This is a genomic window from Streptomyces sp. NPDC126499 (genome assembly GCF_040302485.1).
Classification (GTDB): Bacteria; Actinomycetota; Actinomycetes; order Streptomycetales; family Streptomycetaceae; genus Streptomyces.
This window is the reverse complement of record NZ_JBEOUO010000019.1, coordinates 1-57,671: the sequence shown is the minus strand read 5'-3', so window position 1 is coordinate 57,671 and position 57,671 is coordinate 1. Positions and strand designations below refer to the sequence as shown.

At 71.7% G+C, this 57,671-nt stretch carries 45 protein-coding genes and 1 pseudogene (1 of these 46 running past the window's edge); 18 read left to right on the top strand and 28 right to left on the bottom strand.

Features of this window, described 5'->3' with window-relative positions; genetic code table 11:
• Positions 1-273 carry the beginning of a SulP family inorganic anion transporter gene (locus ABTZ91_RS25425; protein WP_352079550.1) on the bottom strand. It extends 1,233 nt beyond the left edge of the window, so only the first 273 of its 1,506 coding nucleotides appear in the window; the start codon lies at positions 271-273; its stop codon lies off the left edge, out of view.
• Positions 274-667: 394 nt separating this feature from the next.
• On the opposite strand from ABTZ91_RS25425, the gene ABTZ91_RS25420 reads away from it, so the two are divergent.
• The 4 genes from ABTZ91_RS25420 to ABTZ91_RS25405 all read left to right on the top strand — a co-directional run bounded on the left by ABTZ91_RS25420 (position 668) and on the right by ABTZ91_RS25405 (position 5,665).
• The gene (locus ABTZ91_RS25420; protein ID WP_352079549.1) at positions 668-1,081 is read left to right on the top strand and encodes a MerR family transcriptional regulator; all 414 of its coding nucleotides are present in this window, start codon (positions 668-670) and stop codon (positions 1,079-1,081) included.
• A 207-nt stretch (positions 1,082-1,288) separates the two neighbouring features.
• A complete protein-coding gene (locus ABTZ91_RS25415; RefSeq protein WP_352079548.1) occupies positions 1,289-1,726 on the top strand; it encodes an NfeD family protein in 438 nt (145 codons plus the stop codon).
• 29 nt (positions 1,727-1,755) lie between these two features.
• Positions 1,756-2,862 carry an SPFH domain-containing protein gene (locus ABTZ91_RS25410; protein ID WP_352079547.1) on the top strand — a complete coding sequence of 369 codons (1,107 nt, stop codon included), beginning with the start codon at positions 1,756-1,758 and terminating at the stop codon, positions 2,860-2,862.
• A 778-nt stretch (positions 2,863-3,640) separates the two neighbouring features.
• Positions 3,641-5,665, top strand: a complete 2,025-nt coding sequence (locus ABTZ91_RS25405) for an N-6 DNA methylase (protein ID WP_352079546.1) — start codon at positions 3,641-3,643, stop codon at positions 5,663-5,665.
• 4 nt (positions 5,666-5,669) lie between these two features.
• On the opposite strand, the gene ABTZ91_RS25400 is transcribed toward ABTZ91_RS25405, so the two are convergent.
• Positions 5,670-7,151 carry a serine/threonine-protein kinase gene (locus ABTZ91_RS25400; protein ID WP_352079545.1) on the bottom strand — a complete coding sequence of 494 codons (1,482 nt, stop codon included), beginning with the start codon at positions 7,149-7,151 and terminating at the stop codon, positions 5,670-5,672.
• A gap of 332 nt (positions 7,152-7,483) precedes the next feature.
• Between ABTZ91_RS25400 and ABTZ91_RS25395 the strand changes: the two genes are divergently transcribed.
• The 4 genes from ABTZ91_RS25395 to ABTZ91_RS25380 are packed head-to-tail and all read left to right on the top strand — an operon-like array spanning position 7,484 to position 16,709.
• Positions 7,484-8,920, top strand: a complete 1,437-nt coding sequence (locus tag ABTZ91_RS25395; RefSeq protein ID WP_352079544.1) for a PD-(D/E)XK nuclease family protein — start codon at positions 7,484-7,486, stop codon at positions 8,918-8,920.
• Positions 8,917-10,095, top strand: coding sequence for a hypothetical protein (locus tag ABTZ91_RS25390; RefSeq protein ID WP_352079543.1), 1,179 nt, complete (start codon positions 8,917-8,919; stop codon positions 10,093-10,095). Before ABTZ91_RS25395 ends, ABTZ91_RS25390 begins: the two co-directional genes overlap by 4 nt.
• Positions 10,088-13,696 carry a hypothetical protein gene (locus ABTZ91_RS25385; RefSeq protein WP_352079542.1) on the top strand — a complete coding sequence of 1,203 codons (3,609 nt, stop codon included), beginning with the start codon at positions 10,088-10,090 and terminating at the stop codon, positions 13,694-13,696. The genes ABTZ91_RS25390 and ABTZ91_RS25385 overlap by 8 nt, the downstream gene beginning before the upstream one ends.
• Before the next feature lie 40 nt (positions 13,697-13,736).
• Positions 13,737-16,709, top strand: a complete 2,973-nt coding sequence (locus ABTZ91_RS25380; RefSeq protein ID WP_352079541.1) for a pPIWI_RE module domain-containing protein — start codon at positions 13,737-13,739, stop codon at positions 16,707-16,709.
• Between the two features lie 239 nt (positions 16,710-16,948).
• On the opposite strand, the pseudogene ABTZ91_RS25375 reads toward ABTZ91_RS25380, so the two are convergent.
• The 3 genes and pseudogenes from ABTZ91_RS25375 to ABTZ91_RS25365 all read right to left on the bottom strand — a co-directional run.
• Positions 16,949-17,533: pseudogene (locus ABTZ91_RS25375) on the bottom strand (serine/threonine-protein kinase); the annotation flags it as partial.
• 481 nt (positions 17,534-18,014) lie between these two features.
• On the bottom strand, positions 18,015-19,334 hold the full coding sequence (locus ABTZ91_RS25370; RefSeq protein WP_352079540.1) for a class I SAM-dependent RNA methyltransferase: 1,320 nt from the start codon (positions 19,332-19,334) through the stop codon (positions 18,015-18,017).
• 90 nt (positions 19,335-19,424) lie between these two features.
• Positions 19,425-21,476 (bottom strand): APC family permease, encoded by a 2,052-nt coding sequence (locus tag ABTZ91_RS25365; protein WP_352079539.1) that lies wholly within the window; start codon positions 21,474-21,476, stop codon positions 19,425-19,427.
• Between the two features lie 237 nt (positions 21,477-21,713).
• Here ABTZ91_RS25365 and ABTZ91_RS25360 point away from each other — a divergent pair, with 237 nt between their 5' ends.
• Together ABTZ91_RS25360 and ABTZ91_RS25355 are read left to right on the top strand one after the other, a co-directional pair.
• A complete protein-coding gene (locus ABTZ91_RS25360) occupies positions 21,714-22,382 on the top strand; it encodes a TrkA family potassium uptake protein (protein ID WP_177151612.1) in 669 nt (222 codons plus the stop codon).
• Positions 22,382-23,059, top strand: coding sequence for a TrkA family potassium uptake protein (locus ABTZ91_RS25355; protein ID WP_352079538.1), 678 nt, complete (start codon positions 22,382-22,384; stop codon positions 23,057-23,059). The genes ABTZ91_RS25360 and ABTZ91_RS25355 overlap by 1 nt, the downstream gene beginning before the upstream one ends.
• 144 nt (positions 23,060-23,203) lie before the next feature.
• Here the strand turns inward: ABTZ91_RS25355 and ABTZ91_RS25350 are convergent, their stop codons facing one another.
• From ABTZ91_RS25350 to ABTZ91_RS25315, 8 genes are all read right to left on the bottom strand, one after another.
• Positions 23,204-23,974: a DUF3159 domain-containing protein gene (locus tag ABTZ91_RS25350; protein WP_352079537.1), complete on the bottom strand. Its 771-nt coding sequence runs from the start codon at positions 23,972-23,974 to the stop codon at positions 23,204-23,206.
• Positions 23,975-23,977: 3 nt separating this feature from the next.
• Positions 23,978-24,376, bottom strand: a complete 399-nt coding sequence (locus ABTZ91_RS25345; RefSeq protein WP_345485069.1) for an OB-fold nucleic acid binding domain-containing protein — start codon at positions 24,374-24,376, stop codon at positions 23,978-23,980.
• Positions 24,377-24,422: 46 nt separating this feature from the next.
• Complete coding sequence (locus tag ABTZ91_RS25340) at positions 24,423-25,109, bottom strand: response regulator (RefSeq protein WP_352079536.1); 687 nt, start codon at positions 25,107-25,109, stop codon at positions 24,423-24,425.
• Between the two features lie 126 nt (positions 25,110-25,235).
• Entirely contained in the window at positions 25,236-27,851 is a 2,616-nt protein-coding gene (locus tag ABTZ91_RS25335) for a sensor histidine kinase KdpD (protein WP_352079535.1), read from the bottom strand.
• Positions 27,852-27,971: 120 nt separating this feature from the next.
• Complete coding sequence (locus ABTZ91_RS25330; protein ID WP_352079599.1) at positions 27,972-28,640, bottom strand: ABC transporter ATP-binding protein; 669 nt, start codon at positions 28,638-28,640, stop codon at positions 27,972-27,974.
• A gap of 349 nt (positions 28,641-28,989) precedes the next feature.
• Entirely contained in the window at positions 28,990-29,760 is a 771-nt protein-coding gene (locus tag ABTZ91_RS25325) for a DUF3710 domain-containing protein (protein WP_352079534.1), read from the bottom strand.
• 1 nt (position 29,761) lies between these two features.
• Positions 29,762-30,274: a dUTP diphosphatase gene (dut, locus tag ABTZ91_RS25320; protein ID WP_352079533.1), complete on the bottom strand. Its 513-nt coding sequence runs from the start codon at positions 30,272-30,274 to the stop codon at positions 29,762-29,764.
• Positions 30,274-30,858: a PaaI family thioesterase gene (locus ABTZ91_RS25315; protein ID WP_352079532.1), complete on the bottom strand. Its 585-nt coding sequence runs from the start codon at positions 30,856-30,858 to the stop codon at positions 30,274-30,276. The genes dut and ABTZ91_RS25315 overlap by 1 nt, the downstream gene beginning before the upstream one ends.
• Positions 30,859-30,916: 58 nt before the next feature.
• On the opposite strand from ABTZ91_RS25315, the gene ABTZ91_RS25310 reads away from it, so the two are divergent.
• Entirely contained in the window at positions 30,917-31,402 is a 486-nt protein-coding gene (locus tag ABTZ91_RS25310; protein WP_352079531.1) for a DUF3093 domain-containing protein, read from the top strand.
• Positions 31,403-31,433: 31 nt separating this feature from the next.
• Here ABTZ91_RS25310 and ABTZ91_RS25305 read toward each other — a convergent pair whose 3' ends face one another.
• The 4 genes from ABTZ91_RS25305 to ABTZ91_RS25290 form a co-directional block, all read right to left on the bottom strand.
• Positions 31,434-32,438, bottom strand: coding sequence for a hypothetical protein (locus ABTZ91_RS25305; RefSeq protein ID WP_352079530.1), 1,005 nt, complete (start codon positions 32,436-32,438; stop codon positions 31,434-31,436).
• Positions 32,439-32,450: 12 nt separating this feature from the next.
• Entirely contained in the window at positions 32,451-32,747 is a 297-nt protein-coding gene (locus ABTZ91_RS25300; RefSeq protein WP_003955561.1) for a DUF4193 domain-containing protein, read from the bottom strand.
• 396 nt (positions 32,748-33,143) lie between these two features.
• A complete protein-coding gene (locus tag ABTZ91_RS25295) occupies positions 33,144-34,379 on the bottom strand; it encodes a HAMP domain-containing sensor histidine kinase (RefSeq protein ID WP_352079529.1) in 1,236 nt (411 codons plus the stop codon).
• A 3-nt stretch (positions 34,380-34,382) separates the two neighbouring features.
• Positions 34,383-35,036, bottom strand: a complete 654-nt coding sequence (locus ABTZ91_RS25290; protein WP_352079528.1) for a response regulator transcription factor — start codon at positions 35,034-35,036, stop codon at positions 34,383-34,385.
• 349 nt (positions 35,037-35,385) lie between these two features.
• Here ABTZ91_RS25290 and ABTZ91_RS25285 point away from each other — a divergent pair, with 349 nt between their 5' ends.
• Complete coding sequence (locus ABTZ91_RS25285; RefSeq protein WP_352079527.1) at positions 35,386-35,559, top strand: hypothetical protein; 174 nt, start codon at positions 35,386-35,388, stop codon at positions 35,557-35,559.
• A gap of 76 nt (positions 35,560-35,635) precedes the next feature.
• Here the strand turns inward: ABTZ91_RS25285 and ABTZ91_RS25280 are convergent, their stop codons facing one another.
• Entirely contained in the window at positions 35,636-36,436 is an 801-nt protein-coding gene (locus ABTZ91_RS25280) for an inositol monophosphatase family protein (protein ID WP_352079526.1), read from the bottom strand.
• Between the two features lie 73 nt (positions 36,437-36,509).
• Positions 36,510-37,637, bottom strand: coding sequence for a ferrochelatase (locus ABTZ91_RS25275; RefSeq protein WP_352079525.1), 1,128 nt, complete (start codon positions 37,635-37,637; stop codon positions 36,510-36,512).
• A gap of 167 nt (positions 37,638-37,804) precedes the next feature.
• Between ABTZ91_RS25275 and ABTZ91_RS25270 the strand changes: the two genes are divergently transcribed.
• A complete protein-coding gene (locus ABTZ91_RS25270; protein ID WP_352079524.1) occupies positions 37,805-39,061 on the top strand; it encodes an MFS transporter in 1,257 nt (418 codons plus the stop codon).
• Positions 39,006-40,340, top strand: coding sequence for a D-arabinono-1,4-lactone oxidase (locus ABTZ91_RS25265; protein WP_352079523.1), 1,335 nt, complete (start codon positions 39,006-39,008; stop codon positions 40,338-40,340). Before ABTZ91_RS25270 ends, ABTZ91_RS25265 begins: the two co-directional genes overlap by 56 nt.
• 3 nt (positions 40,341-40,343) lie before the next feature.
• Here the strand turns inward: ABTZ91_RS25265 and ABTZ91_RS25260 are convergent, their stop codons facing one another.
• Positions 40,344-41,270: a hypothetical protein gene (locus ABTZ91_RS25260; RefSeq protein WP_352079522.1), complete on the bottom strand. Its 927-nt coding sequence runs from the start codon at positions 41,268-41,270 to the stop codon at positions 40,344-40,346.
• A gap of 432 nt (positions 41,271-41,702) precedes the next feature.
• Here ABTZ91_RS25260 and sepH point away from each other — a divergent pair, with 432 nt between their 5' ends.
• Positions 41,703-42,758 carry a septation protein SepH gene (sepH, locus tag ABTZ91_RS25255; RefSeq protein ID WP_352079521.1) on the top strand — a complete coding sequence of 352 codons (1,056 nt, stop codon included), beginning with the start codon at positions 41,703-41,705 and terminating at the stop codon, positions 42,756-42,758.
• 281 nt (positions 42,759-43,039) lie between these two features.
• On the opposite strand, the gene ABTZ91_RS25250 is transcribed toward sepH, so the two are convergent.
• The gene (locus ABTZ91_RS25250; RefSeq protein ID WP_352079520.1) at positions 43,040-43,867 is read right to left on the bottom strand and encodes a sulfurtransferase; all 828 of its coding nucleotides are present in this window, start codon (positions 43,865-43,867) and stop codon (positions 43,040-43,042) included.
• 224 nt (positions 43,868-44,091) lie between these two features.
• Between ABTZ91_RS25250 and ABTZ91_RS25245 the strand changes: the two genes are divergently transcribed.
• Complete coding sequence (locus ABTZ91_RS25245) at positions 44,092-44,868, top strand: VOC family protein (protein ID WP_352079518.1); 777 nt, start codon at positions 44,092-44,094, stop codon at positions 44,866-44,868.
• On the opposite strand, the gene ABTZ91_RS25240 is transcribed toward ABTZ91_RS25245, so the two are convergent.
• From ABTZ91_RS25240 to ABTZ91_RS25230, 3 genes are read right to left on the bottom strand one after another with little or no spacing between them, the layout of a single operon-like run.
• Positions 44,837-46,294, bottom strand: coding sequence for a polysialyltransferase family glycosyltransferase (locus tag ABTZ91_RS25240; RefSeq protein ID WP_352079517.1), 1,458 nt, complete (start codon positions 46,292-46,294; stop codon positions 44,837-44,839). The two genes, ABTZ91_RS25245 and ABTZ91_RS25240, sit on opposite strands and share 32 nt — an antisense overlap.
• A gap of 2 nt (positions 46,295-46,296) precedes the next feature.
• Entirely contained in the window at positions 46,297-47,271 is a 975-nt protein-coding gene (locus ABTZ91_RS25235) for a glycosyltransferase family 2 protein (protein WP_352079516.1), read from the bottom strand.
• Positions 47,272-47,310: 39 nt separating this feature from the next.
• On the bottom strand, positions 47,311-50,232 hold the full coding sequence (locus tag ABTZ91_RS25230; protein ID WP_352079515.1) for a YfhO family protein: 2,922 nt from the start codon (positions 50,230-50,232) through the stop codon (positions 47,311-47,313).
• Positions 50,233-50,369: 137 nt separating this feature from the next.
• On the opposite strand from ABTZ91_RS25230, the gene ABTZ91_RS25225 reads away from it, so the two are divergent.
• Positions 50,370-51,362, top strand: coding sequence for a DJ-1/PfpI family protein (locus ABTZ91_RS25225; RefSeq protein ID WP_352079514.1), 993 nt, complete (start codon positions 50,370-50,372; stop codon positions 51,360-51,362).
• A 106-nt stretch (positions 51,363-51,468) separates the two neighbouring features.
• Here the strand turns inward: ABTZ91_RS25225 and ABTZ91_RS25220 are convergent, their stop codons facing one another.
• The 4 genes from ABTZ91_RS25220 to ABTZ91_RS25205 all read right to left on the bottom strand — a co-directional run bounded on the left by ABTZ91_RS25220 (position 51,469) and on the right by ABTZ91_RS25205 (position 57,075).
• Positions 51,469-52,116 carry a thymidine kinase gene (locus ABTZ91_RS25220; RefSeq protein WP_352079513.1) on the bottom strand — a complete coding sequence of 216 codons (648 nt, stop codon included), beginning with the start codon at positions 52,114-52,116 and terminating at the stop codon, positions 51,469-51,471.
• An 80-nt stretch (positions 52,117-52,196) separates the two neighbouring features.
• The gene (locus ABTZ91_RS25215; protein WP_352079512.1) at positions 52,197-53,402 is read right to left on the bottom strand and encodes a nucleotide pyrophosphatase/phosphodiesterase family protein; all 1,206 of its coding nucleotides are present in this window, start codon (positions 53,400-53,402) and stop codon (positions 52,197-52,199) included.
• Positions 53,402-53,995: a DUF5998 family protein gene (locus ABTZ91_RS25210; RefSeq protein ID WP_352079511.1), complete on the bottom strand. Its 594-nt coding sequence runs from the start codon at positions 53,993-53,995 to the stop codon at positions 53,402-53,404. Before ABTZ91_RS25210 ends, ABTZ91_RS25215 begins: the two co-directional genes overlap by 1 nt.
• 89 nt (positions 53,996-54,084) lie before the next feature.
• Positions 54,085-57,075, bottom strand: coding sequence for a GNAT family N-acetyltransferase (locus ABTZ91_RS25205; protein WP_352079510.1), 2,991 nt, complete (start codon positions 57,073-57,075; stop codon positions 54,085-54,087).
• A 177-nt stretch (positions 57,076-57,252) separates the two neighbouring features.
• Here ABTZ91_RS25205 and ABTZ91_RS25200 point away from each other — a divergent pair, with 177 nt between their 5' ends.
• Positions 57,253-57,534 (top strand): HPr family phosphocarrier protein, encoded by a 282-nt coding sequence (locus ABTZ91_RS25200; protein ID WP_046910823.1) that lies wholly within the window; start codon positions 57,253-57,255, stop codon positions 57,532-57,534.
• The last annotated feature ends 137 nt before the right edge of the window (positions 57,535-57,671 follow it).

The following is a 57,671-nucleotide window of genomic DNA, read 5'->3' as shown; positions in this document are numbered from 1 at the left end:
GGCGATCACGAGGGCGACGGCGCCGGTCGCCGCCGAGATCATCGCCCGCCGGCCGCCGACGATCGCGATCGTGACGGCCATGGTGAAGGAGGCGAAGAGGCCGAGGGCGGGGTCGACACCGGCGATGATCGAGAACGAGATCGCCTCGGGGATCAGGGCGAGGGCGACGACGAGGCCGGCCAGGACCTCGGTCCGCCAGACCTTCGGATCCGAGAGCCAGTCGGGCTTGAGGCCGCGCAGCCGCGCGGCGGGAGTCACAGCAGCAGAAGACAAGGAGACGCGTACCTGTCGTACTCGGGCACACCCCTTGCGGCAGGGCGGGGCGTACGGGAAGGACACACGGGGCCCGGTCAGGCATCCCGCACACGGCCCGGACAGCGGGCCGGAAGTCGTGGAAGACGGACGCGGCGCGCACGGGCGGCCCGGCGGCTCACGTCCTGGGGCGAAGGGTCACGGCGGGCAGGCGGCGGCGATCGGCGTCATGGGCTCGCGCACGCTCTCTCCTGCAAGAATCGGATCTTCGCCGGGGGCACCATCGGCCCCGGAAACGGCAGCAACGGGGACGGCCGGGCCACCCTCCCGCGCAACTCTACCCTAACGTTAGGGTAGAGGTTGGTGGGGTCGCGTCGGCGCAGCCCACTCCAGGGGAAGGACCAGAGGCACGGGCGTGGACGACAAGCACATGCAGATCGGCGAGGTCGCCGCGCGGACAGAGCTGTCCCTGCGCACCATCCGGCACTACGAGGAGACCGGCCTGGTCATCCCTTCGGCTCGCTCCCAGGGCGGCTTCCGTCTCTACACCGAGACCGACGTCGCCCGCCTCATGGTCATCCGCCGCATGAAGCCGCTCGGCTTCACCCTGGACCAGATGCGCGACCTCCTCGACGCCACCGATCGCCTCGACAGCGGCGCCGATCTCGACGCCGACGAGCGCGACGCCCTGCTGGAGCGCGTCCGGGCCTACCGGCAGGCCGCAGCCGAGCAGGTGGAGAAGCTGCGCATCCAGCTGGCCCGCGCCGAGGACTTCGCCGATACGCTGGGCGCCCGCCTCGAACAGGATGCTCCGACCGCCCGCGTCTAGGCGCGTTACGGGACGATATGAGCCGCCCGGGGACGACCCGCTTCCGGACGCGGCCGAGGACCGGTCGGGGCCCCGAGCACCCGGTACCGCCGGCAGAGCGGCACCGGTGACCGTTCCTCCTCGTCCGCCTCGGCGCCGCTGAACGTATGTTCCGTGTCGTTTTAGTGGGGTATGTGGTGGATACGTCCTCCTGAGGAGGCTGCGCCCATGCCCTGGTTCGTATGGCTGCTCGCCGCCCTGACGCTGGGTGTCGCGGAGTTCTTCACCCTGACACTCGTCCTCGGGCTGCTGGCGGGCGCCGCCCTGGTCGCCGCTGTCGTCGCTGGTGTCGGTGTCGGCCTATTCGGCCAGCTCGTGGCGTTCGGGGTGGCGGCCGCTGCGGGCCTGCTCGTCGTCCGCCCTCTCGCGACGCGGCAACGCACCCTCACCCCGCTCACCCGTGAGGGCAGCGACGCTCTGATCGGCAAGCGGGCTGAGGTCATGCAGGAGGTCACCGCGAGCCACGGCCTGATCAAGGTGTCCGGCGAGGAATGGTCCGCTCGCGCGCTGGACGAAAGCCAGGTGATCCCGGTGGGAGCGCTGGTGGACGTCATGGAGATCGAAGGCGCTACGGCCCTCGTCTACCCCCGCGATCTCCTTCCCTGAACGGTGGGTCCCGTCCCGAGGGAGGAATGGTGGATCCGGTTCTCATCCCGATTGTCGTGGCGGCGATCGTCGTCGTCTTCCTCCTGGCCGCCACGGTGCGCATCGTCCCGCAGGCGCGCCGGTACAACATCGAGCGGTTCGGCCGGTACCGGCGGACGCTGCAACCCGGCCTCAACTTCGTCGTACCGGTCGCGGACCGCATCAACACGAAACTCGACGTGCGGGAGCAGGTGTACTCGTCGGCCCCGAAGCCGGTGATCACCGAGGACAACCTCGTGGTGAACATCGACACGGTGCTCTACTACCAGATCACCGACCCGCGGGCGGCGGCCTACGAGGTCGCCGATTACCTGCAGGCGATCGATCAGCTCACCGTGACCACGCTGCGCAACGTCATCGGCTCCATGGACCTGGAGCAGACGCTCACCTCGCGCGAGGAGATCAACGCCCGGCTCCGCGCCGTCCTCGACGACGCCACCGGCAAGTGGGGCATCCGGGTCAACCGCGTCGAGATCAAGGCCATCGATCCTCCGGTCACCATCAAAGAGGCGATGGAGAAGCAGATGCGTGCCGAGCGTGACAAGCGCGCGGCCATCCTGCACGCGGAAGGAGAGCGGCAGGCCAAGATCCTCACCGCTGAGGGGACGAAGCAGAAGGACATCCTCGAAGCCCAGGGCACGCAGCAGGCCATGATCCTTCGTGCGGACGGCGAGGCGAAGGCAGTCGAGCGCGTCTTCCAGGCTGTCCATCGCAACAACGCCGACCCCAAGGTCCTGGCCTACAAGTACCTGGAGACGCTTCCCCATCTGGCGAAGAGCGACAACAACACGTTCTGGGTGATCCCAGGCGAGCTGACCGAGGCCGTTCGCGCCGTCACCCACGCCTTCGCAGATCACTCGACGACGGGCCTCCCCGGCAACACGCGGCCACCGGAAGCAGCGCCTCCCCCTGGATCGGACGAAGCGCCGAACGAAGAGCAGACACCGGAGATCGAAGCGGGTACGCCTCTCTCCCTCGACGCCGCCGCAGCCGCGGATGCGGTCGCCGAGCAGGCCGCCGCCGTGGTGAGCGACGCGAAGGCCGAGGCCGCGAGGGCCTCCCAGGCGCCGGACCGGAGCCGGACCTCCGGCGACTGACCATCGACGCTGATTGCCGGCCGCCGACGAAGTCTCGGGCTCGACACTTCCGGGTCCCCCCGTGCGGTCCTGTCCGTGTCTCGGAGCGAGTGGCTCAGCGCCTGCTGAAGGCGGCGGCGAGATCCGTGGCTTGTTCGGCGGGGTCCGGGCATCGTCGCCGCTCGACCGGGAGGAACGGGGCCCGGGAGACGGGAGAGAACCTCGTCATCAACGTGGACCATCAGGGCGAGGCGAGTCCAGAAGTACGGCGACCGGGGTCGCCGTGTTCCCGGAGGTCGGAGACACTCAGCCGCACGCACCCGATCGCCAACTGGCACACCGGCCGCACTCAGATGGTGCGTCATCGAGAAGGCGTCAAGAGAAGGATCCAGTCCCTGTGCGACAACGCGGATGCCGCGCAACCCGGTCCCCGGCGCCCCTCTCGTCTTCGACAGCGAGGGATCGACCAGGACCGCCCTGCGCGACTGCATGAGCAGGAGCTGACTCGCCCTCGGAAGCGGCGGATCCGAAGGGAACAGGCGAAGGCCGTCGCCTTCAATAGCGTACGACCTCAGCGGCGCATTCTTCGCATGCGTTTTCCCACCAGTAAGTGGGGGCGGCCCAAGCGGCGCGAACCGATGGGCGCGTTCGAGCAACACAGCATCAGCTTTGGAGTACACAGGTGGTAGACGACCCGAGGCATACGTAAACTTAGTTAAGCGATGGACGGCGAGGCCGACGAGGCGCACCCGATCGATTTGCGCCCGAGTGAAGACCACCGCAGGCTCCGGAGGAAACCATGTCCACGAACACAGGGCCGGCCCGTGTGGGAGTCACTCTGGCCGAGATCGCTCGCATAGCTGGGGTCGGGCGCGCCGCCGTCAGTAACTGGCGGCGTCGATACAGCAACTTTCCGTCACCTATCGGAGGTACGGATACCAGCCCACAGTTCTCACTGTCCGAGGTCGAGGCCTGGCTCGAGCGAGAGAACAAGCTCAACGACAAGGTGAACCCACTCGATCGGCTGTGGCCCGAGTACGAAGCCCTGGGCGACAGGGAAGCTACGGGGCTCCTCATCGCCCAAGTGGGATTGCGGCTCAGCGGCGGACAAGCAGTCGAGACAGAACGCGGTCCTGCCGTCGATCAACGTCAGTCCCAGCTCATGGAGAGCACTCTCGAGCTGGCCTCCCGCGGGGATCACCAGGCCGTGTTCCAATTCCTTCTGGAGCGTTGGCTTCGGACCCACGTGCGGCAAGTTGCGACTACGCCGTCGCAACTGGCCGACCTTATGGCGGACATCGCGGCCGTTCTGCATCGGGGCGAGGTGCGGTCCGTACTCGATCCCGCGTGCGGTGCGGGAACGTTGCTCCTCGCCGCCGGACGTCAGTGGGGCACCAGACAACGACCGCTCAGCCGATTCCTGGGCCAGGACATCGACCGCGCCTTGACAGAACTGACCCGGGCGCGCCTGGCGATCAGCGGGTTCTCGAAGGCCGGGCTGTCGAACATCTCATCGGTGGCCGGTGACACGCTGCGCGCTGACGCCCACCCTGATGCCCAAGCGGATGTCGTCCTGTGCGACCCCCCTTCCAATGAGCGCGACTGGGGCCACGCCGAGCTGGCCACGGACGTGCGCTGGTTGTACGGACAACCGCCGCGCACGGAACCGGAGCTGGCCTGGGTTCAGCACTCCGTGGCAGCACTGGCCCCCGGAGGGGTCGCGGTGCTGGTGCTCCCGCCCGCGGTCGCGGCACGCCGCGCCGGCCGCCGGATCCGGGCAGGGCTGCTGCGTGCCGGCGTACTCCGCGCCGTGATCGCCCTGCCTCCAGGCGCCGCTCCTCCCTACGGAGTCGGCCTGCATCTTTGGGTGCTGCGGGCCGCGGGATCTACGCACGATGGACCCGAACAAGTCCAGCTGACGCTGGTGGACGCTGCGCATGACAGTCCCGTTGCGGCTGTCGAGAGAACTGGGATCGACTGGTCGGCGGTCACCACGCACGTACTGGACGCCCTCAGCGGCAGAAGCACTCTTGCGAGCGTCTCACTCCCTGTGGTCGATCTTCTGGACGACCAGGTGGACCTCACACCGGCACGTCACATTCCCCGGACACACGCCGCAACCAGCACTGACCTCCAACGCCTCTGGGCGCGATTCGATGCCCACGCACGTGACATGCGCCACACCGCTGCCGCCTTGTCGGACCTGGATCCCAGCCACCATGACAGATCCGTGCCGCTCATCGGCGTCGGCGAACTGGAGCGGGCCGGAGCGCTGCAGATCAGGTCCGGGCAAGGAGTCCCCGCAGATCTAGTGCGCCGCGGTGAACGTCGCGCGGGAGAAGTTCGCGTCTTGGCCGGTACGACGTCCTCCGGACGAGAGCCGTTCTGGCTTCCCACCTCCGCCGTCACAGCGGGTGAACGGGACGGTTCCCTCACCGTCTCAGCCACTCACGACGTGATCGTCTCCGTGCTCGCCCGCGCCTTCGACGTTCGAGTCGAGAGTGAGGCACCTTCCGTCCTAGGGCCCCAGCTTTCGGCACTCCGCGTAGACCCCGCCATCCTCGACCCCTGGTTCCTGGCCGGCTGCCTTCGCTCCCCAGCCAATGTGCAGCAGGCGGGCACGCACGCATCGACGACGTCGCGCATTGATGTGCGTCGCCTGCAGATTCCACGGCTTTCCCTCATGGAACAAAAGCGCTACGGGGAGATCTACCGAAGGATTCTTGCCTTTGAAAGCGCGCTGGCGGATATGAGGGGAGTGGGCGCCGAGCTGAGCCGGTCTCTGGGAGACTTGCTGGCCGCCGGACGGCTCCCGCGGAGTTGACCGATCAGAACTCAGCCAGCTGATTCAGGAGTTCGACCGTCTCCGTCTCGTAACCTGATTCGCTCAGTTCAAGGGCGACTTCACGGCACCGGTGCATCAACTCGGCCGGAATGGTCGTGAGGCCGAGGAGTCCATGTGCCACGGCACTCCAGCGATGGAACGCATACTCGAAATCCCCGTCCGGCATCAGACACTCAGCGAGGCCAAGGCCAGCTTCCATGACGAGAGGATCCAGCGGATCTCCTCCTTGGGCCACTTCCCTGTACTGCTCCACCGCATCGCGCGTACGGCCGTCCAGCCGTGCGGCATCGGCGCACCGCAACCGAGCCTTCAGGACGATCGGCTCGCGGGCTCCCCAGTCCGACAACGCCTTGGGCAACAGGTCGAGAAGTTCCGCGCACCGTTCCCCCGGCCCCTCGGCGAGCAGCTCCGACCCGGCCATGTCGACGCGAGCGGCGAACTGCTCCCGCCGCAACCAGCCACCCCCGCGCCGATTCGGCCGACGCCGTGGAGCCGGCCGGAAGGGGAAGGCCTCCTCGTTCTCGGCGACCGAGTCACACAGGCGGAAGGACGCCGTCGGATCGGGGGTCAGCTCAGGGTCGGGGGCCGGGTCTCCGGGCTCTGGCAGGAAGGGCCGCAGCACCGAGAGGACGTCGGTGATGGATCGAGGTCGATCGGCAGGCACCTTGGCCAGCAGATCCCAGACGAGCTCGTCGAGCTCCTCCGGAATGCCGATGTTGATGCTCCGCAGACGCGGAGGGAGATCTTCGAGGTGCTGAGCGTCCTTGTTCCTGTCCGGCAGATCCTCGAACGGCTTTTCGCCTGCGAGCAGTTCGAAGAGAAGGCAGCCGAAGGCGTAAAGGTCCGCCGACGCGGAGATGTCCTGCCGGCCACGAAGCTGCTCGGGGGCCATGTAGCCGGAACTACCCGGCGTGGCTCCAAGGGCCGTGTAGCGGGTCGCGTCCGGGTCGGTGAGGTGGGCGATACCGAAGTCGAGCAGCTTCACCGCACCATCGGCCCAGGCCACCACCACATTGCCGGGTTTCAGGTCCCGGTGCACAACCCCGCGCGTATGCGCGTGTTCGAGGGCTTCGGCGATTCGCACGGCGATGGCCATCGCCGCGTCGGGCGGGAACGGGCGGCGCAGGTCGAGGAATTCGCGCAGGTTGATCCCGTCGACGTATTCCATGACGAGGTAGGGCTCCTCGTTCACATAGCCACGGTGCAGCAGGCGTGGAATGCCGGGGTGATCGAGATCCTCGAGGATGCCCCCTTCGCGTTCGAACCGCTTCAGAAGTTCGACGCGCCGCCGCGCCCGCTCGGCCGGGCTGAACCCGCCCTGTGTGTAGGCGTCCAGGCGGAGCACCTTCACCGCGACCGTACGACCGGTACCTCGTTCGGTCGCCGACCAGATACTCCCCATCCCGCCCTGGTCAAGCGCCTCCTCGACGCGGAAGCGACCGTCGAGGTCTTCCCCTGCGTGCACACCTCACCCCTTCGATGACACCGTGCGCGCCCCACTGTAGTCGTTCACACGCCACATGGAGAGAATAGCTTGACTCAGTTCACAGACATGCGCTTCTCTGAGAAGGACAGCGATCCCATCATCACGCCCATAAGGGGTGCACCGTGTCGCTCCCTCTGCCTCCGCCCGGAACGGACGGCGACATCAGGCTCATTCGCACATCCCTGCCGCTCCTGCGAGAGAGCCCCGAGGACTGCCCCCGTGGCAACGCCCTGCGCGCCCGGCCATTCGTCCGGCAGGCTCCACCGCGTTCTCGACGGACACCCGTCGAGGAGTTCGCTCTCGGTCCTGTCATGGAGACCCTGGACGCGATCGAGCACGACAAGGTGGACCTGGAGAGTGCGCTGTCACGGCTCAAGGCGAGCCACAAATGCCATGTGGGCCACTTGAGTTGGGCCGAGGTGGCGGTTCGCGCCTACCTGTCGGCACGGGCCGCGCACGAGGCGCGGCAACATGCGCGCGGACGGCCCACGACCCTGCCCGTACGTGCTCAGTGGACCGCCATCACCTGGAGGGAGTCCCCGGACTCACGGGGAGCGACTCGCTACGAGCGCACCGCATGGGGGCGGCGCTACGCGTCCGCCGACGGCGCGGAGCGAGAGCTCTGGCTGCTGTCCGTCAACTCTGTCAAGTCGGACCGGCCGCCGGCCGAGATCGCGGAGGCGGCCGCCGTGATGGTGAGCGGTGTCCCCTCCCAATCGGCGCCCCGAGACGTCTTCCGCCCCGTCGCGGAGCAGGTCCGGCCACGGCACGTGCGGGTCATCGGCGTCGGTTGTGGATCCGGCGAGCACGAGGTGCTGGCCGACTGGGCCGCTGATGAGGCCGACCGGCAGTACAGCGCGCACGCCAAGCCCGTGCTGGCGCGAGTGGTCGAGGCCGACCAGCTCATGCCCGGTTCCAGCTGTGTCCGCTGCGAGGGACTGACGGGCTGCGAACTTCCTCACCGCGCTCCCGGCATCCTGGGGGTGCCCGGTCCACGCCGCCCCCGGGCGCGTCGATCCGTATCGGCGACCGATCTCCGTGTGCACAACCTCTGCCCGGCGCAGTTCCACCTGACCCGTGTGCTCCATCTGAAATCCGGAGCCCCCGAGAGCCTGCCGATTCGCAGGGGGCGTGCCGTGGACGAGTGGCTCAACCTCCGCCACACCGAGGGGTGCTGTCGCGACGCTCCACTGCCGGAGTCCCTCCCCGGACTGGCCACATCCGAGTTGCCCACAGCTCTGGCCATGCTGTCCGAGCACCAGCGTGCATGCCCGCTCGACGGACTCCCGCCCACGGAGCGTGTACGGGTTCAGCAGCGACTCTCGGCGTACGATCCAGAGCTCGACGTGGTCCTGATCGCCGACCCGGACCTCCTCTACACCCGCGCCGGTGGCTGGATCTGGCACGAGACGAAGACGGCCGCGAATCGTCCCTGGGAGGGACGGGCTCTGATGGAGTCGTACCCGCAGCTCGCGTTCGCGGTACTGATGATGGCCGCAGGAGTCCTCGGCGGAGATCCGCGCCGCTCCCTGATCGAACTCGAAGTGCTGTACGACGACGGATCACGCTGTGAGGAGATCGACCCCGGTGATCCGGACACCCAGGCCGAGGCCCGCCGCATCATCGCTGCGCTGGCCGGGCCCTGGGCCGTCGACGAGACGTACGCGCCCCGCCCTGATCGTCACTGCGACGGCTGCGACGTGCTGGCGCACTGCGCAGCGGGCCGCACCCACCTGGAGACCCGATGAACACCCTGCCGGCCCTCAGCGGGCCGCCCTTCCCGAGCGACGACTGGTCCGCCCACCGCGGCGTGCCTCTGATGCGCACCGTGGCCACCGCGCTCACGGTGCTGGACGCGACGCCGGGGCCCGAGACCTTCGTCCTGCCCTATCCCCCGGAGGTCCAGCGTGCCCTGGACCGGACGGTGCTCGCCTGTCTGGAGCGCGGCGCCGCGCCCCCCATGAGTCTGCCCGATCTGCTGTTCTGGTGCCGTGAGCGGCCGGTGGCCGACTGGCCGATCGATCTGCCGCCCGACACGGTGGGCCCCCACGATCTGCTGCTCGATCCCGACTCGGCCCGGCCCACCGAACTCTGCTACGAGTGGGCCGAGCAGTCGTCGGACAGCGCGCTGGCCCTGTACGACCGCGAGGTCATCCGTACCGCTCTCCGGCTGTGCCGTGAGTACGGCGAAGAGGACGCCTATACCGAGTTTCGCCGGCTCCTCGTCACGCGGCCCGTTCTCACCTCGGCCGAGGACTTCGCCCTCTCGATGGATCACGTGCTCGATCCGGTGAAGGAACTGCTCAGCCGGATCTACCGCCCCGTCCCGGACAGTTATCTCCGGAGTGGCGAGTACGCCACGTGTGGCCGCTGCTTCACGTTGCTCACCCCGCTGCACGACGGAGGCTGGTGGTGCGAGCGGGATCGGTGCCGCCGTCGGGGCAAGCCTCCGGTGGGCCGCCGCTATCCGCGGGAAGAGGTCGGCGAGCTCCTGCAGCTGGCACGGCCGCTGCGTCAATTCGTCACCGGCCCCGGACGGGCCGAGGCCGACTTGGAGACGCGGCTGACCGCCCTGGGACTGAAGGTACGGATGTGGCCCGCGTACGACGCCTACGACGTGCACATCACGTTCCCCGACGATCACGTATGGGCCGTCGACGTCAAGGACTGGGCTCACCCGGCGTTCCTCGGACGGGCGGCGCGCCCGGTGCCGCAGCAGCCCCCGTACGACGAAGCCTTCTGGGTGGTACCGCAGGACCGGGTCGACGACCGGCCCGGGTACATCGCCGTCTTCGAGCGCAACCGTCCGTCCTCGGCACGGCACCTGTCCCTGCTCACCGACAAGGAACTGCTCGCCCGGGCACGAGAACGGCTCACGCGTACGAGGAAGACCGCACCCCGGAAGGAGGCCGGCGATGCGTGACCGCGAGAGCTGGCACAAGCCGGTCAGCCGCGAACTCGGACGGCTCTGGGGCGAGGTGCCGCCTGAGCTGGGCACGGTGAAACCGAGCCTGCTGTGCCAGGTGGAGCTGGCGCTGCGGATCCTGGAGCACATCGCCCCCGAAGAGCCCGCATCCGGCGCGTACACCCTGTTCGGAGGTTACGAGTTCGCCCGCTCCCGCGGCCACGTCACCTCCCCTGCCCACGAGGTGATGCTCGCCGCCGGCCGCCATCTGCTGTGGCACCTGCGTCGTCGGCGCACCTGGCAGCAGGCGCTGGAGACCTATCTGTCCCTCCCCGACCGGCTCCGCGCCTACGACGTGCCCGAGCTCCACCGGCCCGCACGGCGCCATGAAGCGGTCGTCGCGTCCGATCGCTTCACGGTCTACGACGCCGCACTCGCCGCATTGCCCCCGTTCGCCCGCAAGCCCCTCCCCCTCGCCCCCTCGGGCCGCGCCACCTTCATCGAGCGGCGACGACCGACGTCCGTCACCTTGCCGACCTGGCTTCGGCCGGAGCCGGCCGCGGGGCACGCACCCGAGGACGGGCGGCCCGGAAACGGCGCTCCTCTCGTGATCAGTCGTGCCGAGCTGGCCGAAACCGCACGCTGGATGGACGAGACCGAGCAGCGGAACGAGGTGGCGAGTCCAGGCCACTGGGAGGATCGCCTCGCCGAGCTCCATGTCTTCCCGCGCGACACCGACGGGCTCGGATTCTCCGAGAAAGGTGATCTCCGTCTCGATGGGCTTCTGCATCTCGTCGGCATGGTCGGAGCGGGCAAGTCGACGCTCATGACCCTGCTCGCGGTCTGGGGTGCCCGCCGTCTTCCCCAGCTGCGCACCACACTGGTGGTGGGCGACGTCGCCGAGCAGCTCCGGATCACCGCCCTTCTACGCGATCTCGGCCTGGCAGCGGCCCCCGTGCTGGGTCTGACCACACGAGAGACCCATGTACAGCGTCTGCACCGCCGCCTCGGCTCCCGCGGCCTGCACAACCTCCTGGACCACGACGACCCCGGCTTCGATCACCTCAGCACGGTGTGCGTCGTGGATGCCCTGCGGGGCACGGAGGCCGCCCAACCGCTGCGGTTCGCGGACGCACCCTGCACCTCGCTCTACCCGGAAAAGCCGAGGAAAGAAGGCGAGGTACCGGCCGCCTTCGACAGGCTGCCCGAGCCGTATCAGCCGGGACAGCGGAGTTCCGCATCGGATCAGACCGGTACGCCGGAGGCGAAGGGCACCCCGCACGGCTGTCCGGCCTGGGCCGTCTGCCCCCGTCACAGCACCGCCCGTGAACTCGTCGGCTCACTGATCTGGGTGGCAAATCCGGCGAGCCTCGTCCAGTCGGCCGTGCCCCGCCATCTCGGGGACGAGCGACTGCGCCACCTGGAACTGGCCTGCCTGCGCAGCGACATCATCATCGTGGACGAGGCCGACTCGGTTCAGATGAAGCTGGACGAGATCTTCGCTCCCTCGGCGACACTGGTCTCCCCTGGCCCCGAATCGTGGCTCGACCAGCTGCAGACGCATCGTGTGGAAGAGCTCTCCCGGCAGGGTCGGCTGCCGCTGACTGACCAGGAGGTCGAGCGGTGGTCCGCCTCCCTGACCGTGGTCCACGCCGCGACGGACCGCCTCTACAAGCTGCTGATCTCCGACGAGGACCTGCGCGAGTGGGCCGACATCGAGTACTTCAGCCCGTGGACGCTGCAGGAGAAGCTGCTGCGCTCATGGTTCGCGCAGGACTCGGTCCCCGGCGTGCCCGATGGTGTGGCCGACGAATCGGAACTGTACGAGGCGTACGAGGACGACGCGCCCGAGCCTGCGTCCCCGGGTCCTGAAGCCGACGCGCGCCGCGCCGAACTGACGGAGCGCTTCGACGACTTCCGCGACGACCCGCTCGGCGGCCAGGGTCCGTACGGCAACACGACCGACGACCTCGTGCGTCTGTCACAGGACCTGCTCACCACGCTGTCCTCGTCCGACACCCGGGCGCGCGTGCTCGCGGTGCTGCGCCCCCTGCTGGCTGACACTCCGGCGGCGGATCGAGCCAAGGACGAGGAGTGGCTGGATCTGGCCGCCCGCCGCCTGGAGTTCACCCTGCTCCTGAGCGCCCTCAACCAACGACTGGATCGGCTGGTCTATCTGTGGCCGCAGGTCGAGGCTGCCCTGCACCTCGATTCGACGGGCAACGAGCTCTCCCGCCGCCCGCCTCTCGACTATGCCCCGCTGGTACCGGAGGCCCCCATGGGTAACGTCCTGGGCTTCCAGTACCTGCCTGACGAGCGGGAGCGCAACGTCGAAGGGCAGCACAGCGGGACGTTGCGCTTCTTCCGGTGCGTCGGAGTAGGCCGCGAGCTCTTGCTCACTCTCCCAACTCTGGGAGCCGACCCGGGCCGCGGTAGGAGGGGTGCGCATGTCGTGCTGATGTCCGGAACGAGCTGGGCCGGCACCTCCACGCGCGCACATGTCGTCGCGCCCGTGGGCGCGGTACTGACCCCTTCCGCCCGCTCGCTCGAGGCCGTGAAGCAATCGGTCTTCACGACGCACTTCCTGTACGACGACGAAGGCCGGCCCCTGAGCCTGTCCGGTACGGAGCCCAAGGCCCGGCCGGCGGCCTGCAGGGCAATGGTCCGGCGGCTCGGCATGCCCGGCCGGGGCGGTGCCCCCAGCCCCTTGGAGCAGGAGCTGGCCAAGGTCGCCGACAGCCGTCGACGTAGGGCGATCCTCCTGGTCGGCAGCTACAAGGAGGCGAACACCGCGGCAGACACCCTGCACGACATCGATCGCTGGCACGGTCGAGTCCGTGTCCTGGCCGCCGACGACGCCGACCTGGAGCTGGCCGTACGAGGCTCGGGTGAGTCCCGCTCGGAACAGGAACGCGCCACCGTGCTGCGCCGTGGTGACCTCGCCACCTTCGCCCAGGACCCCACCGCGGAAATCCTCGTCGCACCGCTGATGGCCGTGGAGCGTGGACACAACATTCTCAACGCCCAGCGCAACGCCGCCTTCGGTACGGCGCTGTTTCTCGCCCGGCCCCACCCGCGACCCGACGACCTTTCCCTCGCGGTGTTCGCGATCAACGACTGGGCGACACGCTTCACCCGCGACGAACCCGGGGTGCCTCAGGGCACCTTCACCGAGCTGGCCAAGGCGGCCCAGAAGCTGGATGAGGCCGGACTCGCCTTCCGGCACGTGGCCCGCGGTGAGTGGCGACGGCTCCTGTCGCGCCGGTACATCTACTCCCGACTGTCCGGCAAGGAGAAGACGTCCTTCACCTGGGACCAGCTCGTGACCCTCTGGCAGGTCATCGGCCGTCTGGTGCGCGGTGGTGTACCGGCGCGGGTGGTCTTCGTCGACGCCCGGTTCGCCCCACGCACGGCCAGGCTGCTCTCGCCGGGTGCCGCATCGACGCCCGTTACCCATGAGGATGGCCTGCTCACTGGCCTTCGGGACGTCCTCGCCCCGTACTTCGAAGACACCATCTCACTCTCCGACTGCCCCGATCCGGCAGACCCGGTGGTCGCCCGGCTCCTGTACACGCCGCTGTACAAGTCGCTGCGCGAGATCACCCACCACACCTCCTGAACCTCTCGCCCCGCAGTCCACCCCGCGAAAGGACACGGCCTTGGCACGCCCCTACAATTCCATCCGCACCGCCGCCGCTCGCCCGGTCTCCGCCGAGGCCACCGCCGTCGAGAGGTACCGTGCGCTGCCGTTCCCCGAGGAGTGGACCAGCGCGCTGCTTACGCTCTGCAACGCAGGGCGTGACAAGCCCCTGGAAACGGTACCCACGTTCCGCATGGACCAGGTGGTGCAGGCGCTCGCCCCCGACATCCTGGTGAGGCCTCGTCCGAACCGGTCCCGCGGCGACAGCCGGGACTTCTGGCTGTACGTCCCCGAGGGCGTCCCCGACCCGCTGCCCGATGCCGCTCTGAAGGGGCTCTTCGGCGCCTGGCTGAAGGATCTGCGCCCGGAACCCGAGTTCCGCGCCCTGCTCTCCGAGACGCGGTCCGCGTTGCTGGAACGGCCTCCTCAGTGGCAGGAAGACGTGTCCCTGGAACTGCTGCGATACGAGCGGCCCACCGATGGCGGAACGGCGGCGCCCGATCCCCGCCAGTTCCAGCTGGCCACCGACTGGCTGGCCCGGAGGATCCTGACGCTGGAGCCCTTTGACTACGGGGGTGGGCGACTCCGTTTCCGTGCCATGCCTCGGGGCCCCATGGACCGAGGCGCGGAACTCGTGTCGCAGGCATTGGAGTTCGAGGGGCTCAAGGGCTCCGAGTGGTATTCCGTCGTCCTCAACATCACGCTCCACACCGTGCCCTTCGCCCCCCTGCCCCGCTTCCATGTTCACGCCCACATCCGCCGCTACGCGACCAGGGTGAGCGCTAAGACGGGCCGCCTGTTCCTCCCGTTCGGGCGCAAGACCACAGTACTGCTGCGGCCGCGGGTGCCGTGGCTGCCGGGAGCCCCGGCAAGCGACCGGTTCGCGGTGGCACGACTGGCATGGAGCACGGGAGGGCACGACTGGGTCGGGGGCGGGCCCGCCGGCATGCTGCGCGACATGTCCCTTCGGGAGTCGTTCCCGGACGCCGAGGCCATCCTGACCGACCCGGCGGCATGGTTGAAGGACGACATGCGTGCGGCCGTCCTCTACAGCACGGCCATGGGCTCGCACGAGGTCGGCGCCGGTCTGATGACGGACCAGCGGTCGAAGATCGTCGAGTGGGCTCTGCAGGCCCTTCCGGAGCAGCTGCTACCGGTGCCCGCCCTGGTGCGGACCCGCCTGTCCGGCAGCACGCCGGCGAACCCGCGCAGGGAGCCCTCAAAGGAGCCGGCCAAGGCCGAGGAGGAGCGTCTGCGTGCGGAGGCCCGCCGCGTCGGCATCGCCTACGCGCTGCGGCACATGCCCCAGCCGCTGCGCGCGGGCGAGGTCCCCACGTTGGAAACGCAACTGCTGTGGCAGACGCCGGAGATGAGGGACACCGCGATCGCCGCGCTTGTAGCGCACCTGGGTCTCAAGGACGACGGAAATGCGTCGGCCGCGGCGGACATCTACGACGGCACCGTGGTCCTGGAGTGGCAGTCCCCCGAACTCACCGTGCGCCTGCGCTGTCGCAGGCTGACGCACGGCCTCGGTCACGACCTCGCCCTGCCGGAAGGCCACCGCCACTCGCGGGAAGCGGTCACCACCGCTATCCGGGACCGCCGCCGTGAGGTCGCCGCCTTCCTCGCGGACCACGGCGCCCATGCGCCCACGGGTACGCCGTCTGTCCCCACGGTCGCGCTGGTGGAGATCGACCGGGCCAAAGACTTTTCGTCCACCGACCACGACGCCAAGTTCGCGCTGAGGCTGGGCTGCGCCGACGCGGGAGTCCTGACGCAGTTCGTGGCCGTGCCTAAGAAGGCCAAGGGCTACAACAGCGAGAAGAACAAGGAGTTCCGCGCGGCGAAGGCATGGGACGACGGGCTGCGGCAGCTGGGCGTGCGCGTCCACCCAGAACACAGCCTAGGCGGCCGGCTGCCGAAAGATCTGCGGTACGCGGCGGTGTGGATGGTGCGCAGAAACCGGCGCAGTCGCACCCGATGGGCCGGGTACGTGCCCGTCGCCGTGCTGGTCACCCCGGACCCGTCCGGTACGGGTCTGGCGAGGGTGGAGGGCTGGGACGACGTGGCACGCGCCTGGGTGCCGTACCCGGTGATGCTTCTCCGGCTGACCAAGCGGGCCGAGGTGCCGACCGGCACCGTGCCCTTGCCGCGTGACAGGGAGGCCCCAGTCAGGCGGCTGTCCTGGTGGGCGGACATGACCGAGCAGCGCCGGGCGACCGAGGAGTGGCTCCAGCGGGTCCGCCGCACGCTGCGGGGGACGCCAACCCTCCTGCTGGCTCACGGGCAGAACATGCGCTCGCACTGGACGTGGCTGCAGGACGGCACCGTAGTCATGGACAAGTTCCGCGACGGTCACGCTCCGGCGCGGCGTCTGGACCCGGACCTGCGGCTCGTGCGGGTGCGTACGGCGCGCAACCGGGAGACCGCACAGTGGTGGGCGGTGAACCCGGACGGCGCGAATGGTCTCGCGGCCCATCTGTGGACGGACCCGACGGCGGACCCGGATTCCGCCCGGGTGTTCTGGTCGACGACGCCCAAGGCCCGTACGTTCAAGCTGTCGGTAGCGGCCGACAAGCTCGCTCCGCGCGTCAACTCCAAGGGCAACGTGACCGTGGACACCGACAAGGCCGCGTGGAACCCCGGGCTGGTGGAGCTGGCCGTACTGGGGTGTCACCCCGGCGACGGCGACGTACCGGAGGCGCTGGCCCTCGCCGTCCATCAGCTCCGGCAGGCCCCCGATCTGCCGGACGCTCTGAGCCTGCCGCTGCCCCTCCACCTCGCCGGTCTGGCCCAGGAGTACGTGCTGCCGACCCGCAGCGAGGACGACGAGGGCACGGCCGGTTCCGGGGCCGACGCGACGTCCGACGCCGACCCGGACACGGCGGCGGCGCCGGGAGTCGAGACCGCCCCCGAGCCGGAGCAGCTCGCTCTGGACATCCCGCTGCAGCCGGCTCCGGTCGGGGAGAACGCGGGAGCCGAGCAGCACTGAGGAGGTCTATTGCGGCCCGCCGGGCTCTCTCGCCCACTGCCGGACGGGCCGCGCGTCGGGTGCCATGGGATAGAGGAAGGGCCGACGGGGATCGGCCTCCGCCCAGGCACCAGGGCGTCTTCCGGCCTACCCGGCGAAGGCAGAAGTGCGGCCAGGCGCCGGAACACCTCGCTCGCGTGGGCAGGCCGGTCGGTCGGCTTCTTCGCCAGCATGTCCAGGACCAGTGCCTCGATCCCCTCGGGGACGTCCGGCCGCAGCGATCTCAGCGGCTCGGGCTCGGTCCCCGTGTGGAGACCCTGCACGACCAGCGCGGACTCCTGCTCGAACACCGGCCTGCCGGTGAGCATCTCGTGCAGGAGGCAGTCGAGGGCATAGAGGTCGGTGCGCCGGTCGACGGGTTCGACGGGTTCGCCCATCACCTGTTCCGGCGCCATGTACAGAAAGCTGCCGAGCCGCTCCCCGGTCGTGGTGAGCTTCTCGGTGTCGGTGTCGAGGATCGCAGCCACCCTGAAGTCGAGCACCTTGACGACGCCGTCCGTGCGGATCCGGACGTTGCCCGGCTTAAGGTCCCTGTGGACGACGCCCCGGGCGTGGGCAGCCGCCAGCGTGGAGCAGAATTGCACGCTCTCCGCGGCGGTTTCCGCCACGGAGAGCGGCTCGCGCTCCGCGATGTAGTCCCCGAGGACCAAGCCTTGCACGTACTGCATGACCAGGTAGTGCGTGCCAGTCTCGACCCCCAGGTCGTAGACGGCCGCGAGTCCGATGTGGTCGAGTCTGGCGACAGCCTTGGCCTCACGTTCAAAGCGCGCGGCGTCCCGGGCCATCTGGGCGGCCGTGAGACCGCCGAGCGGAGTCATCGCCGGCCGTCGGAGTCGTCGACACGCTCGACCGCCCCAGCCAGCAGGCCGATCGCCTCCCGAGCCAGAGCCGTCGCGTCGGCCGCCCACCGGAGGCCGTCAGTGACCGGATCGCTGAGACCGCCTGCCCGGCCTGGTCCGCAAAGGGCCATCGCCCTCATCAAGCGCCAGAAGGGCGAACTCGTCATCGGACGCGAGGTGCGATGGTTCACCCCTGCGGACGGCCCCGGAGTCCAAGACGTGATCTCACGCGCCTACCGGCTCGGCATGAAATGGACCCTGGCCGGAAGTGACACCCCACAGCCACGTACACCATCGGTCACGCTCGGCACTCGACCGACATACGACCCTACGGTGACCGGGGCTGCCGTGTTCCCGGAGGTCGGACACTCAGCCGCACGCGCCGGATTGCCCACGGGCGCCCCCGCGAAACCGCAGGTCAGAGCCTTTACTTCACCGGCTCCAGAATCGCCACGCACTCCACATGGTGCGTCATCGGAAACAGGTCGAACGCCCTCAGCGTCCGCACCCTGTACCCCCCCTCCCGGAAGTACGCCAGGTCCCGCGCCAAAGCCGCCGGGTCGCAGGCGACGTAGGCGATGCGGCGGGCGGAGAGGGCGGCGAGGTGGCGGACGGTGTCCTTGCCGGCGCCGGCGCGTGGGGGGTCGAGGACGATGAGGTCGACGTCGGTGATGCCCGTGCGCGGGAGGACAGATTCGACCTTGCCCTGCTCGATGCGGACGCGCGGGAAGTCGGCCAGGTTGTGGCGGGCGTCCTCCACCGCGCGCTTGCCGGATTCGATGCCCAGGACGGCGCCCTGGTCGCCGAGGCGGTCGGCGAGGGCGCCCGCGAAGAGGCCGACGCCGCAGTAGAGGTCGAGGGCGGTCTCGCCCTTGCGGGGCAGCAGGCCCTGCATGACGGCCGTCACCAGGGTGTCGGCGGCCTTCGGGTGGACCTGCCAGAAGCCGCCGTTGCCCACGCGGTGGGTGCGGCCGTCGGCGCGCTCGCGGACGAAGGGGCGGCCGTGGACGCGGTGGACCCCGCCGTCCTTCTCGTCGACGCGCAGCACGGAGACCGGCTTGTCCAGCTCGACCAGCGGCAGCCGCGCGCCCGGGCGCGGGGTGAGGATGACCTGGCGGTCCTGGGAGCCGGTGGCCGCGACGGCCTCGATCGACGCCATGCCCTCCCAGGTGCGCTTCTCGATGCCGAGCTCCGAGACGCCCTCGGCCGCGATCATGCAGTGGTCGATGACCTCGACCTCGTGCGAGCGGTGCTTGCGCAGCCCGGCGTGGCCCTCGGCGTCGACCGCGTACTGCACGCGGGTGCGCCACTGCGGGACCTCGCCCGCGGGAAGCTTGTCGCCCTCGGCCGGCACGACGGTGCCGTCCCAGCCGGCCTCCTCGGGCGTGAGGCCCGCGAGCCGCTTCAGCTGCTCGGCGACGACTTCGCCCTTGAGGCGGCGCTGGGCGCCCGGCTTGGCGTGCTGCCAGTCGCAGCCGCCGCACTTGCCGGGGCCCGCGAAGGGGCACGGCGCCTCGATGCGGTCCTTGGACGCCTGCAGGATCTCGACGGCGTCGGCGCGCAGGAAGCGGGAGGTCTCCTCGCCCTCGGTGACGCGGACGCGGACGCGCTCGCCCGGCAGCGCGTGGCGGACGAAGAGGACCCGGCCGCCCTCCGTGCGGGCGATGCAGTGGCCGCCGTGGGCCACGGGGCCGACCTCGACCTCGTACTCCTCCCCGACCAGCGACGAAACAGGGGTGTTCTGCATGATCGGGGGCTCCAGACAGAGAAAGAACGAGGGGGAGAGCACAGGAAGGGGGAGGGAGGCAGTGGGCTGCTTCCACAGCAGCCCACCAGTCTAGTTGTTCTTTCCCGCCGGTTCCCGCTGCCCCTTCTCCACCGGCCCGCGGCGCACCGAGCCCGGTGCGTTCCACTCCTGGCGCTTCTTCTCGCGCTTCTTCGCCACCTCGGAGGAGCGGAGCTGGTACGGCACGGAGGTCACCATCACGCCCGGCGTGAACAGCAGCCGGCCCTTGAGGCGCAGGGCGCTCTGGTTGTGCAGGAAGTGCTCGTACCAGTGACCGACCACGTACTCGGGGATGTAGACGGAGACGGCGTCCCTGGGGCTCTCCTTGCGGAGGTTCTTCACGTACTCGATGACCGGCCGGGTGATCTCCCGGTACGGCGAGTCGAGGATCTTCAGCGGCACGTTGATGCCGCGCCGCTCCCACTCCGCCTTGAGGGCCTTGGTCTCGGCGGGGTCGACGTTGACGGTGAGCGCCTCCAGCTCGTGGGCGTGCATCAGCTTGGCGTAGGCGAGGGCGCGCAGGGTGGGCTTGTGCAGCTTGGAGACCAGGACGACCGAGCGGACCCGGGACGGGCGGACGTACTCGTCGGGGCGCTCCTCGGCTGCGGCGATCTCCGCGGCCACCGAGTCGTAGTGCTTCCGGATCGCGGTCATCGTCACGTAGAAGATCACCATGCCGAGCAGCGCGACCCAGGCGCCGTGGGTGAACTTGGTGGCGAGCACGACGACCAGGACGAGGCCGGTGAAGAAGGCGCCGAAGGTGTTGATCGCGCGGGAGCGGATCATGCGGCGGCGCTTGGCCGGGTCGCGTTCGGTCCCGAGGTGCCGGTTCCAGTGCCGGACCATGCCGATCTGGCTGAGGGTGAAGGAGACGAAGACGCCGACGATGTAGAGCTGGATGAGCTTGGTCGAGTCGGCTCCGTAGACCCAGACCAGGAGGGCGGCGGCGCCGGCGAGCAGCACGATGCCGTTGGAGAAGGCGAGGCGGTCGCCCCGGGTGTGCAGCTGGCGCGGCAGATAGCGGTCCTGGGCGAGGATCGAGCCGAGCAGCGGGAAGCCGTTGTACGCGGTGTTGGCGGCCAGGAAGAGGACGAGCGCGGTGGCCGCGGCCAGCAGCACGAAGAAGAAGGTGTGCTCGCCGAAGACGGCGGCGGCGACCTGCGAGATGACCGGGTCCTGGACGTAGTCCTCGCCGACCGGCTTGCCGTTCAGGAGCAGGTCGTGGGCGGGCTTCTCGGCCATCCGGACGTTGGTGGCGGTGGCCAGGAAGATGATGCCGCAGAACATGGTGACGGCGAGGCCGCCCATGAGCGCGAGGGTGGTGGCGGCGTTCTTCGACTTCGGCTTGCGGAAGGCGGGGACGCCGTTGGAGATGGCCTCGACGCCGGTGAGGGCGGCACAGCCGGAGGAGAAGGCGCGCAGCAGCAGGAAGAGCAGGGCGAAGCCGGCCAGGCCCTGGTGCTCGGGCTTGATCTCGAAGTCGGCGGTAGGCGCCCGCATGGTCTCGTCGAGGACGATGCCGCGCCAGGCACCCCAGATGATCATCGCGAAGACGCCGAAGACGAAGACGTACGTCGGGATGGCGAAGAGGCCGCCGGACTCCTTCACTCCGCGCAGGTTCATGACGGTGAGCAGCACGATCACCGCGATGGCCGAGAACACCTTGTGCTCGACGACGAACGGCACGGCGGAGCCGAGGTTCTCGATGCCGGAGGAGATGGAGACGGCGACGGTGAGGACGTAGTCGACGAGCAGGGCGCTGGCGACGGTGAGTCCGGCCTTGGGGCCGAGGTTGGTGTTGGCGACCTCGTAGTCGCCGCCGCCGCTCGGGTAGGCGTGGACGTTCTGCCGGTACGACGCGACGACCGTGAACATCAGGACGACGACGGCCAGCGCGATCCAGGGGCTGAAGTGGTACGCCGACAGGCCCGCGACGGACAGGACGAGGAGGACCTCGCCCGGCGCGTACGCCACCGAGGAGAGCGGGTCGGAGGCGAAGACGGGGAGGGCGATGCGCTTCGGCAGGAGGGTCTCGCCGAGCTTGTCGCTGCGCAGGGCCCGTCCGATCAGGATCCGTTTGGGCACGTCGGTCAGTTTGGACACAACAGAGGATCGTAAGCGTTCGAAAAGCGCCATGCCGACCGGCACCCCCGATCCGCACGGAATCTCCCTGGGTCACCACCTCGGATGAGGTCCCGGCCCCTGTTGCCGCATAAGCTCGGACCGGGCAGCGCGTTGATGGCGCTGCCCGCCACGGCCCGGGCGAATCGGGCGAGGAAAGTTGTGAGCAGGGTGTTTTCGCAGGTCAGCAAGACGATCAGGAGTGCGGGGTAAGGGGACGTGCACATCGTCATCATGGGCTGCGGGCGAGTGGGAGCCGCTCTCGCGCAGACCCTGGAACAGCAGGGGCACACGGTCGCGGTCGTGGACCAGGACCCGACGGCTTTCCGCCGCCTGGGCTCGGGTTTCGGCGGGCGCCGGGTCACGGGCGTGGGCTTCGACCAGGACACGCTGCGTGAGGCGGGGATCGAGGAGGCCGGTGCGTTCGCCGCGGTGAGCAGCGGCGACAACTCCAACATCATCGCGGCGCGGGTGGCGCGCGAGATGTTCGGCATCGAGAACGTGGCCGCCCGCATCTACGACCCCCGGCGTGCCGAGGTCTACCAGCGTCTGGGCATTCCGACGGTGGCGACGGTCCGCTGGACCGCCGACCAGATGCTGCGGCGGCTGCTGCCGTCGGGCGCGGAGCCGCTGTGGCGTGACCCGAGCGGCGGGGTGCAGCTCGCGGAGGTGCACACCTCCCCGGCGTGGATCGGCCACAAGGTGAGCCGGCTCCAGGAGGAGACCGGGGTGCGGGTGGCGTTTCTCACCCGGCTGGGCGAAGCGGTCCTGCCGACCTCCCAGACGGTGCTTCAGGAGGGTGACCTCGTCCACGTGATGATGCGGACGGACGAGATCGCCAAGGTCGAGGCGGCCTTCGCCGAGGGCCCCGAGGAGGGCGGTCACTGATGCGTGTCGCTATTGCCGGCGCCGGCGCGGTGGGCCGTTCCATCGCGGGCGAGCTCCTGGAGAACGGGCACGACGTCCTGCTCATCGACAAGGCCCCGACCGCCATCTCGGTGGAGCGGGTGCCGCAGGCGGAGTGGCTGCTCGCCGACGCCTGCGAGATCACGTCGCTGGACGAGGCGGCGCTGCAGCGCTGCAACGTCGTCATCGCGGCGACCGGCGACGACAAGGTCAATCTGGTGGTGTCGCTGCTCGCCAAGACCGAGTACGGCGTGCCGCGCGTGGTCGCCCGGGTGAACAACCCGAAGAACGAGTGGCTGTTCAACGAGGCGTGGGGCGTGGACGTGGCCGTCTCGACGCCGCGTCTGATGTCGGCCCTGGTGGAGGAGGCGGTGAGCGTCGGCGACCTGGTCCGGCTGCTGCGCTTCAGCCACGGCGACGCCAACCTGGTGGAGCTGACGCTTCCGCCGGAGTCGGGGATCGCGGGCACGCAGGTGGGTGACGTGGCCTGGCCGCAGGACACCTCCCTGGTGACGATCATCCGCGGCTCGCGGGTCCTGACGCCGAGCCCGGAGGAGACGCTGGAGGCGGGCGACGAGCTGCTGTTCGTGGCCACCCAGGCGCGCGAGGAGCAGCTGGAGGAGCTGCTGTCGGTCCGCCGGGAGAGCACCGACTCCTGAGCCGTACGGACGCCGTCTCACGGGCGGTACGCCGTACGGACGCCGTCTCACGGGGCGGTACGCGGGTGGGGCCCGGGACCTGTCGAAGGTCCCGGGCCCCTCTCGTACGCGCGGGGGCGCCTGGTCCGGGGCGCGTGCGCGGGGCTACGCCTCGGAGCGGCCCTGTGCCTCGGCCGTGCGGGCCTGCTCGGCCCGTTCCTCGGCCTTGCGGGCCTTCTCGGCCTGCTCCTCGGCCTCCATCTCGGCGAACACGTCGATGGGCGGCGGCGCCTTGGCGAGGAACACCCAGGTCAGATAGACCGCGAGCAGGAAGGGCGGGATCTTCAGGGCGACCAGCACCCAGCCGAGCTGCGTGGTGTCGGCCCACCAGTACAGCGGGAAGAGGATCGCGCACTTCGTCAGAAGGATCAGGCCCCAGGCCCAGCTGGCCTTCGCGTACGCCTTCTTGCGGCCGGGGTTGCGGGTGCGCCAGGAGAGGTTCTCCTTGAAGACCGGGCCGAGGATGAGGCCGATCAGGGGCACGCCGGCGAGCGTGGTGACGATGTAGGCGAGGCCGAGGCCGAGCGTGTAGAGCATGCCCGGCAGGTAGAAGTCCTTGGCGTTGCCGGTCATCATCGCGAAGACGACGCCGAAGGCGACGCCGAAGACGCCGCTGAAGGCGTGCTTGACGGTGTCGCGGCGGACCAGCCGGACGGCCACGAGGACGAGCGAGACCCCGAGGGCGGCGATGGCCGAGAAGTGCAGGTTCTTGTTGATCGTGTAGATGGTGACGAAGAGCAGGCCCGGCAGGACCGTCTCCACCATGCCGCGCACTCCGCCGAAGGCCTCGAAGAGCGCGGCCTCGGTCACCGCCTTGTCGGCGACGGGGCCGGTCTCGGCTCCCTGGTCGGTGGTCGGCTTGTCGACTGACGTCACCGGCTACTCCTGTCCGAGCGGTCGCAGCTCGTATTTGGGGTTGAAGAGGACCCGCCGGCCGTGGCTCATCGAGATGCGGCCGGAGGCGATCAGCTTGCGGCCCGGCTCGATGCCCACGATGGACCGGCGGCCCAGCCAGACGACGTCCAGCGGTGCCGTGCCGTCGAACAGCTCGGCCTCCAGCGCGGGCACCCCCGCCCGGGGACGCAGGGTGACCGTGCGCAACGTACCAGTCACCTTGACTATCTGTCGGTCGGCGCAGTCGGAGATGCGCGTGCACCCCGAGGCCGCGGAGTCCTCCCGGAGCTCCACCGACTCCAGCTCCTCCTGCGAGGTGGAAAGGCGGTCGAGCATACGGCGGAAGCGCCCGGCCGGCTTCTCTGTACGCGGTGCAGCACTCATACAGAAAGCGTACCGGCCCCCGCCGACGCCGGACCCGGCACCGAACTCAGTGTTCGAAGCGGTAGCCCATGCCCGGTTCGGTGACGAAGTGGCGGGGGTGGGAGGGGTCCTGCTCCAGCTTCCGTCGCAGCTGCGCCATGTACACGCGCAGGTAGTTGGTCTCGGTCCCGTACGAGGGTCCCCAGACCTCCTGGAGGAGTTGCTTCTGGCTCACCAGGCGGCCGCTGTTGCGGACCAGGACCTCCAGGAGGTGCCACTCGGTCGGGGTGAGCCGGACGTCCTTGCCGGCCCGGTGGACCTTCTTCGCGGCGAGGTCGACCGTGAAGCCCTCGGTCTCGACGACCACGACGCCGTTCTCGCCGCCGCCGACCGGCTCGGCCCGGCGGACGGCGGCGCGCAGCCGGGCCAGCAGCTCGTCCATGCCGAAGGGCTTGGTGACGTAGTCGTCGGCGCCCGCGTCGAGCGCCTCGACCTTCTCGTCGGAGGTCTGGCGGGCGGACAGCACGAGGATCGGCACCCGGGTCCAGCCGCGCAGGCCCTTGATCACCTCGACGCCGTCCATGTCGGGCAGTCCGAGGTCGAGGACGACGACGTCGGGGTGACGCTCGGCGGCGAGCCGGAGGGCGGTGGCACCGTCCGGCGCCGCGTCGACCTCGTACTTCCGTGCCTTGAGGTTGATCACCAGGGCGCGGACGATCTGTGGTTCGTCGTCGACCACGAGGACCCGGGTCATGGAGGGGGACCTTCCTTTGCGTCGGTCGGGTTTGTCGCCGGTCGGCTTGTCGCCGGTACGGGGGTGGGGCGGGGTTACGGGGGTGGGCGGGGTTACGGGGGCGGGCGGGGGCCCGGCGGTACCGGGTCAGGTGACGGGGTGCGCCGTCCTGGCGTCGGTGCCGTCCGGCGGCCGGGCGGTGTCCTGAGGGCCCGGGGCCTGGGCGCCCGGGGCCTCGGCACGCGTGGCCCGGGCGGCGGTGTCCTGGCCGGCGGTGGGCAGGGTCAGCACCATCGTGAGCCCGCCGCCGGGGGTGTCCTCGGCGGTGATGGTGCCGCCCATGGCCTCGACGAAGCCGCGGGCGACCGCGAGGCCGAGGCCGACGCCCGAGCCGCGCGGGGCGTCGCCGAAGCGCTGGAACGGCTCGAAGATGCCGTCCTTGCCCGCGTCGGGGACCCCGGGGCCGCGGTCGGTCACCCGCAGTTCGAGGCGCCGGCCGAGGACGCTGGCGCCGACGACGACCGGGACGCCGTCGGGGCTGTACTTGACGGCGTTCTCGACGATGTTGGCGACGGCCCGCTCCAGGAGGCCGCGGTCGACGGCGACCATGGGCAGGGTCTCGGGGATGTCGAGCTCGACGCTGCCGTCGGGGACGCCGCCGAGGGCCATCGGCACGACCTCGTCGAGGTCGGTGGGGCGGATGAGCGGGGTGACGGTGCCGGTCTGGAGCCGGGACATGTCCAGGAGGTTCCCGACGAGGTGGTCGAGCCGGTCGGCGCCCTCCTCGATGCCTTCGAGGAGCAGGGCCCGGTCCTCGTCGGACCATTCGACGTCGTCGGAGCGCAGCGAGGAGACGGAGGCCTTGATACCGGCCAGCGGGGTGCGCAGGTCGTGGCTGACGGCGGCGAGCAGCGAGGTGCGGATCTTGTTGCCCTCGGCGAGTTTGCGGGCCTCCCCGGCCTCGTCGACGAGTCGCTGGCGGTCGAGGACGACGGCGGCCTGGGCGGCGAAGGCGCCGAGCACCCGGCGGTCCTCCGCGGGCAGCACCCGGCCGCTCAGGGCGAGCGCGAGATGGTCGCCGACGGGCATGTCGACGTCGGCGTCCTCGGGCCGGGCCACGGGCCTGGTGCCGACGCTCGCGGCACAGGTCCACGGCGCGACGTCGCCGGCCCGTTCCAGGAGGGCGACGGACTCCATCGAGAAGGTCTCCCGGACCCGTTCGAGGAGCGCCTCCAGGCTGGACTCGCCGCGCAGGACGCTGCCGGCGAGATGGGACAGGACCTCGGACTCGGCGCGCAGCCGGGCGGCCTGGTGGGTGCGGCGGGCGGCGAGGTCGACGACGGAGGCGACGGCGACGCCGACGCCGAAGAAGACGGCGATGGCGACGATGTTCTTGGGGTCGGCGATGGTCAGCCGGTGCAGGGGCGGGGTGAAGAACCAGTTCAGGAGCAGCGAGCCGAAGGCCGCCGACGCCAGGGCGGGGAGCAGTCCGCCGAGGAGGGCGGCGGCGACGGTCAGGGCGAGGAAGAGCAGCATGTCGTTGGCGAGGCCGAGGTCCGCGTCGACATGGGTGAACAGCAGGCTGAGCAGGACCGGTCCGCCGACGCCGACGGCCCAGCCCCAGGCGATCCGGGCGCGGCCGAGCCGGGCGCCGCGGGCGACGGGCAGACCGCGGCCCTTGGCCGCCTCCTCGTGGGTGACGATGTGGACGTCGAGGTCGGGACCGGAGTCGCGGGCGACGGTCTGGCCCACTCCGGGGCCGAGGACGTACTGCCAGGAGCGGCGGCGGCTGGAGCCGAGGACGATCTGGGTGGCGTTGACGCCGCGGGCGAATTCGAGGAGTGCGGAGGGCACGTCGTCGCCTATGACGTGGTGAAAGGTTCCGCCGAGGTCCTCCACGAGGGTGCGCTGGTCGGCGAGCTCCTTCGGGGAGGCGGCGGTGAGGCCGTCGCTGCGGGAGACGTAGACGGCGAGGACCTCGCCGCCCGCGCCCTTCTCGGCGAGCCGGGCGGCGCGCCGGATCAGGGTGCGGCCCTCGGGGCCGCCGGTGAGGCCGACGACGATCCGTTCCCGGGCCTGCCAGGTGGAGCGGATGTTGTGTTCGCCGCGGTACTGCCGCAGGTAGGCGTCGACCCGGTCGGCGGTCCACAGCAGCGCGAGCTCCCGCAGCGCCGTCAGGTTCCCGGGCCGGAAGTAGTTGGAGAGGGCGGCGTCGACCTTGTCGGGCTGGTAGATGTTGCCGTGGGCCATGCGGCGCCGCAGGGCCTGAGGCGACATGTCGACGAGTTCGATCTGGTCGGCGCGGCGGACGATCTCGTCGGGGACGGTCTCCCGCTGCCGTACGCCCGTGATCGACTCGACCACGTCGCCGAGGGACTCCAGGTGCTGGATGTTGACGGTGGATATGACGTCTATCCCGGCGGCCAGGAGCTCCTCGACGTCCTGCCAGCGCTTGGCGTTGCGCGAGCCGGGGACGTTGGTGTGGGCGAGCTCGTCGACGAGGGCGACGGCGGGCCGGCGGGCGAGGACGGCGTCGACGTCCATCTCGGGGAAGGTGGTGCCCCGGTACGCGATGTCCTTGCGCGGCACCGTCTCCAGGCCGTGCAGCATCACCTCCGTACGCGGCCGGCCGTGGTGCTCCACGAACGCCACCACGCAGTCCGTACCGCGCTCGACCCGCCGGTGCCCCTCGGAGAGCATGGCGTACGTCTTGCCGACGCCCGGCGCCGCGCCGAGGTAGATCCGAAGTGTGCCGCGTGCCATGGCTCGACCTTACGTCCAGCGAAACGGACATTCGGCGCGGGTGTGGGCGTCCGGGGTCGTCTTGACGTGATCCTGATGGCCCGAACCCGCCCGGCTCGGACGGCACGCCCCAGGAGGTGTCTAGTGCTCGATGATCTCGCCGTCGCGCAGCTCCAGCACCCGGTCGGCGAGGCCGAGGAGCTGGTGGTCGTGGGTGGCGACCAGGGCCGTGCAGCCCTCGCTGCGGACCACGGCCCGCAGCAGCTCCATGACCGCGAGGCCGGTCTCGGCGTCGAGCTGGCCGGTGGGCTCGTCGGCTATCAGCAGCGCGGGCCGGTTGGCGAGGGCGCGGGCGATGGCGACCCGCTGCTGCTGGCCGCCGGAGAGCTCGCCGGGGCGCTGGGCCGCGTGGTCGGCGAGCCCGACGAGGGCGAGCAGCAGGGCGACCCGTTCGTCGCGCTCCTTCGGGTCGGTCCTGCGCAGTCGCATGGGCACGCCCACGTTCTCGGCGGCGGTGAGGATGGGGATGAGCCCGAAGGACTGGAAGATGAAGCCGATGCGGTCGCGGCGCAGCTCCAGGAGGCCGTCCTCGCCCAGCTCGGCGAGGTCGGTGCCGTCGATGACGACCCGGCCCCGGTCGGCGGTGTCGAGGCCGCCGACGAGGTTGAGCAGGGTGGTCTTGCCGGAGCCCGAGCGGCCCTTGAGGGCGACCAGTTCGCCGCGGGCGATGTCGAAGGAGACCCCGCGCAGGGCGTGGACGGCGGCGGCCCCCGTCCCGTACGAACGGTGCAGGTCCTCGACCCGGACCATCGGCGCGCCGGCCGGGTCGTCGATCACGGCCGTGCCGGTCCGCGCGTTGCTCTCACTCACCGTGTACCCCCCTGGTGCGAACGTGTGCGCCGTCAGTATGGGCCGACCGCGGCGGCCGGTGCCAGGCCTGTGGATAACCCGGACGGCCCGTCCAGGGGTCTCGTCGGCGCTCCGGGCGCCTGCTGTGGAAAAGCCCGGTGGGCCGCTCCCCCGCCCGCTCCGTACCGGGGTACGGGTGGAGGGAAGCGGCCCACCGGGCGTCGCTCGTGCGGTCGGCCCGCGCCGACGAGTCCGGACGGTGTCCGGGCCGGACGGTGTCCAGGGCGGACGGTGTCCGGGCCGGCCGGTGTCAGCGGATCTCGGAGATCTCCGGTCCGCGCTGCAGCTGGCCCATGCCGCCGGAGAAGCGGGAGCCCGCCTGCTCCTCCTGCTGCACGCCGTCCGGCACCATCTGGGCGTCGTTGGGCAGCTTGAGGACGATCGGGTCGCGCGGGGCCATCGGGCCCTCGCCGCGGACGACCACAGTGTCCCGGAAGATCTGCTCCAGGAGGCCGGCGGCCTCGGGCTGCACCGCGCCCTGGCCGGAGATCACGCCGCGCAGGAACCAGCGCGGGCCGTCGACGCCGACGAAGCGCACCAGCTGCACGCCACGGTTGCCGTCCGGCAGCTGCACGGGCACCTGGGCCCGCAGCTCCCAGCCCAGCGGACCCTCGACCTCTTCGATGGCGCCGCCCTGCTGGGTGATGCCGCTCGCGATCTCGTCGCGGACCTCGCCCCAGATGCCTTCCTTCTTCGGCGCGGCGAAGGCCTGGAGCTGCACGGCGCTGTCGCGCAGCACGACGGTGGCCGCGACGATCGCGTCGCCGGCCACCTCCACCCGCAGCTCCATGCCCTCGACCCCGGGCACGAAGAGGCCGCCGAGGTCGACCCGGCCCTCTTCGGGCTTGCTGACCTCGGAGATGTCCCAGGGACCGTCGGGCCGGGGCGCCGGCGGAAGGTTCACCCGGCGCGACCCCTCGGCCGTCCCGGCCGCGTCTTCGGAGTCCACCGCCTCGACGACCTGCTCGGCATCGACCGCTGCGTCCGCAGCGGCACCGCTCTTCTTGCGACGTCCGAACACGTCACTGTCCTTCCCGGTCGGATACGACCGAAGCGTATCGATTCCCACCCGTAGTGCCGTCCACGGCGGCATGACCGCCGGTGGACCCGAAGCCCCCCTCGGCCCGCGCGGAGCCGGGAAGCTCCGCCACCTCGTGGAAGCGCACCTTCTCGACCTGCTGGACGACCAGCTGGGCGATCCGGTCGAACCGTTCGAACCGCACGCTCTCGCGCGGGTCCAGGTTGACCACGATCACCTTGATCTCTCCACGGTACCCGGCATCGACCGTCCCCGGGGCATTCACGAGCGCGACGCCGCAGCGGGCCGCCAGACCGGAGCGCGGGTGCACGAAGGCGGCGTAGCCGTCGGGCAGGGCGATGGAGACGCCGGTGGGCAGGACGGCCCGCTCCCCCGGGGCGAGCACGGCGGCCTCGGTGGTCACCAGATCGGCGCCGGCGTCACCGGGGTGGCCATAGGCCGGGATCGGCACCTCCGGGTCCAGGCGGCGGATGAGTACGTCGACGGGATTGCGCATCAGGGGTTCACCTCGAAGGCGCGGGCGCGCCTGACCTGGTCGGGGTCGGACATGGCGGCCCGGATCTCCTCCGGGCGGCCGTTGTCGATGAAGTGGTCGACCTTGACCTCGATGAAGAGGGCGTCGGCGCGGACGGCGACGGGGCCTTGGGGCCCGCCGATCCGGCCGACGGCGGTCGAGAAGATCTTGCGGCCGTGTACGGCGGTGACCTCGGCCTGGAGGTGGAGCAGGGTGCCGACCGGGACGGGCCGCACGAAGTCGGTCTCCAGGCGTCCGGTCACGGCGATCACCCGCAGCAGCCAGTTCAGGGAGCCGAGGGTCTCGTCGAGCGCGGTGGCGAGCACGCCGCCGTGCGCGAGACCGGGGGCGCCCTGGTGGTCGGGGGTCACGGTGAACTCGGCGGTGACGGTCACGCCCTCGCCCGCCCGCGCCTCCAGGTGCAGCCCGTGGGGCTGCCCGCCGCCGCACCCGAAGCAGTACTCGTAGTGCGCGCCGAGCAGCTCGCCGGGGGCGGGCGCGTCGGCGTGGCGTACCGGCGGTATGGCGTCGGCCGGCGGTGTGAGAGCGGCAGATGTTCCAGTCACAGGCGCAGACCTTACCCGCGCGGCCGGGCGCGGGTCGCGCCGTGCCAAGCTTGGACGCATGCAGCAGCCTTCCGTGCCCCCGACCGCGCCGAGCTTCGACGAACGCCTGACCGCGCCTCGCTCCTGGTGGGTGATCGTGGTGCTCCTCGGCCTGTCCGGCGGGTTGATCATGTTCCCGCTGGGGACGGTGCCGACGTTCGTGGGTCTGATCGCGGCCGGGGCGCTCGCGGCGGTGGCGGTCTCCTCGTACGGCTCCGCCCGGATCCGGGTGGTGGCGGGTTCGCTCGTCGCGGCGGACGCGCGGATTCCGGTCGCGGCGCTCGGTGCGCCCGAGGCCCTGGACGCCGAGGAGGCGCGGGCCTGGCGCACGTACAAGGCCGATCCGCGTGCCTTCATGGTGATGCGCAGCTATGTGCCGACGGCCGTACGGGTCGAGGTGACGGACCCGGCGGACCCGACCCCGTACGTCTACCTCTCCACCCGGGACCCCGAGGCACTCGTGGCGGCCCTCCAGGCGGCCCGCAGCGACGCTCCGGCGGCCTAGGGCCTCGGCGCCCGGTGGGGCGGCCCGGAGCCTAGAAGTCGATCTCCTTGGGGTTCTCCGGCCGCTCCAGCGGGGGCTGGGCCGGGAGGGCGTCCCAGGGGATCTGACGGGCGCGCAGGTCCGTGCGGACGTGCGCGGCGAGTTTCTTGGTGTCGCGCCGGTTCATGACGGCGCCGACGGCCGCGCCCACCATGAACGGGGTGAGGTTCGGCAGGTTGCGCACCATGCGCTTCATGATCTGCTGGCGCAGTTCGCGCTTGAGCTGTCCGCCGAGGGCCGCGTTGACGGTGGTGGGCTTGGTGGGGTCGATGCCGCGCTCCTCGGCCCAGGAGGTCAGGTAGGCGGCCGAGCGCTGGGTGAGGGTGCCGGGCGGCCGCAGGCCGTAGACCTCGTGCAGTTCGGCGATGAGTTTCAGCTCGATGGCGGCGACGCCGGTGATCTCCGCGGCCAGTTCGGCCGGCATCGCGGGCGGTACGGGCAGCATGGCGGCGGCTCCGATGCCGGCGCCGACGGTGGCGCTGGCGTTGGCCGCGCCGTTGATCAGCTTGTCGGCGAGCTGCTCGGGGCCGAGGCCGGGGAACTGCCGGCGCAGGGTGTCGAGGTCCCGTACGGGGACGCGCGGGGCGATCTCGATGACGCGGTCGGCGAGATAGCCGAGGCCCGCCTTGGCGCCCTGACCGCCGCGTTTGACTCCGCGGCGTACGGCTTCGACGCGGGCGCGGTCGAGCTTCACGCGGTCGAGCCGGGCGCGCGCGGGGTCGGCCACGCGCCGCAGGACGCCTCCCTTGGGGCGGTCGCCCCCGGGGCCTGCGTCCCGGTCCGGGTCGGGCCGGTGGTCGGCCTGGTGCGGCGCTGCTTCGAGCGAGGCCGCGTGGCCTCGCTCGTCGTCACGTGCGCCAGGGGTGGGCAGGGGGGCGGAGTGCTCGGCGGAGGAGGTGTCATGACCGCCCTCTGCCGGGCCCGAGCCGCCCTTGTTCGCCTCCGGCCTCCCGGGGAGCCGGAGCCGCCGCTTCCAAGACGGTGTGTCGCCTGCCACGGCCGCTCGATCTCAGTCGCAGTCGCGGCAGATCGGCTGGCCGTTCTTCTCCCGGGCCAGCTGACTGCGGTGGTGCACGAGGAAGCAGCTCATGCAGGTGAACTCGTCGGCCTGCTTGGGCAGGACCCGGACGGCGAGCTCCTCGTTCGAGAGATCGGCGCCCGGAAGCTCCAGGCCCTCGGCGGCCTCGAACTCGTCGACGTCGACGGTCGAGGTCGACTTGTCGTTCCGGCGGGCCTTCAGTTCTTCAAGGCTGTCCGAGTCGACGTCGTCGTCGGTCTTGCGTGGGGTGTCGTAATCCGTTGCCATGTCGCTCTCCCCCTCTGGGTGGTTTGCGGTGTCTCCAGCGCACGTAACGCGTGAGAGGCCGGACTTGTGCCCGACCCGAGGCGGAGATTTTGCCTCACATCAAGGTCTGTTACTCAATCGACACCCAATCCGCCCTCTCATGAGTGAGCGGCTTTGGGTGGCGAACCGGACCGTACACGGTCCGTCGGTCGTCCCTCTCAGGCGCCACCCCGTGTACTTCCCGCCATTCGGACCCCCGGAAACCCGGACTTTTCAGGGTTTTCCGAGGGAATTCGCGATCACGGAGAGTGGAGGGACGGACACCCATTCCTGTGATCGATCACACAGGAGCGTCTCGGGAATGGGGACCGGAAATTCCGCGCAAAGCGAACAAATCCGGTCGGCTCGTGTAGTGTGTCAGATCGGCAGAGTGACACGCATCACGAGGCCGCCGCCCTCGCGGGGCTCCGCGATGATACGGCCCCCGTGAGCACGCGCGACGGAGCGCGCGATCGACAGGCCGAGGCCGACCCCCTTGTCGCTGCCCGTGCGCTCCTGCCGGAGGCGCCGGAATGGCTCGAAAAGGTTGTCGATCTCGTAGGCGGGGACCACAGGTCCCGTGTTGGAGACCTCCAGGACCGCCTGACCGTTGCCGGTCGTGGTGGTGACCTCCACCCAGCCGCCCTCCGGGACGTTGTACCGGACGGCGTTCTGCACCAGGTTCAGCGCGATCCTCTCCAGCAGCACGCCGTTGCCCTGGACCACGGCCGGCGCCCGCTCGCCGCGGAACTCCACGCCCTTGGCCTCGGCCTCGGCGTGCACCTGGTCCATGGCGCGGGAGGCGACCTCCGCGAGGTCGACCGACTTGCGCTCGACGATCTCGTTGTCGCTGCGGGCCAGCAGCAGCAGGCCCTCGACCAGCTGCTCGCTGCGCTCGTTGGTGGCCAGCAGCGTCTTTCCGAGCTGCTGGAGCTCCACCGGCGCCTCCGGGTCGGAGAGCTGGACCTCCAGGAGGGTGCGGTTGATGGCGAGCGGGGTGCGCAGCTCGTGCGAGGCGTTGGCGACGAAGCGCTGCTGGGCGCTGAAGGCCCGCTCCAGGCGCTCCAGCATCTCGTCGAAGGTGTCGGCGAGCTCCTTGAGCTCGTCGTCGGGGCCGTCCAGCTCGATCCGCCGGGACAGATCGGATCCGGCCACCTGACGGGCGGTCCGGGTGATCCGGCCGAGCGGGGAGAGCACCCGGCCCGCCATCGCGTATCCGAAGGCGAAGGCGATGATGCTGAGGCCGAGCAGGGCGAACAGGGAGCGGCGCAGCAGGTCGTCCAGGGCCAGGTCGCTCTGGTGGCGCATGCACATGGTGACCGCGTTGTTGAGCATCTCGCCGGTGGACTTCTCCGGCAGCTGACACCAGTCGCTGGTCGGCTGGACGGTGCCGGTGACCACCCTGAAGGGCAGCTCCGAGGTGCTGTCGCGCAGGGCCTGCGCGGTGAACAGGTAGATGATCGCGAGCAGCAGGATGCCGGCGATCAGGAACATCCCGCCGTACAGCAGGGTGAGCCTTATCCGGATGGTCGGCCGCAGCAGCGGGCGGACCGGGTCCCTGGGGTCCCAGGTCGGTTTCGGGGGCGCGTTGACGGGCGCCGGGGAGTGCGGCATCGGTCAGATCCGGTATCCCGAACCGGGGACCGTGACGATGACCGGGGGCTCGCCCAGCTTGCGGCGCAGCGTCATGACGGTGACGCGCACGACGTTGGTGAACGGGTCGGTGTTCTCGTCCCAGGCCTTCTCCAGGAGCTGCTCCGCCGAGACGACGGCACCCTCGCTGCGCATCAGGACCTCCAGGACCGCGAACTCCTTGGGCGCCAGCTGGACCTCCTTGCCGTCGCGGAAGACCTCGCGGCGGTTGGGGTCGAGCTTGATGCCGGCGCGCTCCAGGACGGGCGGGAGCGGGACGGTGGTGCGGCGGCCGAGGGCGCGGACGCGGGCGGTGAGCTCGCTGAAGGCGAAGGGCTTGGGGAGGTAGTCGTCCGCGCCGAGCTCCAAGCCCTCCACGCGGTCGCTGACGTCTCCGGAGGCGGTGAGCATCAGGACGCGGGTGGGCATGCCGAGCTCGACGATCCTGCGGCAGACGTCGTCGCCGTGGACCAGGGGGAGGTCGCGGTCGAGGACCACGACGTCGTAGTCGTTGACCCCGACGCGCTCCAGGGCCGCGGCGCCGTCGTACACGACGTCGACCGCCATGGCCTCCCGGCGCAGGCCGGTGGCCACCGCATCCGCGAGCAGCTGCTCGTCCTCGACGACGAGTACGCGCACGTGTCTCAGTCCTTTCCTGGGCCCTGGTCCTGGACGCGGACGGGCGGTTTCACGCACTGACTGTGCGTGTCCATCCTGCCCCGAACGCGCGTAAACCGGCTGTAAGGCGGCGGTGCGGGGGCCGGCGGGGCCCAGGGCCCGCAGCGGCCGTGCGGAAGAGTCGGCCTGATTCGCGCCCCGGTCGAGGTTTCTCCGAGGAAGGGCTTGGGGAGGACGACTGCACACCCCGCGATCACGCCCTGTAGGTGGCGCACCACCTACCGCTCTCTGTCCCCCAGAGGTAGCAGTGTGTGATCCACCCACCCTCGGCACACCCCCGTGCCACCGACCCACGACGAGGGGGCGCACGATGGACGCTTTCACCGCAGGGCTGCTGCACCGGATCAAGACCACGCAGTCCGACCTCACGCGCGCTCGTGAGACGGGCGACGACTTCCTCGCGGAGGTCGAGCAGGCCGAGCTCGACGACCTGCACCGCCTGGCCGCCGAACACGGCGTGGAGGTCGGCGCGTCCTGCGCCTGACCCCATCGACACGGGCGGGCCCCCGGAGTCCTCGGCTCCGGGGGCCCGCCCATGTCCGTCCGGGACGCCTACGGCGTCAGTCGTGCCAGGCCCCGGACTCCTCCAGGAACTCCTGCAACACCCCGAACAGCCCCTCCGACGCCGCGAGCGCCAGCTCGCCCGAGGGCGGCTCGCCGGGGCGCCCGCCCGTCAGGGCTCCCGCCTCGCGGGCGATCAGGTCGCCGGCGGCGAGGTCCCACGGGTTGAGGCCGCGTTCGTAGTAGGCGTCGAGGCGGCCGGCGGCGACGTCGCAGAGGTCGATGGCGGCGGAGCCGCCGCGGCGGATGTCGCGGACGCGCGGGATGAGGCGCTGGGCGATGTCGGCCTGGTGGGCGCGCCGGGTCTGGACGTAGCCGAAGCCGGTGGCGACCAGGGCCTGGTCGAGCGCCGGGGAGGGGCGGGCGGCCAGGCGGCGGTCGCCGAGCCACGCGCCGCCGCCGAGGACCGCGTGGAAGGTCTCCCCGCGCTGCGGGACCTCGACGACGCCGACGACCCTCTCGCCGTCCCGTTCGGCGGCGATGGAGATGGCCCAGGTCGGCAGCCCGTAGAGGTAGTTCACGGTGCCGTCCAGCGGGTCGATGACCCAGCGGATCCCACTGGTGCCGGCGCTGGAGGCGCCCTCCTCGCCGAGGAAGCCGTCCTGGGGCCGGTGCTCGGCGAGGAAGCCGGTGATCAGCTTCTCGGCGGCGATGTCCATCTCGGTGACCACGTCGATGGCGCTGGACTTGGTGTCGGCCACGGCCAGGTCGTCGGGTCGCCCGTCGCGCAGCAGCGCTCCGGCCCGGCGCCCGGCCTCCAGGGCCAGGTCGAGGAGTTCGGGCAGCAGGGGATCGGTCACGGGGCGGTCTCCTTACGCGTACGGGCTGTCGCTGGGCATGATCGACCGGTGCGACTCCATGATCGCGGTCTCCTCACGCGTACGGGCTGTCGGCTCCGGCCGCCGCCGGCCGCTCGGCCCGGGCGGGGCAGCAGCCGATCGGGCAGAGGTCGTGGGAGGGGCCGAGCGCGCCGAGGGCGCAGCGCTCGACGCGCTGCCCGCGCTCGGTGGCCGCCCGCTCCAGGACGAGCTCACGGACGGCCGCGGCGAACCGCGGGTCGGCCCCGACGGTGGCCGAACGCCGCACCGGGAGCCCGAGCTCGGCGGCCTTCGCGGTGGCCTCGGTGTCGAGGTCGTACAGGACCTCCATGTGGTCCGAGACGAAGCCGATCGGCACCATGACGACGGCCGGGGCGCCGGCGCCGTGCAGCTCCTCCAGGTGGTCGCAGATGTCCGGCTCCAGCCACGGGATGTGCGGGGCGCCGCTGCGGGACTGGTAGACGAGCTGCCAGGGGTGCTCGACTCCGGTCTCCTCGCGGACCGCGTCGACGATCAGCCGGGCGACGTCGAGGTGCTGCTTCACATAGGCGCCGCCGTCGCCGTGCTCGGTGACGGGGCCCGAGGTGTCGGCGGCGGAGTCCGGGATGGAGTGGGTGGTGAAGGCGAGGTGGGCGCCGGCCCGCACGGACTCGTCGAGCTCGGCGAGCGAGGCGAGCACGCCCTCGACCATGGGCCGGACGAAGCCGGGGTGGTTGAAGTAGTGCCGGAGCTTGTCGACGCGGGGCAGCGGCAGCCCTTCCGCCTCCAGCTCGGCGAGGGAGTCGGCGAGGTTCTCGCGGTACTGGCGGCAGCCGGAGTAGGAGGCGTAGGCGCTGGTGGCGAGCACGGCGATGTGGCGCCGGCCGTCGGTGACCATCTCGCGCAGCGTGTCGGTGAGGTACGGCGCCCAGTTCCGGTTGCCCCAGTAGACCGGCAGGTCGAGGCCGGCCGCGGCGAAGTCGGCGCGCAGGGCGTCGAGGAGTGCGCGATTCTGGTCGTTGATGGGGCTGACGCCGCCGAAGAGGAAGTAGTGCCGGCCCACCTCCTTCAGCCGTTCCTTGGGGATGCCTCGGCCGCGGGTCACGTTCTCCAGGAACGGGACCACGTCGTCCGGGCCCTCGGGGCCGCCGAAGGAGAGCAGCAGCAGCGCGTCGTACGGGGCGGGATCGAGCTCGTCGGACATGGCACCGATCCTCCCACCCTCCCCCGGTGCGCGGCGGACAGGCCCCTCGGGAGGCCCTGGGCGGACCCCGGGCCGGCCCCGGCCGAAAAAGAGAGTGACCGATTCAGTTCAAAGCCGTAGGCTTTAGCTATTAATTACACGTGTTGAGCGGAAGCCCGGAGATCATCTTGCCCAGTCCCTACCGCGCGATCTTCGCAGCCCCCGGCACCAGATCCTTCTCCGTGGCCGGCTTCCTCGGCCGGATGCCGCTGTCCATGATGGGCATCGGCATCGTGACCATGATCTCGCAGGTCACCGGGCGGTACGGCCTCGCGGGCGCGCTCTCCGCGACGCTCGCGATGTCCGCGGCGGTGCTCGGCCCCCAGATCTCCCGCCTGGTGGACCGCTACGGCCAGCGGCGGGTGCTGCGCCCGGCGACCGTGGTCGCGCTGGTGGCGGCCGCGGGGCTGCTGCTCTGCGTCCAGTTCGAGGCCGCCGACTGGACGCTGTTCGTGTTCACGGCCTTCATCGGCTGCGTCCCGAGCGTCGGCGCGATGACCCGGGCCCGGTGGGCCGACATCTACCGGGGCGAGGCCCAGCGGCTGCACACCGCGTACTCCTGGGAGTCGATCGTCGACGAGGTGTGCTTCATCTTCGGACCGATCATCTCCATCGGCCTGTCGACCATCTGGTTCCCCGAGGCCGGCCCGCTGCTCGCCGGCGTCTTCCTCGCCATCGGCGTCTTCTGGCTGACCGCCCAGCGCGCCACCGAACCGGCCCCGCACCCCCACGAGGAGCACTCCGGCGGCTCCGCCCTCCGCTCCCCCGGCCTCCAGGTGCTCGCGCTCGCCTTCGTCGCCACGGGCGCCATCTTCGGCTCGGTGGACGTCGTGACGGTCGCGTTCGCCGAGGAGCAGGGCCACAAGGCCGCGGCAAGTCTGGTTCTGGCCGTCTACGCGCTCGGCTCCTGCCTCGCGGGCGCCGTCTTCGGGCTGCTCCACGTCAAGGGCGAGCCGTCCCTACGGTGGCTCGTGGGCGTCTGCGCGATGGCCGTGAGTATGATCCCCCTCCTACTGGCCGGGAACCTGCCGTTGCTGGCCGTGGCGCTCTTTGTCGCGGGCCTGTCCATCGCGCCGACGATGGTGACCACCATGGCCCTCGTCGAAGCGCACGTACCGCGCACCAAGCTGACCGAGGGCATGACCTGGACAGGGACCGGGCTCGCCATCGGTGTGGCGCTCGGCTCCTCGGCCGCCGGCTGGGTGGTCGACGCGTCCGGGGCGGAGGCGGCGTACGTGGTGCCCGTGGTCTCGGGCGCGCTCGCGGTCGTGGTGGCGCTCCTGGGCTATCGCCGGCTGCGCGAGCCGGCGCCGACGCGGGAGGGGCAGCGTGACGAGGACACAGCGGTCGGGGAACGGCTCGACGGCGAACAGCACGTGGCGTAACTGGGCGGGGAACGTCACCTCCCGCCCGGTACGGGAGGTGAGTCCGGCCTGCGCCGAGGAGCTCGCCGACGCCGTGCGGAAGGCCGCCGAGGACGGGCTGCGGGTGAAGACGGTCGGCACCGGCCACTCCTTCACCTCGATCGCCGCCACCGACGGCGTGCTGATCCGGCCCGGCCTGCTCACCGGCATACGCCGGATCGACCGCGAGGCGATGACCGTGACCGTGGAGTCCGGCACGCCGCTGAAGCGGCTCAACGTGGCCCTGGCCCGGGAGGGCCTGTCGCTCACGAACATGGGCGACATCATGGAGCAGACGGTCGCGGGGGCGACCTCGACCGGCACCCACGGCACCGGACGCGAGTCGGCGTCCCTCGCGGCGCAGATCGTCGGGCTCGAACTGGTCACCGCGGACGGCCGCCTGATGACCTGCTCGGCCGAGGAGAACCCCGAGGTCTTCGCCGCGGCCCGGGTCGGCCTCGGAGCGCTCGGCATCGTCACGGCCCTCACCTTCGCCGTCGAGCCGGTCTTCCTGCTCACCGCGCGCGAGGAGCCCATGACCTTCGACCGGGTGACCTCGGAGTTCGACGCGCTGCACGCGGAGAACGAGCACTTCGAGTTCTACTGGTTCCCCCACACCGACAACTGCAACACCAAGCGCAACAACCGCAGCGCCGGCCCCGCCGCGCCGCCCGGACGCGTGAGCGGCTGGGTCGAGGACGAGCTGCTCTCCAACGGGATCTTCCAGGTCGCCTGCGCGGTGGGGCGCGCGGTGCCGCCGCTCGTCCCGTCGATCGCCAAGGTCTCCAGCCGGGCCCTGTCGGCCCGTACGTACACGGACATCCCGTACAAGGTGTTCACCTCGCCGCGCCGGGTGCGCTTCCTGGAGATGGAGTACGCGCTGCCGCGTGAGGCGGCGGTCCCGGCGCTGCGCGAGCTGAAGGCGATGCTCGAACGCTCGCCGCTGAAGGTGAGCTTCCCGGTGGAGGTGCGCACGGCACCGGCGGACGACATCACGCTGTCCACGGCCTCGGACCGGGAGTCGGCCTACATCGCCGTGCACCTGTACAAGGGCACGCCGTATCGCGGCTACTTCACCGCGGTGGAGCGCATCATGACCGCGCACGGCGGCCGGCCGCACTGGGGGAAGATCCACACCCGGGACGCCGCCTACTTCGAGAAGGTCTATCCGCGCTTCGCCGAGTTCACGGCGCTGCGCGACCGCCTCGACCCGGACCGGCGCTTCGCCAACGACTATCTGCGCCGGGTGCTCGGCGACTGACGGTCACTCGGCCGCCGCCCCCCGGGAGCCCTCGGGGGTGGCGGCGGGCGGGGCCGCCGGAGAGGTGGTGCCGCCGCCGTCGGTGGGCTCGGTGGAACCGGACGGCGTGGGCGTCGGGGTGGGGGTGGGCTTCGGAGTCGGAGCGGTGCCCGGGGTGGCCGAACCGGTGCCGGGGGTGGTGCCCGGAGACGGGACGTCCCCGCCGCCGGTCCGCTCTCCCTGGTCCCCACGGTCCCTCTGGCCCCCCTGCCCGGTGCCGGCGCTCGGCGTCGCGGCGGGCGTGCCGCCGCCGGCCGGCCGCTCCTCGTCCCTGCCGCCGCCGTCGCCCCCGTCGCCCTGACCGCTGACCACGGAGCCGAAGGTCGTGGTCCCCCTGGTGCCGCCGAGGTCCTGACCGGAGGTCAGCTCGTACGCGGTGATGCCGCCCATCGCGAGGAGGAAGACCACGGCGGCGCCGACGGCGGGGCGCTTCCAGCCCCGGACCCGGGTGCCGTGGGTGGTGGGTTCGCCGAACTCCCCGCTGAACTCGCTGCCCCCGCCGGACCTCCCGCTGCCCTCCCTGCCGGTCGCGCTCCCGTACGGCCCGGGGGCCTGCCGCCCCTTCGGCAGGGCGACCTTGACCACGCGCACCTGCTCGCCGGTGCGCTTGAGGAGGTGCTGGAGGACCGGACCGCCGCAGGTGGCGATGACGCTGATCACACCGGCGCCGACGATGGTGCCGTAGACGCCGAGCGTGGAGGCGAGTTTGGCGGCGATGACGGCCGCGAGGGCGCTGCCCGCCACCTGAGGCACGCTCAGGTCGAACCGCTTCCCCTCCGCCTTCTCCGCCGTGCCCGCCTTCTCCGTCGCGCCCGCCTGCCCCGTCGCCCCTGTCGTCTCCGTCGTCTCCGCCGTTTCCGTGTGACGCATCTCCGGCCCCTGCTTGTTCATCTGTTCCACCATGCACCCACAAGGGACAAATGGGCGAAGGGATTAGTTCCGTTTCTGGTGGTTCTGTGAAGAGCGACACGCGTCACCCGAACGACGGAGACTCAACTCCCGTACACCCCGAGAAGTTGGGCGGCGCGCCTGTCCACCCAGGTGGCCCGAATGGAGTACTGTGGCGAACCCTGGGTCCGGATTCCCTCACGGGTGTCCGGAATCGACGGAAGGGGGCCGAAGGTGGCACTCGAACCGGCGGCGCCGCGGCACCGCACGGACTCCCGCGACACAGCGTGACGGCCTGTCACTCTGCGTCGCAAATGGGTAACCGTGCCATAACGGCGTTCCAGGGTCCAGGCCCGACACGCCGGGCAACTCGGCAGGGTTGTGGCAGGCTGCACCCGGGCAGGCCACACTCGACTAGCGGAAGCAGCGACGCACGTGACGTCGGCAGGCACCACCCGGGAGGTTCCCATGCCCGAACTGCGTGTCGTGGCCGTCTCGAACGACGGCACACGACTGGTGCTGAAGGCTGCTGACAGCACGGAGTACACGCTTCCGATCGACGAGCGGCTGCGCGCCGCCGTGCGCAACGACCGGGCGCGGCTCGGCCAGATCGAGATCGAGGTGGAGAGCCACCTCCGTCCCCGCGACATCCAGGCCCGGATACGTGCCGGTGCCTCCGCGGAGGAGGTCGCCCAGCTCGCCGGCATCCCCGTCGACCGCGTCCGGCGCTTCGAGGGCCCGGTGCTCGCCGAGCGCGCCTTCATGGCGGAGCGGGCCCGCAAGACCCCCGTACGACGGCCCGGCGAGAACACCGGACCCCAGCTCGGCGAGGCGGTGCAGGAGCGGCTGCTGCTGCGCGGCGCCGAGAAGGACACCGTGCAGTGGGACTCCTGGCGCCGTGACGACGGCACCTGGGAGGTCCTCCTCGTCTACCGGGTGGCCGGTGAAGTCCATACGGCCAGCTGGACGTACGACCCGCCGCGGCGGCTCGTCCAGGCCGTCGACGACGAGGCGCGCGCGCTGATCGGCGAGACCGACGACACGCTCGCCGCGGTGCCGGAGCCGAGCTTCCCGTTCGTCCCGCGCATCGCCCGGCTGCCCCGCGACCGGCCGCTGGACCGCGCGCTCGACCGCCAGATGGAGCGGACACCCGCCCCGACGGCCGAGCCCGAGGAGGAGCGCGACTCCCTGACCAGCCTCCTGGAGGCCGTGCCGAGCTTCCGCGGCGACCTGGTGGTGACCGAACCGACCGACACGGAGCCCTCCGACGAGGTCGAGGCGGAGGAGCCGCCGGCCCCGGCCGCCTCCGCGGGCGCCGGCTCGGCCTACGCCGACGTCCTCATGCCGCGCGCCGTCTCCGGCCACCGCGACCGTCTCCACGGCGCCACCGACCGCCAGGCCGAGGCGGACGGCGTCCGTCCGGGGCGCCGCGCCGCGGTCCCCAGCTGGGACGAGATCGTCTTCGGCACCCGGCGCAAGAAGCAGGAGTGACGTCCCGTACGTCGTCGGAAGGGCCCGCGCCACACCGGCGCGGGCCCTTTCACGTACGGCCCGGAGTCGAGGGCCCGTGGGTCTTGCCCGGGCCCGTCCTCGTACGGCGAGGAGCGAGGGCTCCGGTGGGACTTACCCGGAGCCATCCGCGTGCTGGCGTACGCGCGCATACACGGGTGTACACGGCGTACGGCCAGGGTCGAGGCCGGCACCCGCTTGCCGGGCCGGAGCGGGCCTTCGAGGCGGGAGCGGGCCTGCCGCCCCAGGCGAGGATCCTGCGACTAGCGCGGGTCCGGACCCGTGGCCACCGGGCGGGAGGGGTCGGAGGACCACTCGGACCAGGAGCCCGCGTAGAGGGCGGCGGGGATGCCGGCGATCTCGAGGGCGAGGACCTCGTGGGCGCCGGAGACGCCCGAGCCGCAGTAGACGGCCACGTCCGTGCCCTCGGCGGCGCCCAGGCCGGCGAAGCGGGCGGCCAGGGTGTCGGCGGGCAGGAAGCGGCCGTCGGGGCCCACGTTCTCCGTGGTCGGGGCCGACACCGCGCCGGGGATGTGCCCGCCGACCCGGTCGATGGGCTCCACGTCTCCCCGGTAGCGCTCCGCCGCACGCGCGTCGAGCAGCAGGCCCGAGCCGGCCAGCGCCGCCGCGCCGTCCGCGTCCAGCAGACCGAGCGCGCCCGGCCGCGGCTCGAAGTCGCCCGGCTCCGGGGACGGGATGTCCTTGGACAGCTCCCCCTCCCAGGCGGCGAGGCCGCCGTCCAGGACCCGTACATCGGGATGCCCGGCCCAGCGCAGCAGCCACCAGGCGCGGGCCGCGCCCCAGCCCAGGCCGCCGTCGTAGACGACGACGGGGGTGTCCGCCGAGACGCCCGCGCGGCGCATCGCGGCGCCGAAGGCGGCCAGGTCCGGCAGCGGGTGCCGGCCGCCGCGTCCGGGCGGGCCCGCGAGTTCGGTGTCGAGGTCCACGTAGACGGCGCCGGGAAGGTGCCCGGCCTCGTACTCGGGGCGTCCGGGCGGGCCGCCGAGGGTCCAGCGGACGTCCAGGAGGACCGGCGGCCGCGCACCGGCCGACTCGCTCAACAGTTCGCTTGCGGAGATGATGGGCTTCATGGGTGCCATCCTCGCGCAGCGCGCGCCCTGAAGACGCCCCCCAAGACGCCCCCCGCCGGAAACGTCGGGGGCGCGCGGCCCGCCCCGCGGTGCAACCATCGGCACGGGACGTACGACCGGTCGATGTGTACGACGGGCCGAAGATGGGCAGGGACCCGCCGGAGCCCCGCCGTACGGCCCGCCGACCCCACCCTCGTACGGCCACTGGCGAGGAGAGAGTGACGATGACCGAGGCGACTCGGCGCACCCCCGGTACACCCTGTTGGGTGAGCTTGATGGTGCACGGACTTGACACGACGCTGGAGTTCTACGCGTCGTTGTTCGGCTGGGACTTCGTGCCCGGCCCGCAGCAGCTCGGCCCCTATGTGCGGGCGCTGCTCGACGGCCGCGAGGTGGCGGGGATCGGCCGGCTGCCGCCCGACCGCCATCTGCCGATCGCCTGGACGACGTATCTGGCCACGGACGACGCCGACGAGACGGCGGAGACCATCCGCTGCTGCGGAGGCACGGTCGCCGTCGGTCCGCTCGACGCGGGCGAGGCCGGGCGCCTGGTGATCTGCTCGGACCCGGCCGGCGCCGTCTTCGGCGTCTGGCAGGCCGAGGCCCATCACGGCACGGCCACCGCCGGACCGGCCGGCACCCCGGTGTGGAACGAGCTCCTGACGTACGAGACGTCCTCGGTCGGCAAGTTCTACCGGACGATCTTCGGTTACGAGGTCGAGCCCGTCGTCTCCGCCGACTTCGACTTCCTGACGCTGCACCTCGACGGTCGGCCGGTCGCCTCCCTGCACGGCGTGGGTACGGCGCTGCCGCGGGACCGGGGCGCGCACTGGATGACGTACTTCGAGGTGGACGACGTCGACGCGTCCACCCGGCTGGTCTCGGAGCTCGGCGGCCAGGTGCTCCGCCCGCCGCGCGAGGGCACGGCGGGGCGGCTGGCCCTGGTGACCGACCCCGAGGGCGCGGTCTTCACACTCGTACGGTCGGCCGAGCGGAGCTGACGCCCCGGGCCGCCACCAACTCCAGCTCGGCGAGCCGCTCGGCCGGGAAGTGCAGGGCGACGGCCGGGTCGCCGCGGTGCTCCGCGAGGTAGCGGACGGTCTCCTCGCGCAGCCCCGGGTGGGCGGCCGGCCGCATGCAGTAGCCGACGGCCCGCACCAGCGGCCCCAGACCGGCGGGCGCGCCGCCCGGCACGACGGGCTCGGCGCCGCCCTCCAGGTCCGGCACGAGACGGTCGACGACGGTCAGCGGTACGCGGTTGCTGTTCTCGTACGGGGTGAGGCGGGCGAGGACGGTGTCGGTGCCGACCCGCGCGACGGGCACGCCGTAGTAGACGGCGGCGGTGAGCATGGCCGTGGAGAAGCAGCCCACCACCAGGCGCGGCCGGCACCGCTCGTAGAAGGTCTCGGCGAGCAGCGGACCGTCCAGGACGGTGAGGGTGACGCCGGCGCGGGCGGCCTCCTCGTGGAGGGCACGCGAGTAGCTCGCGGGGGCCGTGGGGTGGGGCTTGAAGACCACGGAGCGGTGCCCGGCCGCGGCGGCGCCGCGCAGCATCCGCACGTGCAGGTCCTCCTCCTCCTCGACGGTGAGGATGCCGAGGACGGCGAGGTACTGGCCGAGCAGCAGGGCGGTGGGCGCGGCGGCGACGGCGGCGTCGAGGCCCGCTGCCTCGGCCGTCGTCCCGGCGGCGTCCGCGATCTCCCGCAGCACGGCCCGGAAGGCGTCGTCGGGGACCAGTTCCGCCCCGACGCCGTACTCGGTGAGCAGCAGGGGGCGCAGCCCCGGCACGAGGTCGAGGTGGAGGAGGCGGCGGATGCGGCAGGCGATGGACTGGGGCAGTTCGTCGCGGGTGGGGCCGTAGCTCATCAGGCCGTCCGCGTAGACGTGGACGGCGCTCTCGGCGAAGACGGCGGCGAGCGCCTTGGCCGGGTTGACCTGGATGGACTCGACGACGACCTCGACGGTGGCCGAGCCGAGTCCCCAGGCGGTGCGGAAGACCCGCTGCCAGAGGGGGGACTCCTCGGGGCGGGGTGCCCAGGAGCTGGGGTGGTGCGGGTGGACGGCCTCGTTCCAGTCGACGACCTCGTCGAAGCGGGTGGCGATCCGCTCGTATCCGGTCACGGCGTCGAGGCGGACGGCGGTCTCGGGGACCTCCGCGTTGTTCGCGACGAGCAGGAGGCGCCGGGCGTGTCCGGGGGCGCCGAACTGTCCGGCGTCGATGGCCGCGGCGACGGTCGCGGCGCCGTAGAGGGTGGACACCTGGAAGATCTGAACGTGGTCCCCGTGGTTCGCGCGATCCGTGCTGTTCACCCGGTCCGCGTGGTCCGTGCTGTTCGCCCGGTCCGCGTGGTCCGTGCTGTTCACCCGGTCCGCGTGGTCCGTGCTGTTCACCCGGTCCCCGTGGTCCACGCGCTTCGTGGTCGACATGGTCAGGCGGCCTTTCCGGTGTCGCGCAGGCTCCTGAGCAGGGTGCTGCGGGAGGTGTCCATGGTCGCGAGGGTCTCGTCGAGGACGGACTGCGGCATCCGGCGCAGGGCGTCGGTGACGTCGCGGCGGAGCCGTTTGGCCACGGCCGGCTCGTACTGGTCGGCCTTCGCCATGTGGAAGGCGATCATCGCGCAGTAGGTGCGGACGGCCTTCGGCAAGAACCGGTCGGCGTCGCGGTCGCGGGAGACCTCGTCGAGGAGCAGGTCGTAGGAGGGGATGAAGTCGAGCTGGCGGTTGTCGGTGATCTGGGTGAGCGAGGTGGTGACCCCGCGCCGGTAGAAGACGCCGTGCAGGGAGAGCGCCGCGTAACTGCGGGCGGTGAGGTGGAGGCGCCAGATCCAGAGCCGGTCCTCGGCGGTGCGCAGCTTCGTCTCGAAGCGGGAGGCGCCGTTCTCGAACAGCCGGGCGCTGTAGATGCCGAACGGGACGAAGGGGTAGTCGACCATCGTCACCATGCTGGCCGGGGCGATGCCGTCCCTGGGGTCCATGACGGTGTCGCGCCGCTTCGCCGGGGCGTAGCGGATCTGCCGGTTGCGGCCGGTGGACAGGACGTGGTCGGTGCGGGCGAAGTCGCAGCCCAGACGGTGGATTCCGGCGACCATCGCGCGCAGGTGGCCGGGCGCGTACCAGTCGTCGCCGTCGAGGAAGGTGAGGTAGTCGCCGGTCGCCGCCTCGATCCCGGTGTTGCGTGCCTGGGCGACGCCGAGGTTGGTCGCGTGGCGGATCACGGTGGCCTGTGGGATGCGGTCCTTCCAGCGGTCGAGGAGGTCCGGCGTCTCGTCGGTGGAGTGGTCGTCGATCAGCAGGAACTCGATGTCGGTGCCGGCGGGGTCCGCGTTGTCCGCGAGGCTGCGCAGGGTGTCGGGGGCGTAGGGCCCGACATTGTGGAAGGGCACGACGACGGACAGTTTCGGCACTCGGACTTCCCCACTCGTGTGTCTGTACTGCCGGGCAGACTAGGCAGCGCTCTTCTCCGCGGGACGAGGCGCGGGTTCACGCGCGGTGAACTCTTGCCGTCCCTCGGGTGCACGGGTGCGGCGCCGGTGGAGGAGGGCGGTGGCGAGCAGCGCGGCGAGGGCCACGGCTCCGATCGTGCCGCCGAGCCGCAGGCCGGGCGGCTGGAAGGAGCAGGTCACGGAGGTGGCCCGGCCGTCGAGGGGGACGGCGAGCAGACCGTGGCGGCTGTGGGCGGGGGCGAGGGGCGCGTCGCCGGCCGCGCAGCGCCAGCCGGAGATCCGGGGGACGGCGAGGACGGCGGTGCCGGTGCTGCCCGGGGGCAGGTCGGCGGTGAGGGTGTGGCCCGTGGTGCGGACCTCGGTGGCTCCGGTGGCGGTGAGCTGCCGTACGGCGGTGTCGAGCCGTTCCTGGACGAGGCAGCCGATGGGGTGCGCGGGCAGCTTGGGCTCGGTCTTGGTCTTGGTCTTGGTCTTGGTCTTGGTCTTGGTTTCGGCCTTGGGCTTGGTTTCGGCTGGGCCCTTGGGCCGCAAGGCGATCCGGACGGTGCCGGTGGCGGGGGTGGTGCCGAGCTGTTGCATGGGGGCGAGGACGGAGGGCTGCTTGCCCGCGAAGTCGACGGGCTTCGCGCCGGCGAGCGCGGCGGTGCCCTGGTACTCGGGCGCCCAGAACCAGACCCGGGAGCCGGCCGGGCAGCTCGCGGCGAGGATGGTGGTGCCGTCGGGGGCGGTCGTACGGCGCGGGGCGTCCGGCACGTCGTACACGGTGTGGCCGAGGAGGAGTTCCTGGCGGGTGAAGGCGGAGTCGGCGGCCCGTGCGGCGAGGGCCGTCCCCGGTGTCGGCCGGTGGACGGTGACGAGCGGCGGTACGGGAGTGTCGGTGGCGGTGATGCGGGCCTGCGGCAGCCGGTCCAGGCCGAGCGGTGCCGAGGGGGCCGACCGCATCCGGGTGCCGATGGAGAAGATCGCGTCGGTGACGGGGTTGTCCAGGCTGACGGGGTGCCGGCCCTTGGCGTAGTAGCCGAAGCCCAGGCCGGCGAGCATGCGCGAGTACGCGGCCGAGGTGAGGCTGCTGTAGTAGTCGGCGCCCTCCCCGCCGACGATCAGGACGTCGTTGCCGCCCGGGACCTCGCCCGGGTCGGTGCGGTGACGCGGCCAGGCGTCCTCGGCGTCGACCGCGTGGGCCATGTCGCTGTGCCAGGGGCCGAGCCGGGGCGACCAGGAGACCTTGCTCAGCTGCTGTTCCTCGATGCGCTTGCCGGTGACGAGGGTCTCGCCGGCCTGGGCGGCGAGCAGCAGTCCGACGGCGAGGACGGGCAACAGCCGGCCGCCGGGGCGGCGGCCCGCGAGCAGGGCGGCGACGGCCGCGAGCACGGCGAGCGCGGCGGCCGCGGCGACGGCGGGGTAGGTCCAGCGGTCGATGTCGACGCTGCCGCGCGCGGCGAGCGCGGCGCCCGCGAACAGCGCACCGCCGGCGAGCAGGGCGGCCGGCCGGGGCAGCCCCCGGGCCGTGGACAGCCAGGCCGCGACGAGGAGCAGTCCGCACAGGACGAAGGTCTGGCGGTACGGGATGCCGTTGGGCGAGGCGCCGGCATGCCAGAGCAGATGCGTCGGCTCCCACTGGAGGGAGAGGCCGACCAGGACGATCGCCGCGCTCCAGCCGACGCGGTCCCGGGCGGGGACGGCGCGGTTGAAGGGCAGGGTCAGCGCGAGCACCAGGGCCGGCGTGCCGATGAAGAGGGCGGGGCTGGCCACACTCGCGGTGGCCGGCAGGAGACGGGCGAGGACGTCCGCCCAGAGGGCGGGCGCGAAGGCGGTGGGCGGGGTCGGGTCGGCGACCTTGGTGCCGAGGAAGATCACGACGACGAGCGGGGCGGCGAGCCCGATGCCGATGAGGACGGTACGGGCGGCCCGCAGCAGCCCGGTGAGGCGCGGGCGGCGGGCGGCGGGGGTGGTGGTGCGAGTGGCGGAGGTGGTGCGAGTGACGGAGGTGGTGCGAGTGACGGAGGTGGTGCGGGCGGCGGGGGTGGTGCGGGCGGTGCGGGCGGCGGGGGTCGTGGTGGCGGCGGCCGGGCGTTCGGCCGGTTCATCGGCCGAACCGTCGGCCGGGCCCGTGGCCGAGCCCTGGCCCTTGCTCTGGCCCTGGCCCTTGCCCTGGTCTTCGCCCTGACCCCGGACTGCGCCCTGGTCCTGGCCCTCGGCCGCCGTGTCCTCGGCGATGAGGAGGCGCACGGCGAGGACGACGGCGGCGCCGATCGTCGCCATGTAGGCGGTGTAGAAGTTGGCGAACCAGGCGAGGGCGACGACCAGCGGCCCGAGCACCGGCCTGCGGCCCTGCCGCGCCCACTCCCCCACCAGGCAGAGCAGCGGGAAGGCGACCAGTCCGTCGAGCCACATCGGCACGCTGGCGCCGTAGTTGAAGGTCCAGCCCGACAGCGCATAGGCGGTGCCGAGGACGACGGCCACCGGCCAGGGGCCGCGCCGCAGCGTGAGCAGCAGGGCCGCCATCGCCGCGCCCGCGGCGGCGATCTTGGCGGCGGTGATCACGTACAGGGCGAGCTCGGGCCGGTCGGCCGGGAAGAGGACGACGAGCAGTCCGAAAGGGCTGCTCAGATAGGTGCCGAAGTCGCCCAGAAAATTGGATCCAAAACCCGATGTCCAGTTCAGGAAGAGGTCCCCGGGGGTCTCGCCGAGGAGGAGCTTGCGCCAGTACACGTGATACGGCAGGTACTGCTGGCCCAGGTCGACGATGTTGCGGGTTCTGGATCCAAGGGGGTGGCTCCCGGCGAGCCGGCCGGCGAGACAGAAGAGGAGACCGGTGAGGAGGGCCGCGCCGACCGCCGCCCGCAGTCGCGGCCTGGACCCGACCGCCGCCCTCGGTCGCGGCCGGGACGGGGAGGGCTCTGTCTCGGCAGCGGGTGGCACACGTCCTCCAGGAGCTCTGCGGTGATCGCCGTAGGACGGCATTACCGCCGAACCGGGCGACGGCCGGCCCATCGGCAGGCGGTCTGTGCGCACACCTCAGGTGAACAGCGGGTGCCCTCCCTCGTACGATGCCGATCATGAGCCCCGTCGAACGACTCGTCGTCATCCTCCTCTTCGAGGGCGTCGACCTGCTCGACGTCACCGGACCGCCGGAGGTCTTCGCCCTGCTGCGCCGCGAGACGGACGAGGAGCCGGGCTACGAGGTCGTCCTGGCCGCCGAGACCATGGACCCGGTCACCACGTCCGCCGGAGTGCGCGTCCTGCCGGACGTCACCTTCGACGAGCTGGCCACGCGGGCCGTCGACACCCTCCTCGTGCCCGGCTCCGTCGAGGTCGACGAGCGGCGCCGGGTGCGGGCGCTGGTCGACCCCTCGGTGGTCGACCGGGTGCGGTCCCTCGCCGAGCGGACCCGGCGGGTCACGTCCGTCTGCGTCGGCGCGCACATCCTGGCCGCCGCCGGACTGCTCGACGGCCGGCGCGCCACCACCCACTGGTCGACCGCCCAGCAGCTCGCCGCCGAGCATCCGGAGGTCGAGGTCGACGCGGACCCGATCTTCATCCGGGACGGCGACGTGTGGACGGGAGCGGGCATCAGCTCCTGCCTGGATCTGGCGCTCGCCCTCGTCGCCGACGACTTCGGCGAGACGACGGCGCTGCGGATCGCCCGCCAGCTGGTGATGTACGTGAAGCGGCCCAGCGGGCAGAGCCAGTTCAGCGTGCCCCTCGAACCGGTCTCCACGACCCGGCGGGTGGAGGACCTGCGCCACTACATCACCCGCAACCTCGGCGAGCGGCTCACCCTCGCGGACCTCGCCGCGAGCGCCCACATCAGCGAGCGTCAGCTCACCCGGATCTTCAAGTCGGAGCTGGGCACGACCCCGAGCGCGTACGTCGAGTCGGCCCGCGTGGAGATGGCCCGCCGGCAGCTGGAGTCGACCGACGCCACCCTGGAGCGGATCACCACCCTGTGCGGGTTCGGCACCACGGACACGCTGATACGGGCGTTCCGCCGCAGGCTCGACACGACGCCGATGGAGTACCGGCGCCGCTTCCGGGCCACGCCCGACTGACGGCCACCGGCCACCGGCCACCGGCCGACGGTCAGACGACGACGGTCAGGACCACCACGGTCAGACCACCGACGTTCGGACCACCACCGGGCTGACCGCCCACACGTCAGCCCAGGCTCACCGGCAGCACGTCCGGCGACAGGGCCGCCGCCCGCGCCGTCGCGCTCGTCATCCGCTTGCGGTGGTGCCGGCGGCACAGCACCTCGTAGCCGATCTCGTTCCCCGCGTTCACGTCGCCGACGACGACCTGCGCGCCCTCGACGACCATCTCGCCGCCGACGGTGCGCGCGTTGTGGGTGGCGCGGGCGCCGCACCAGCACAGGGCCTCGACCTGGAGGACCTCGACGCGGTCGGCGAGTTCGACGAGCCGCTGCGAGCCGGGGAACAGCTTGGAGCGGAAGTCGGTGGTGATGCCGAAGGCGAAGACGTCGAGTTCGAGGTCGTCGACGACCCGGGCGAGCTGGTCGATCTGCTCGGGCGCGAGGAACTGGGCCTCGTCGGCGATGACGTAGTCGCAGCGCCCGCCCTTCGACAGATGGGCGACGAGGTACGCGTAGAAATCGAAGCCCTCGGCGGCCTCGACGGCGTCGGTGACGAGCCCGAGGCGGGAGGAGAGCTTGCCCTCGCCCGCGCGGTCGTCCCTGGTGAAGATCATGCCCTGGAGGCCCCGCGCGGAGCGGTTGTGTTCGATCTGAAGAGCGAGGGTGCTCTTTCCGCAGTCCATCGTTCCGGAGAAGAACACCAGCTCGGGCATGGGAGGTCGAGGACCTTTCACGATCGGGGGAGGGAGGGGCGGGGGCGGGCGAGCGGGACGCTTCGGGGAGGGCTTCCGCGTCAGGTGCGGACTTCGAGGAGCGGCACGAGCTGCTCCGCCGCGGTCATGGACCCGTGCATGCCCACCATGGCGGACTCGTTCGGCTCGTTGACGGAGGCCGTGAGGGCGAGGTCGCCTTCGGCGGCGGCGACCACGTCGCCGATCCGTCCGTACACCCGCTCGTCGATCCGGTCGCCGAACCAGCCGAGCCCGATGGCCTCGTCACGGCTCGCCACCCAGAAGCGGTCGCCGAGGACCTCGCGCCAGCAGGTGAGGACGTCCGCCTCGGCGCCGGGAACGGCGTAGACATGGCGGGCCCGGCCCTCGCCGCCGAGGAGGGCGACCCCGGCGCGCAGCTCCCAGTCCTCGTCGAAGTCGATCCGGTGGTCCTCGTCGAAGGGGATGTCGACCATGCCGTGGTCGGCGGTGACGTAGAGGGCGGCGCGGGGCGGGAGCTGTTCGGCGAGCCGCTGGACGAGCCGGTCGACGCACATCAGCTGGCCGCGCCAGGCGTCGGACGCGATGCCGAAGCGGTGTCCGGCGCCGTCGAGCTCGCTGTAGTACGTGTAGACCAGCGAGCGGTCGCCGGCGGCGAGCTGCTCGGCGGCCAGGTCCATGCGCTCCTCGCCGGAGAGCCGTCCGTGGAACGTTCCGCCACTCAACGCGATCTTGGTGAGCGGGGTGTCCCGGAAGACCGGCGAGGAGACCTGGGCGGTGTGGATCCCGGCCTCGTCGGCGAGCCGGAAGACGGTGGGGTACGGCTGCCAGACCGGCGGCGAGGTCCAGGGGTTCCAGCGCAGCTGGTTCATCAGCTCGCCGGTGTCCGGGTTCCGCACGGTGTAGCCCGGCAGACCGTGGGTGCCGGGGAACTGTCCGGTGCCGACCGAGGCGAGGGAGGTCGCGGTGGTGGCGGGGAAGCCGGCGGTGAGGGGGCGGCCGGTGCCGCCGCGGGAGGTGGCGAGCAGCGAGGTGAGATAGGGCGCCTCGTCCGGGTGGGCCTTGATCTGCTCCCAGCCGAGCCCGTCGATGAGGAAGACGCAGTTGCGGTCGGCGGGCTCCAGCTCCGTGAGGCGCGCCTCGCAGCCGGGCACGCCCTGCCCGGCGACGAGTGTGGGCAGGAGGTCGGCGAGGGAGCCGGTGCCGTATGCGGGGACGGGCGCGGTGGCGGGGTCCAGCGGAACCGGGTCGTCGGGCCAGCCCTCGGTCAGAGCCACGGGCAGGACCATCAGCGGGCGGCCTGGGTCGACGCGGTGGCCTCGGACAGCGCCTGGGCGAAGGCCAGGGTCTGCCGGACGGTGTCCGGGCCGTCGCCGGCGTCGCTCACCCGGAGGCTGAGGTCGTCGGCGGTGGAGTTGCCGGTGTAGCCGTGGTCGGCGTCGCAGTTCGGGTCGCCACAGGCGGCCGGCTCCAGGTCGATCCGGGAGACGGCGCCCCAGCCGATGGTGAGGACGACCTCGCGGGGCAGGGTGCCCGGGGTGTACGACTCGGGGTTGGCGACGACCCGGCTGACCACGATCGAGGAGATCCGGTCGAGCTTCACGGACTCGGTGGACGTCGTGGCGTAGGGCGTCGGGGAGCTGCTGTCGGCGGCCTGCTCGTCGGTGTGGCTGACGATGAAGCGGTTGGCCGTCAGGACGAGGACGGTGACGTGGCGGCGGACCTCGTTCGCGTCGAAGGTGGTCTCCTGGTGGACCACGTACGACGTGATGGCCTCGCCGCCGACGGCGGCCTCCACCGCCTCGGCCACGAGGGCCGGGTAGTAGCCGCTGCGCTCGATCGCCGCGCGCAGCCCCTGGGTCGTCGTACCGGTCTTCGCCATGGACTCCATCCTACGGGGCGGTGGGGGCCCCTCCGGCCCTCCGGCGCCGCTCGGCGGCTCGGTCACGGCGTGCTCCTTCCGCCGGTCGGCTAGTAGCTCGGGAGGCGCCGCGGGCCGAGGTCGCTGCGCGGCGGGGGCGGGGCGAGGCGGACGGTGGCGCCGAGGACGGACAGGCCGCGGGGGGCGACGACGACGGGTTCGAGGGAGATGGCGACGACCTCGGGGTGGTCGTCGACGAGCCGGGAGACCCGCAGCAGCAGTTCTTCTAGGGCGGGGGTGTCGACGGGGGCGGTGCCGCGCCAGCCGAAGAGGAGGGGGGCGGTGCGGATGGAGCGGACGAGGTCGGCGGCGTCCCGGTCGGTGGCGGGGACGAGCCGGTGGGACATGTCGCCGAGGAGCTCGGAGGCGGCGCCGGCGAGGCCGAAGGAGAGGACGGCGCCGACGGCCGGGTCGATGGCGGCGCGGACGACGGTGTCGACGCCGCGGGGCACCATGGCCTGGACGACCGGCTGGAGCTCCTCGGGCTTGCCGAGCGTGTCGGTGAGCTCGGCGTAGGCGGTGCGCAGCTGGTCCTCGGTGGCGAGGTCGAGGCGTACGCCGCCGAGGTCGGGGCGGTGGCGCAGGTGGGGGGCCGTGGTCTTGAGGGCGACGGGGAAGCCGAGGCGGGCGGCGGCCCGTACGGCCTCGTCGGGGGTGGGTGCGGGCAGGGTGGGCAGGACCTCGATCCCGTACCGCCCGAGCAGGGCGCGGGTGTCGTCGGCGCCGAGGGTGACACCGCGCGTGTCGACGGCGCGTGTGCCGAGGATCCGGTCGATGAGGGCGGCGGCGCCGGCCTCGTCGATGTGCTCGAACTCGGGCACCCGGCCAGGGTCGGTGGCGGTCTGACGGCGCCACTGGCCGTAGCGGACGGCCTCGGCGAGGGCGCGGACGGCCCGCTCGGCGGCGGGGTAGGCGGGGATGGGGCCACGGGGACCGGCCGGGTCGCCGGAGGCACGGGGCTCGGCGTCGGGCGTCCCTGAATCGGCGGCGGGTGTCCCGGCCTGGGCGGCGGGCGTCCCCGCGTGCGGGAGGGGTGTCCCCGCGTGGGCGGCCGGCGTCCCCGCGTGGGCGGGTGGCTCGGTGGCGGAGGCGGGTGGCTCGGTGGCGGGGGCTGGTCGTTCGGCGGCCGGGGCGAGGGGGGCCGCCGGGGTGGCGGGGCGGGTGCGGGTGGCCGCGGACAGGGCCTCGGCGAGGGCGCCCATCTCGACGTGGACGACGACGACCGGCTTGGCCGGCCCGGGGGCGGCGACGGCGGAGCGCAGGGCCGTGGCGAGGACCTCGCCGTCGCCCGACTCGGTGGCGCCGTTCTCGCCGACCCAGGGGATGGCCGTGACGACGACGGCGTCGCAGGCCTCGTCGGCCAGGGCGGCCGTCAGGGCGGTCCGGAAGTCGGCGGGGGTGGCGCCGGTGGTCAGGTCGAGGGGGCGCAGCGGGCGCAGCCCCTCGGTGAGGCAGGCGTCGTAGGTGAGCAGGCCGAGCGACTCGGAGTTGCCGAGGATGGCGACGCGGGGGCCCGCCGGCAGCGGCTGGTCGGCGAGGAGGAGGCCCGCGTCGACGAGCTCGGTGACGGTGTCGACGCGGATGACGCCCGCCTGTCGCAGCAGGGCGGAGACGGTGGCGTGCGGGATGCGGGTGACCGGGACGCGGTGGCCGGGCGGGGCGCTGCCGCTGTGCCGGGCGCCCTTGACGACCACGACGGGCTTGACGGCGGCCGTCCGGCGGGCGAGCCGGGTGAACTTCCGGGGGTTGCCGATCGACTCCAGGTAGAGGAGGACGACGTCGGTGGCGGGGTCGTCGTACCAGTGCTGGAGGAGGTCGTTCCCGGAGACGTCGGCGCGGTTGCCGGCCGAGAGGAAGGAGGAGAGTCCCGCGCCGCGCCGGTGCAGTCCGGCGAGGAGCGCGATGCCGATGGCGCCGGACTGGGTGAAGAGCCCGATCCGCCCGGCGGTCGGCATCTGGGGGGCGAGCGAGGCGTTCAGCCGTACGGACTCGGCCGTATTGATGATCCCGAAGGCGTTGGGTCCGATGATCCGCATCCCGTACGAACGGGCCTGGCGGACCAGGGCGCGCTGGCGCTCGCGGCCCTCGGCCCCGCTCTCCGCGTATCCGGCCGAGAGCACGACCAGGCCGCGCACCCCGTGCTCGCCGCAGTCCGCGACGGCTTCGGGGACGCGCTCGGCGGGGACGGCGACGACGGCGAGGTCGACGGGCTCGCCGATGTCGGCGACGGAGCGGAAGGCGGGGACGCCCTCCAGCTCGTGCCGGCCCTCCCCCAGCGCGGCGTTCACCGCGTGGACGCGGCCGGTGTAGCCGGAGTCGAGGAGGTTGCGCAGCACGGTCCTGCCGACGCCGCCGGGGGCCCGGCCGGCTCCGATCACGGCGACGGAACCGGGGGCGAGGAGCCGTTGCACGGAGCGGGCCTCGGCACGCTGTTCGCGGGCGCGCTGGACGGCGAGGGAGCGGTCGGTGGGCTCCAGGTCGAGGTGGAGGCGGACGGAGCCGTCCTCGAAGCTGCGCTTCTGGGTGTAGCCGGCGTCCGTGAAGACCTTGATCATCTTGGTGTTGGCGGGCAGCACTTCGGCGGCGAACCGCCGGATTCCCCGCTCGCGGGCGACCGCCGCGATGTGTTCGAGGAGGGCGGAGGCGACGCCCCGCCCCTGGTGGGCGTCCTGCACGAGGAAGGCGACCTCGGCCTCGTCGGCGGGGGCGGAGGCGGGGCGGCCCTGCTCGTTGATGCGGTCGTAGCGGACGGTGGCGATGAACTCACCGCCCACGGTCGCCGCGAGCCCCACCCGGTCCACGAAGTCGTGGTGGGTGAAGCGGTGGACGTCCTTGGCGGACAGGCGCGGGTAGGGCGCGAAGAAGCGGTAGTACTTCGACTCGTCCGAGACCTGCTCGTAGAAGCTGACCAGCCGGTCGGCGTCGTCGGCGGTGATGGGCCTGATGCGCGCGGTGCCGCCGTCGCGGAGGACCACGTCCGCTTCCCAGTGGTCGGGATAGGCGTGCTCCGGCTGCTCCGACTGTTCCGACGCGCTCTGCATGGGGCAAGCGTACGGCCGGGGTCCGACAGTGGCACCGGTCGCGCGGCAGGTGTGCTCCGGGCAAGGTAGGGAAGGCCGAACGGCGGCCCCCGCCGGGGTCGAAGGTCGGTACGAGAGCACGTCGCCACCCGTGAGAGACTGGTCTAGACAACCGCTGAAAGTTGAAGGGCAACCACCATGGCTGAGCGCCGCGTCAACGTCGGCTGGGCCGAGGGCCTGCACGCCCGCCCCGCCTCCATCTTCGTCCGTGCCGCCACGGCCGCCGGCGTCCCCGTGACGATCGCCAAGGCCGACGGCAACCCGGTGAACGCCGCGTCCATGCTCGCGGTGCTCGGCCTGGGTGCCCAGGGCGGCGAGGAGATCGTGCTCGCTTCGGACGCCGACGGCGCCGAGGCCGCGCTCGACCGCCTGGCGAAGCTGGTCGCCGAGGGTCTCGAGGAGCTCCCCGAGACCGTCTGACCCGTCTCCTCCCCGACGACGGATCACGAGGGCCGCGGGGGCCGGGCTTTGCGGGGGGGCGGCCCCGGGGTTTGGGGGCCCGGGTAAACCCGCGCCCCCCCCCCACCGCCGCCCCCAAAAAAACGCAACAGCACAAC

What these genes read in the sequence shown, in the direction of transcription:
- ABTZ91_RS25415 (WP_352079548.1), top strand. Translation starts at nt 1,289, where the DNA reads ATGCCCTGGTTCGTATGGCTGCTCGCCGCCCTGACGCTGGGTGTCGCG.
- ABTZ91_RS25405 (WP_352079546.1), top strand. Translation starts at nt 3,641, where the DNA reads ATGTCCACGAACACAGGGCCGGCCCGTGTGGGAGTCACTCTGGCCGAG.
- ABTZ91_RS25395 (WP_352079544.1), top strand. Translation starts at nt 7,484, where the DNA reads ATGGAGACCCTGGACGCGATCGAGCACGACAAGGTGGACCTGGAGAGT.
- ABTZ91_RS25390 (WP_352079543.1), top strand. Translation starts at nt 8,917, where the DNA reads ATGAACACCCTGCCGGCCCTCAGCGGGCCGCCCTTCCCGAGCGACGAC.
- ABTZ91_RS25385 (WP_352079542.1), top strand. Translation starts at nt 10,088, where the DNA reads ATGCGTGACCGCGAGAGCTGGCACAAGCCGGTCAGCCGCGAACTCGGA.
- ABTZ91_RS25370 (WP_352079540.1), bottom strand. Translation starts at nt 19,334, where the DNA reads ATGCAGAACACCCCTGTTTCGTCGCTGGTCGGGGAGGAGTACGAGGTC.
- ABTZ91_RS25355 (WP_352079538.1), top strand. Translation starts at nt 22,382, where the DNA reads ATGCGTGTCGCTATTGCCGGCGCCGGCGCGGTGGGCCGTTCCATCGCG.
- ABTZ91_RS25345 (WP_345485069.1), bottom strand. Translation starts at nt 24,376, where the DNA reads ATGAGTGCTGCACCGCGTACAGAGAAGCCGGCCGGGCGCTTCCGCCGT.
- ABTZ91_RS25340 (WP_352079536.1), bottom strand. Translation starts at nt 25,109, where the DNA reads ATGACCCGGGTCCTCGTGGTCGACGACGAACCACAGATCGTCCGCGCC.
- ABTZ91_RS25335 (WP_352079535.1), bottom strand. Translation starts at nt 27,851, where the DNA reads ATGGCACGCGGCACACTTCGGATCTACCTCGGCGCGGCGCCGGGCGTC.
- ABTZ91_RS25330 (WP_352079599.1), bottom strand. Translation starts at nt 28,640, where the DNA reads ATGGTCCGGGTCGAGGACCTGCACCGTTCGTACGGGACGGGGGCCGCC.
- dut (WP_352079533.1), bottom strand. Translation starts at nt 30,274, where the DNA reads ATGCGCAATCCCGTCGACGTACTCATCCGCCGCCTGGACCCGGAGGTG.
- ABTZ91_RS25310 (WP_352079531.1), top strand. Translation starts at nt 30,917, where the DNA reads ATGCAGCAGCCTTCCGTGCCCCCGACCGCGCCGAGCTTCGACGAACGC.
- ABTZ91_RS25300 (WP_003955561.1), bottom strand. Translation starts at nt 32,747, where the DNA reads ATGGCAACGGATTACGACACCCCACGCAAGACCGACGACGACGTCGAC.
- ABTZ91_RS25295 (WP_352079529.1), bottom strand. Translation starts at nt 34,379, where the DNA reads ATGCCGCACTCCCCGGCGCCCGTCAACGCGCCCCCGAAACCGACCTGG.
- ABTZ91_RS25285 (WP_352079527.1), top strand. Translation starts at nt 35,386, where the DNA reads ATGGACGCTTTCACCGCAGGGCTGCTGCACCGGATCAAGACCACGCAG.
- ABTZ91_RS25275 (WP_352079525.1), bottom strand. Translation starts at nt 37,637, where the DNA reads ATGTCCGACGAGCTCGATCCCGCCCCGTACGACGCGCTGCTGCTGCTC.
- ABTZ91_RS25260 (WP_352079522.1), bottom strand. Translation starts at nt 41,270, where the DNA reads ATGAACAAGCAGGGGCCGGAGATGCGTCACACGGAAACGGCGGAGACG.
- ABTZ91_RS25250 (WP_352079520.1), bottom strand. Translation starts at nt 43,867, where the DNA reads ATGAAGCCCATCATCTCCGCAAGCGAACTGTTGAGCGAGTCGGCCGGT.
- ABTZ91_RS25245 (WP_352079518.1), top strand. Translation starts at nt 44,092, where the DNA reads ATGACCGAGGCGACTCGGCGCACCCCCGGTACACCCTGTTGGGTGAGC.
- ABTZ91_RS25240 (WP_352079517.1), bottom strand. Translation starts at nt 46,294, where the DNA reads ATGTCGACCACGAAGCGCGTGGACCACGGGGACCGGGTGAACAGCACG.
- ABTZ91_RS25225 (WP_352079514.1), top strand. Translation starts at nt 50,370, where the DNA reads ATGAGCCCCGTCGAACGACTCGTCGTCATCCTCCTCTTCGAGGGCGTC.
- ABTZ91_RS25220 (WP_352079513.1), bottom strand. Translation starts at nt 52,116, where the DNA reads ATGCCCGAGCTGGTGTTCTTCTCCGGAACGATGGACTGCGGAAAGAGC.
- ABTZ91_RS25215 (WP_352079512.1), bottom strand. Translation starts at nt 53,402, where the DNA reads ATGGTCCTGCCCGTGGCTCTGACCGAGGGCTGGCCCGACGACCCGGTT.
- ABTZ91_RS25210 (WP_352079511.1), bottom strand. Translation starts at nt 53,995, where the DNA reads ATGGCGAAGACCGGTACGACGACCCAGGGGCTGCGCGCGGCGATCGAG.
- ABTZ91_RS25205 (WP_352079510.1), bottom strand. Translation starts at nt 57,075, where the DNA reads ATGCAGAGCGCGTCGGAACAGTCGGAGCAGCCGGAGCACGCCTATCCC.
- ABTZ91_RS25200 (WP_046910823.1), top strand. Translation starts at nt 57,253, where the DNA reads ATGGCTGAGCGCCGCGTCAACGTCGGCTGGGCCGAGGGCCTGCACGCC.